General features: G+C 62.7%; 56 protein-coding genes (1 of these 56 running past the window's edge). 26 read left to right on the plus strand and 30 right to left on the minus strand.

Features of this window, described 5'->3' with window-relative positions:
• Positions 1 to 864, plus strand: an 864-nt coding sequence (locus tag NKI73_RS22680; protein WP_352633040.1) for an ISAs1 family transposase, incomplete at its 5' end; no start/stop codon positions are given.
• Positions 865 to 899: 35 nt separating this feature from the next.
• On the opposite strand, the gene NKI73_RS22685 is transcribed toward NKI73_RS22680, so the two are convergent.
• From NKI73_RS22685 to NKI73_RS22705, 5 genes are read right to left on the minus strand one after another with little or no spacing between them, the layout of a single operon-like run.
• A complete protein-coding gene (locus NKI73_RS22685) occupies positions 900 to 3365 on the minus strand; it encodes a GcvT family protein (RefSeq protein ID WP_352633041.1) in 2466 nt (821 codons plus the stop codon).
• The gene (locus NKI73_RS22690) at positions 3362 to 4543 is read right to left on the minus strand and encodes a pyridoxal phosphate-dependent aminotransferase (protein WP_352633042.1); all 1182 of its coding nucleotides are present in this window, start codon (positions 4541 to 4543) and stop codon (positions 3362 to 3364) included. Before NKI73_RS22690 ends, NKI73_RS22685 begins: the two co-directional genes overlap by 4 nt.
• Positions 4536 to 5441, minus strand: coding sequence for a homocysteine S-methyltransferase family protein (locus NKI73_RS22695; protein WP_352633043.1), 906 nt, complete (start codon positions 5439 to 5441; stop codon positions 4536 to 4538). Before NKI73_RS22695 ends, NKI73_RS22690 begins: the two co-directional genes overlap by 8 nt.
• The gene (locus NKI73_RS22700) at positions 5438 to 7891 is read right to left on the minus strand and encodes a GcvT family protein (protein ID WP_352633044.1); all 2454 of its coding nucleotides are present in this window, start codon (positions 7889 to 7891) and stop codon (positions 5438 to 5440) included. Before NKI73_RS22700 ends, NKI73_RS22695 begins: the two co-directional genes overlap by 4 nt.
• A 21-nt stretch (positions 7892 to 7912) precedes the next feature.
• Positions 7913 to 8476 (minus strand): helix-turn-helix domain-containing protein, encoded by a 564-nt coding sequence (locus NKI73_RS22705; protein ID WP_352633045.1) that lies wholly within the window; start codon positions 8474 to 8476, stop codon positions 7913 to 7915.
• 204 nt (positions 8477 to 8680) lie between these two features.
• On the opposite strand from NKI73_RS22705, the gene NKI73_RS22710 reads away from it, so the two are divergent.
• A complete protein-coding gene (locus NKI73_RS22710; protein WP_352633046.1) occupies positions 8681 to 9385 on the plus strand; it encodes a nitroreductase in 705 nt (234 codons plus the stop codon).
• A 108-nt stretch (positions 9386 to 9493) separates the two neighbouring features.
• On the opposite strand, the gene NKI73_RS22715 is transcribed toward NKI73_RS22710, so the two are convergent.
• From NKI73_RS22715 to NKI73_RS22730, 4 genes are all read right to left on the minus strand, one after another.
• Complete coding sequence (locus NKI73_RS22715) at positions 9494 to 10081, minus strand: sarcosine oxidase subunit gamma (RefSeq protein ID WP_352633047.1); 588 nt, start codon at positions 10079 to 10081, stop codon at positions 9494 to 9496.
• Positions 10074 to 13082, minus strand: coding sequence for a sarcosine oxidase subunit alpha (locus NKI73_RS22720; protein WP_352633048.1), 3009 nt, complete (start codon positions 13080 to 13082; stop codon positions 10074 to 10076). The genes NKI73_RS22715 and NKI73_RS22720 overlap by 8 nt, the downstream gene beginning before the upstream one ends.
• Positions 13079 to 13390: a sarcosine oxidase subunit delta gene (locus NKI73_RS22725; protein WP_352633049.1), complete on the minus strand. Its 312-nt coding sequence runs from the start codon at positions 13388 to 13390 to the stop codon at positions 13079 to 13081. Before NKI73_RS22725 ends, NKI73_RS22720 begins: the two co-directional genes overlap by 4 nt.
• A gap of 69 nt (positions 13391 to 13459) precedes the next feature.
• A complete protein-coding gene (locus NKI73_RS22730) occupies positions 13460 to 14719 on the minus strand; it encodes a sarcosine oxidase subunit beta (protein WP_352633050.1) in 1260 nt (419 codons plus the stop codon).
• A 206-nt stretch (positions 14720 to 14925) separates the two neighbouring features.
• Here NKI73_RS22730 and NKI73_RS22735 point away from each other — a divergent pair, with 206 nt between their 5' ends.
• From NKI73_RS22735 to NKI73_RS22805, 15 genes are all read left to right on the plus strand, one after another.
• Positions 14926 to 17415: a mechanosensitive ion channel family protein gene (locus NKI73_RS22735; protein ID WP_352633051.1), complete on the plus strand. Its 2490-nt coding sequence runs from the start codon at positions 14926 to 14928 to the stop codon at positions 17413 to 17415.
• A 160-nt stretch (positions 17416 to 17575) separates the two neighbouring features.
• The gene (locus NKI73_RS22740; RefSeq protein WP_352633052.1) at positions 17576 to 17839 is read left to right on the plus strand and encodes a hypothetical protein; all 264 of its coding nucleotides are present in this window, start codon (positions 17576 to 17578) and stop codon (positions 17837 to 17839) included.
• 225 nt (positions 17840 to 18064) lie between these two features.
• Positions 18065 to 19498, plus strand: a complete 1434-nt coding sequence (locus NKI73_RS22745; RefSeq protein ID WP_352633053.1) for a UbiA family prenyltransferase — start codon at positions 18065 to 18067, stop codon at positions 19496 to 19498.
• Positions 19499 to 19500: 2 nt separating this feature from the next.
• On the plus strand, positions 19501 to 20853 hold the full coding sequence (locus tag NKI73_RS22750; protein WP_352633054.1) for an FAD-binding oxidoreductase: 1353 nt from the start codon (positions 19501 to 19503) through the stop codon (positions 20851 to 20853).
• Positions 20854 to 20977: 124 nt separating this feature from the next.
• A complete protein-coding gene (locus NKI73_RS22755) occupies positions 20978 to 21409 on the plus strand; it encodes an EamA family transporter (protein WP_352633116.1) in 432 nt (143 codons plus the stop codon).
• Complete coding sequence (locus NKI73_RS22760; RefSeq protein ID WP_352633055.1) at positions 21406 to 22413, plus strand: NAD-dependent epimerase/dehydratase family protein; 1008 nt, start codon at positions 21406 to 21408, stop codon at positions 22411 to 22413. The genes NKI73_RS22755 and NKI73_RS22760 overlap by 4 nt, the downstream gene beginning before the upstream one ends.
• Positions 22414 to 22517: 104 nt before the next feature.
• Complete coding sequence (locus NKI73_RS22765; RefSeq protein WP_352633117.1) at positions 22518 to 23948, plus strand: aspartate aminotransferase family protein; 1431 nt, start codon at positions 22518 to 22520, stop codon at positions 23946 to 23948.
• A gap of 21 nt (positions 23949 to 23969) precedes the next feature.
• Entirely contained in the window at positions 23970 to 25202 is a 1233-nt protein-coding gene (locus NKI73_RS22770) for a hypothetical protein (protein WP_352633056.1), read from the plus strand.
• Entirely contained in the window at positions 25199 to 25957 is a 759-nt protein-coding gene (locus NKI73_RS22775) for an FkbM family methyltransferase (protein ID WP_352633057.1), read from the plus strand. The genes NKI73_RS22770 and NKI73_RS22775 overlap by 4 nt, the downstream gene beginning before the upstream one ends.
• A 158-nt stretch (positions 25958 to 26115) precedes the next feature.
• Entirely contained in the window at positions 26116 to 28677 is a 2562-nt protein-coding gene (locus tag NKI73_RS22780) for a GcvT family protein (RefSeq protein ID WP_352633058.1), read from the plus strand.
• Between the two features lie 85 nt (positions 28678 to 28762).
• Positions 28763 to 29611, plus strand: a complete 849-nt coding sequence (locus tag NKI73_RS22785; RefSeq protein WP_352633059.1) for a DUF1194 domain-containing protein — start codon at positions 28763 to 28765, stop codon at positions 29609 to 29611.
• A 332-nt stretch (positions 29612 to 29943) separates the two neighbouring features.
• On the plus strand, positions 29944 to 30288 hold the full coding sequence (locus tag NKI73_RS22790; protein ID WP_023757764.1) for a peptidase inhibitor family I36 protein: 345 nt from the start codon (positions 29944 to 29946) through the stop codon (positions 30286 to 30288).
• Between the two features lie 157 nt (positions 30289 to 30445).
• Positions 30446 to 31396 (plus strand): ABC transporter substrate-binding protein, encoded by a 951-nt coding sequence (locus NKI73_RS22795; RefSeq protein ID WP_352633060.1) that lies wholly within the window; start codon positions 30446 to 30448, stop codon positions 31394 to 31396.
• An 85-nt stretch (positions 31397 to 31481) separates the two neighbouring features.
• A complete protein-coding gene (locus tag NKI73_RS22800) occupies positions 31482 to 32255 on the plus strand; it encodes an ABC transporter permease (protein ID WP_352633061.1) in 774 nt (257 codons plus the stop codon).
• Positions 32252 to 33034, plus strand: coding sequence for an ABC transporter ATP-binding protein (locus NKI73_RS22805; RefSeq protein ID WP_352633062.1), 783 nt, complete (start codon positions 32252 to 32254; stop codon positions 33032 to 33034). The genes NKI73_RS22800 and NKI73_RS22805 overlap by 4 nt, the downstream gene beginning before the upstream one ends.
• 10 nt (positions 33035 to 33044) lie before the next feature.
• On the opposite strand, the gene NKI73_RS22810 is transcribed toward NKI73_RS22805, so the two are convergent.
• The 4 genes from NKI73_RS22810 to NKI73_RS22825 all read right to left on the minus strand — a co-directional run bounded on the left by NKI73_RS22810 (position 33045) and on the right by NKI73_RS22825 (position 35170).
• The gene (locus NKI73_RS22810) at positions 33045 to 33218 is read right to left on the minus strand and encodes a type II toxin -antitoxin system TacA 1-like antitoxin (RefSeq protein WP_352633063.1); all 174 of its coding nucleotides are present in this window, start codon (positions 33216 to 33218) and stop codon (positions 33045 to 33047) included.
• Between the two features lie 11 nt (positions 33219 to 33229).
• Positions 33230 to 34168 carry a GlxA family transcriptional regulator gene (locus NKI73_RS22815; protein ID WP_352633118.1) on the minus strand — a complete coding sequence of 313 codons (939 nt, stop codon included), beginning with the start codon at positions 34166 to 34168 and terminating at the stop codon, positions 33230 to 33232.
• A 343-nt stretch (positions 34169 to 34511) separates the two neighbouring features.
• On the minus strand, positions 34512 to 34646 hold the full coding sequence (locus NKI73_RS22820) for a hypothetical protein (protein ID WP_013531161.1): 135 nt from the start codon (positions 34644 to 34646) through the stop codon (positions 34512 to 34514).
• 338 nt (positions 34647 to 34984) lie between these two features.
• Positions 34985 to 35170 (minus strand): hypothetical protein, encoded by a 186-nt coding sequence (locus NKI73_RS22825; protein WP_352633064.1) that lies wholly within the window; start codon positions 35168 to 35170, stop codon positions 34985 to 34987.
• 221 nt (positions 35171 to 35391) lie between these two features.
• Between NKI73_RS22825 and NKI73_RS22830 the strand changes: the two genes are divergently transcribed.
• Positions 35392 to 36291: a LysR substrate-binding domain-containing protein gene (locus NKI73_RS22830; protein WP_013531163.1), complete on the plus strand. Its 900-nt coding sequence runs from the start codon at positions 35392 to 35394 to the stop codon at positions 36289 to 36291.
• 34 nt (positions 36292 to 36325) lie between these two features.
• Here the strand turns inward: NKI73_RS22830 and NKI73_RS22835 are convergent, their stop codons facing one another.
• The 9 genes from NKI73_RS22835 to NKI73_RS22875 form a co-directional block, all read right to left on the minus strand.
• Positions 36326 to 37279 carry an alpha/beta hydrolase gene (locus tag NKI73_RS22835; protein ID WP_352633065.1) on the minus strand — a complete coding sequence of 318 codons (954 nt, stop codon included), beginning with the start codon at positions 37277 to 37279 and terminating at the stop codon, positions 36326 to 36328.
• 228 nt (positions 37280 to 37507) lie between these two features.
• Positions 37508 to 37693, minus strand: a complete 186-nt coding sequence (locus NKI73_RS22840; RefSeq protein WP_352633066.1) for a hypothetical protein — start codon at positions 37691 to 37693, stop codon at positions 37508 to 37510.
• Positions 37694 to 37880: 187 nt separating this feature from the next.
• Positions 37881 to 40031: an ASKHA domain-containing protein gene (locus tag NKI73_RS22845; protein ID WP_352633067.1), complete on the minus strand. Its 2151-nt coding sequence runs from the start codon at positions 40029 to 40031 to the stop codon at positions 37881 to 37883.
• Positions 39982 to 40956, minus strand: a complete 975-nt coding sequence (locus NKI73_RS22850; RefSeq protein ID WP_352633068.1) for a methyltetrahydrofolate cobalamin methyltransferase — start codon at positions 40954 to 40956, stop codon at positions 39982 to 39984. Before NKI73_RS22850 ends, NKI73_RS22845 begins: the two co-directional genes overlap by 50 nt.
• Positions 40957 to 41037: 81 nt before the next feature.
• Positions 41038 to 42129 carry a methylenetetrahydrofolate reductase gene (locus NKI73_RS22855; RefSeq protein WP_352633069.1) on the minus strand — a complete coding sequence of 364 codons (1092 nt, stop codon included), beginning with the start codon at positions 42127 to 42129 and terminating at the stop codon, positions 41038 to 41040.
• Positions 42126 to 42737, minus strand: a complete 612-nt coding sequence (locus NKI73_RS22860) for a methylenetetrahydrofolate reductase C-terminal domain-containing protein (protein WP_352633070.1) — start codon at positions 42735 to 42737, stop codon at positions 42126 to 42128. The genes NKI73_RS22855 and NKI73_RS22860 overlap by 4 nt, the downstream gene beginning before the upstream one ends.
• Positions 42730 to 43032 carry a virulence factor gene (locus NKI73_RS22865; protein ID WP_027034742.1) on the minus strand — a complete coding sequence of 101 codons (303 nt, stop codon included), beginning with the start codon at positions 43030 to 43032 and terminating at the stop codon, positions 42730 to 42732. Before NKI73_RS22865 ends, NKI73_RS22860 begins: the two co-directional genes overlap by 8 nt.
• 304 nt (positions 43033 to 43336) lie before the next feature.
• A complete protein-coding gene (locus NKI73_RS22870) occupies positions 43337 to 44116 on the minus strand; it encodes a formyl transferase (protein WP_352633071.1) in 780 nt (259 codons plus the stop codon).
• Between the two features lie 94 nt (positions 44117 to 44210).
• Positions 44211 to 44786, minus strand: coding sequence for a DUF4893 domain-containing protein (locus tag NKI73_RS22875; RefSeq protein ID WP_352633072.1), 576 nt, complete (start codon positions 44784 to 44786; stop codon positions 44211 to 44213).
• A 115-nt stretch (positions 44787 to 44901) separates the two neighbouring features.
• Between NKI73_RS22875 and NKI73_RS22880 the strand changes: the two genes are divergently transcribed.
• Positions 44902 to 45825, plus strand: coding sequence for an NAD-dependent epimerase/dehydratase family protein (locus NKI73_RS22880; protein ID WP_352633073.1), 924 nt, complete (start codon positions 44902 to 44904; stop codon positions 45823 to 45825).
• Here NKI73_RS22880 and NKI73_RS22885 read toward each other — a convergent pair.
• Positions 45822 to 46454: a DUF1638 domain-containing protein gene (locus NKI73_RS22885; protein ID WP_352633074.1), complete on the minus strand. Its 633-nt coding sequence runs from the start codon at positions 46452 to 46454 to the stop codon at positions 45822 to 45824. The genes NKI73_RS22880 and NKI73_RS22885 overlap by 4 nt on opposite strands.
• A gap of 64 nt (positions 46455 to 46518) precedes the next feature.
• On the opposite strand from NKI73_RS22885, the gene NKI73_RS22890 reads away from it, so the two are divergent.
• Positions 46519 to 46659 carry an EncA/B family entericidin gene (locus NKI73_RS22890; RefSeq protein ID WP_352633075.1) on the plus strand — a complete coding sequence of 47 codons (141 nt, stop codon included), beginning with the start codon at positions 46519 to 46521 and terminating at the stop codon, positions 46657 to 46659.
• 88 nt (positions 46660 to 46747) lie between these two features.
• On the opposite strand, the gene NKI73_RS22895 is transcribed toward NKI73_RS22890, so the two are convergent.
• Entirely contained in the window at positions 46748 to 47446 is a 699-nt protein-coding gene (locus NKI73_RS22895) for a cobalamin B12-binding domain-containing protein (RefSeq protein WP_126069400.1), read from the minus strand.
• Between the two features lie 275 nt (positions 47447 to 47721).
• Between NKI73_RS22895 and NKI73_RS22900 the strand changes: the two genes are divergently transcribed.
• The 4 genes from NKI73_RS22900 to NKI73_RS22915 all read left to right on the plus strand — a co-directional run bounded on the left by NKI73_RS22900 (position 47722) and on the right by NKI73_RS22915 (position 52403).
• Complete coding sequence (locus NKI73_RS22900; RefSeq protein WP_352633076.1) at positions 47722 to 49296, plus strand: trimethylamine methyltransferase family protein; 1575 nt, start codon at positions 47722 to 47724, stop codon at positions 49294 to 49296.
• An 89-nt stretch (positions 49297 to 49385) separates the two neighbouring features.
• Positions 49386 to 50078, plus strand: coding sequence for a 4Fe-4S dicluster domain-containing protein (locus NKI73_RS22905; RefSeq protein ID WP_352633077.1), 693 nt, complete (start codon positions 49386 to 49388; stop codon positions 50076 to 50078).
• A gap of 106 nt (positions 50079 to 50184) precedes the next feature.
• Entirely contained in the window at positions 50185 to 50922 is a 738-nt protein-coding gene (locus NKI73_RS22910) for a dienelactone hydrolase family protein (RefSeq protein WP_352633078.1), read from the plus strand.
• 302 nt (positions 50923 to 51224) lie between these two features.
• The gene (locus NKI73_RS22915) at positions 51225 to 52403 is read left to right on the plus strand and encodes a BaiN/RdsA family NAD(P)/FAD-dependent oxidoreductase (protein ID WP_352633079.1); all 1179 of its coding nucleotides are present in this window, start codon (positions 51225 to 51227) and stop codon (positions 52401 to 52403) included.
• 6 nt (positions 52404 to 52409) lie between these two features.
• Here NKI73_RS22915 and NKI73_RS22920 read toward each other — a convergent pair whose 3' ends face one another.
• The 6 genes from NKI73_RS22920 to NKI73_RS22945 are packed head-to-tail and all read right to left on the minus strand — an operon-like array spanning position 52410 to position 54736.
• Positions 52410 to 52817: a DUF1801 domain-containing protein gene (locus tag NKI73_RS22920; protein WP_352633080.1), complete on the minus strand. Its 408-nt coding sequence runs from the start codon at positions 52815 to 52817 to the stop codon at positions 52410 to 52412.
• Between the two features lie 40 nt (positions 52818 to 52857).
• Positions 52858 to 53250, minus strand: a complete 393-nt coding sequence (locus NKI73_RS22925; protein WP_352633081.1) for a VOC family protein — start codon at positions 53248 to 53250, stop codon at positions 52858 to 52860.
• A complete protein-coding gene (locus tag NKI73_RS22930; RefSeq protein ID WP_352633082.1) occupies positions 53247 to 53714 on the minus strand; it encodes a DUF1801 domain-containing protein in 468 nt (155 codons plus the stop codon). Before NKI73_RS22930 ends, NKI73_RS22925 begins: the two co-directional genes overlap by 4 nt.
• 11 nt (positions 53715 to 53725) lie before the next feature.
• Positions 53726 to 53947, minus strand: a complete 222-nt coding sequence (locus NKI73_RS22935) for a hypothetical protein (protein ID WP_352633083.1) — start codon at positions 53945 to 53947, stop codon at positions 53726 to 53728.
• 58 nt (positions 53948 to 54005) lie between these two features.
• The gene (locus tag NKI73_RS22940) at positions 54006 to 54416 is read right to left on the minus strand and encodes an SRPBCC family protein (RefSeq protein ID WP_352633084.1); all 411 of its coding nucleotides are present in this window, start codon (positions 54414 to 54416) and stop codon (positions 54006 to 54008) included.
• Complete coding sequence (locus tag NKI73_RS22945) at positions 54413 to 54736, minus strand: ArsR/SmtB family transcription factor (protein WP_023757734.1); 324 nt, start codon at positions 54734 to 54736, stop codon at positions 54413 to 54415. Before NKI73_RS22945 ends, NKI73_RS22940 begins: the two co-directional genes overlap by 4 nt.
• A 157-nt stretch (positions 54737 to 54893) precedes the next feature.
• Between NKI73_RS22945 and NKI73_RS22950 the strand changes: the two genes are divergently transcribed.
• Both NKI73_RS22950 and NKI73_RS22955 read left to right on the plus strand, forming a co-directional pair.
• On the plus strand, positions 54894 to 55454 hold the full coding sequence (locus tag NKI73_RS22950; RefSeq protein WP_352633085.1) for an RNA polymerase sigma factor: 561 nt from the start codon (positions 54894 to 54896) through the stop codon (positions 55452 to 55454).
• 2 nt (positions 55455 to 55456) lie between these two features.
• On the plus strand, positions 55457 to 55931 hold the start of the coding sequence (locus tag NKI73_RS22955; RefSeq protein ID WP_352633086.1) for a vWA domain-containing protein. 1676 nt of this gene lie beyond the right edge of the window; the window shows 475 of its 2151 coding nt (coding positions 1–475); its start codon is at positions 55457 to 55459; its stop codon lies beyond the right edge, outside the window.

Here is a 55931-nt window from a genome sequence, read left to right on the forward strand (position 1 = left end):
GATGCCGATGAGCTTTCGCGCAGCTTTGCCGCTTTCATGGCAGCGCTGCGACAAACGCTCGGGCCTTCGCCGCGCGGCGTGGTGGCGGTCGACGGCAAATCGCTGCGGCGCGGCTACACCAAGGGTCGGGTCTTTATGCCGCCTTTGATGGTGAGCGTGTGGGACGCCGAGACGAGGCTGTCGATTGCCGCTGCCCGCGCGCCCGAGGGCGACGAGGTCACAGCCACGCTGGATCTTCTGAAGAGCTTGGATTTGAAGGGCTGCACGGTGACGGCGGATGCGCTGCACTGCCGTCCCGACACCGCCAAGGCGCTGATCGGCAAGAAGGCGCATTATGCGCTGGGGCTGAAAGGCAATCGTCCCAAGCTGTTCGCTGCGGCGGAGCGAAGCTTCGCCGCAGCTGCCGAGATCGCCTTCTTCGAGACCAGCGAAAGCGCGCATGGCCGCACCGAAACGCGAAGAGCCTCGGTCCTGCCGCTCAAACGGCTGCTCGATCCGCCGGCCTTTCCCGGCCTCAAGGCGATCGGCCGCATCGAGGCCTCGCGCAGCGTGGCAGGCGGCAAACCCACCACCTCGGTCCGCTATGTCGCGCTTTCCAAAGTGCTCATGCCCAAAAGACTGGCCGAGACCGTCAGAGCACATTGGACCATCGAGAACCAGTTGCACTGGAGCCTCGATGTCGTCTTCCATGAGGACGAGGCCCGAACCCGCAAGGATAACGGGCCGCAAAACCTGGCCATCATCAGACGCCTCGCCCAAAACATCTTGCAAGCCCATCCTCTCGACAAACCCATCGCCAGCAAGATGCGAAGAGCCAGATGGAACAGAGACTTCCTCTTCCAGCTCTTTACTCATATGCGATAGCCCTGCCGTGAACGGGGAGAAGGGAAAAGCGCGCGCTACATCCTCACCCGCTCCGACTTCGGATCGTACATCGGCTTCAATGACGCTTCCGCCGCAAAACGTTCGCCGGCGATCTCGATCTCGTAGGATGAGCCAAGCACATCCGCCTCGCTCTCGCCCTGGCACTTGATATAGCCCAGCCCGATGGCGCCGCCGAGATGATGGCCGTAATTGCCCGAGGTGATCGGACCGACGATCTTGCCGTCGCGCAGGATCGCTTCATTGTGGAAGAGCAAGGGTTGCGGGTCCTTCAGGCGGAACTGGACCAGCCGGCGTGACAGGCCGGCTTCCTTCTTCTTCAATACTGCATCGCGGCCGAGGAAATCGCCCTTGGCCGTCTTCACGGCGAAGCCGAGACCGGCTTCCAGCACATTGTCCTCATCGGTGATGTCATGGCCGAAATGCCGGAAGGCTTTTTCGATGCGGCAGGAATCCAGCGTGTGCAGGCCGCAGAGTTTTAGCCCGACATCGGCGCCGGCCTCGTCGATCGCTTCGAAAACATGGGCCGCCTGGTCGGTCGAGACATAGAGCTCCCAGCCGAGTTCGCCGACATAGGTGACACGGTGCGCACGGGCCAGGCCCATGCCGATCTCGATCTCCTGGAATGTGCCGAACGGGTTGGTCTCGTTGGAGAAGTCGTTCGGGCTCACCTTCTGGATCAGTTTTCGCGCATCCGGTCCCATCAGGCAGAGCACGCTTTCGGCAGCGGTGACATCTGTGATGACGACGAATTCGTCGGTCAGATGCTTGCGAAGCCAGGCGAGGTCACGCTGCAGCGTGGCGCCTGGCACGACGAGGAAGAAGGCCGTCTCCGACAGCCGCGAGACGGTCAGGTCGCTCTCGATACCGCCGCGCTGGTTGAGCATCTGGGTGTAGACGATCTTGCCCGGCGCGACGTCCATGTCGTTGGCGCACAGTTTTTGCAGGAAAGCGCAGGCGTCGCTGCCCTCGACACGGATCTTGCCGAACGAGGTCATGTCGAACAGGCCGACCTTGTTCCTGACCGCGAGGTGCTCGTCGCGCTGGTTGTCGAACCAGTTCTGGCGCTTCCAGGAATAGCGGTATTCGCGCTCCTGGCCCTCGCGGGCAAACCAGTTGGCGCGCTCCCAGCCGGCGGCTTCGCCGAACACGGCGCCGCGCGCCTTCAGATGCTCATGCAGCGGCGAACGCCTGACATTCCGCGACGTCGCCATCTGTCGGTAAGGGAAATGGTCGGCATAGAGCAGGCCGAGCGTTTCGGAGACGCGCTCCCGGAGGTAGCGGCGGTTCTTCTGGAACGGCTGGGCGCGGCGGATGTCGACTTCCCAGAGATCGAATGGCGCTTCGCCATCATTGATCCACTGCGCCAGCGCCATGCCGGCGCCGCCGGAGGAGACGATGCCGATCGAATTGTAGCCGGTCGCCATCCAGTAGCCGGACAACTCCGGCGCCTCGCCAAGATAGTAGCGGTCGTCGGGCGTAAAACTCTCCGGACCGTTGAAGAAGGTGTGGATGCCGGCGGTCGCCAGCATCGGCATGCGGTTGACGCCCATTTCAAGGATCGGCTCGAAATGATCCATGTCCTCGGGCAGTTGGTCGAAGCAGAAATCCTCGCGGATGCCGTCCATGCCCCAGGGCTTGGCCACCGGCTCGAAGGCGCCCAGCATCATCTTGCCAGCGTCTTCCTTGTAGTAGGCGCATTCGTCCGGCACGCGCAGCACCGGCAGCCGGCCGAGGCCGGGGATCGGCTCTGTGACGAGATAAAAATGCTCGCAGGCGTGCAGCGGGATGGTAACGCCGTTCTGCGCGCCCAGTTCGCGCGCCCACATACCGGCGCAGTTGACGACGATGTCGGCCTCGATAGTGCCTTGTTCCTCGCCCTGTGCCCAGGAAACGCCGGAGACGCGTCCGGCGCTGGTGTGGACCTTGGTGACCTTCACATTCTCGACGATGGTGGCGCCGCGTTGGCGGGCGCCCTTGGCCAGCGCCATGGCGATGTTGGCGGGGTCGCACTGGCCGTCGAGCGGCAGATGCACGGCGCCGACGACGTCCGAGACATTCAGATGTGGGTACATCTGCTTGACTTCATTGGGGGAAATCTCGCGGACATCGACATCGAAGGCGCGCGCCAGCGACGCCTGCCGGTAAATCTCGTGCTTGCGCTCCTCGGTCAGCGCCACGGTGATCGAGCCGATCTGGCGCATCCCGGTGCCGACCTCGGTCTCGGCTTCCAGTTTGACGTAGAGATCGGCGGAATATTTCGCCAGCCGGGTCATGTTCTGCGAGCCGCGCAACTGGCCGATCAGGCCGGCGGCGTGCCATGTCGTGCCCGATGTCAGCTGCTTGCGTTCCAGGAGCACGATGTCGGTCCAGCCAAGCTTGGCCAGGTGGTAGGCGACCGAACAGCCGGAGACGCCGCCGCCGATGATGACGGCCCTCGCTTTAGTTGGGATGGCTTTGGTCGGGATGGCCTTGGCGGTCATGCGGCCTCGCGGCGATAGCTGGAAGCAAAGCGGCGCAGCCGAAGCGCTGCTTCTTGCAGCACGGGCTCTGGCTGGCAGAGGCTGATGCGGATATGGCCGGCGGCGGCCTCGCCGAAGCTGGAGCCCGGCATCACGCCGACATTTTCCTTGTCGAGCAAGGCCCAGGCGAATTTCTCGTCATCGGGTTCGACGGCTGAGATATCGAGCATGACATACATGCCGCCCTCGGAACCGCGCACGGTGACATCGTTCATGCCGCGCACGGCATCGAGGAAGACGGTCCGGCGCGCGGCGTAGCGCTTGGCGATGTCGTTGACGCCATAACGGTTCTCCAGCGCTTCGGAACAGGCGATCGAGATGAAGGCCGGCAGGCCGTAGGTCGTCACCAGATTGAGATTGATCATCAGCGTGATCATCTCCTCCGGCCCCGTCAGCCAGCCCATGCGCCAGCCGGTCATTCCATGGCTCTTGGACATCGAATTGATGACCAGAGTGCGCTCGGCCATGCCGGGCAGCGAGCGCGGCGAGACGTGCTCGCCGCCACCCAGCGTCCAATAGACTTCGTCCGACAGCAGCCACAGGTCGTGCTCCCGGCATACTTCCGCCAACTGCTCCAGCCGCTCGCGCGAATAGACCGCACCGGTCGGGTTGTTCGGCGTGTTGATCAGGATGGCGCGCGTGTTCGGCCGGATTGCCGCGCGGATCATGTCGGCACGCGGCTGGAAGCCATCCTCGGCGGGTGTCTCGACGACGGTGAAATCCGCGCCTGCGGCGCTGAACGTGTTGGGATAGGTGGCGTAATAGGGCGCCACGACGATAGCGTGGTCGCCCTGGTCGAGTACCCCCTGCACGGCAGCGTAGAGCGCGGCCTGGCCGCCCGGCGTGGCGATGACCTGATCCGGCGACGTCTCGACGCCGGTGCAGGCGCTCGAGGCCGCCGCCATCGCCTTACGCAGGCGCGGCAAGCCGGGAAGCGGGGTGTAGTGATGATTGCTGCCGCGAACCGCGGTCACGCAGGCTTCGATCGTCTGCGAAGGCGTGTCGAAATCATGGTCGCCAACCGACAGCATGATGATGTGTTCGCCGGCCTCCTTGCGGGTCCAGGCGGCGAAATGGACTTCCCAGCCGTCCTTGCCAGAAGGCACGATGCCGGAAATGCGCGATGATGATCTAGGCATGCAAAACTCCCGAAATTTTGTAGCCGGCCTGTTCGAGCCGGTCGCGCAGAGCGGCGATATGCGGCGGTCCGACTTCGCAGCAGCCGCCAACGATGCTGGCGCCAGCCTCCACCCAGCCGATCGCCTGGTCCGCATAGGCGTCCGGGCCGAGATCATGGCGGGCATGCAGCACGTCGACGGTGCCGCCGTGCTTGAGTGCTTCGGTCGAGGTGAAGCCATTGGCATAGGCGCCGACCGGGCCGCCGAGGTTGATCAGTTCAGGCAAGGCTGCGGCGATTGCTTCCGGCCGGCAGCAATTGACCAGCCGCGCCGCGACGGTCAGGCCGTCAAGCGCGCCTGCCGCGGCGGCTATTGCCTCGCCGCTGCGCAGCCGCGGTTTGCCGTGATCGGCCAGCGTCCACGACACCCAAACCGGCTTGCCGCTTTCCGATGCAGCGGTGACGGCCGCGCGGGCTTCGTCCGCCGACGCCATGGTTTCACACAGGAACAGATCGACGCCTTCGGCCTGCTCGGCAACGATGCGGCGGTAGATGTCGAGCGTCTCCTCGAAGGAAATGGTCAGTGCCGGCGCATAGCTGCCGAACAGCGGCGACAGGCAGCCGGCAATCGCGGTGTCGCCAGCCTCGTCGCGGGCTTGCCTGGCCAATTCGATGCCGCGCTTCTGCAAAGGCTTGAAGAGGTCTTCCGCGCCTTCGCGCGCCAGGCGTTCGGGTGTCGCCGAATAGGTGTTGATGGTGATGACACGGGCGCCGGCACGGATGAATTCCGCGTGCAGATCACGCACCAGATCCGGTTCGTCGATCAGTACCCTGGCCGACCATAGCGGTGTCGGCTCGGACTTGCTGCGGCGGACCAGTTCCTGGCCCATGCCGCCATCGGTGAGGATGACGTTCTTCATGCGCGCAGCCTCTCGTTCTTCGGATCCCATAGCGGCTCATCTTTCTGCACGGTCGCCTGGAAACGGTCGCCGAAGATTTCGACCTCGACGGTCGTGCCGGGTTCGGTCAGGTCGGCGCGCAGCATGCCGAGCGCGATCGATTTATCGATGCGATGGCCCCAGCCGCCCGACGTCGTCTCACCAACGATCCGCCCGTCATGCCACAGCGTCGACATAAAGGGAGCGTCGCAGTCGCCGGGATTCTCGACGACCAGCGTGACGAAGCACTTCTTCACGCCCTGTTGTTTTTCGTTCAGCAACGCCGCCTTGCCGCGGAACTCGGGCTTATCCCATTTGACGAAGCGCTCGAGCCCGCCTTGCAGGATCGAATAGTCGGTCGAAAGGTCGCCCTTCCAGGTGCGGTAGCCTTTTTCAAGCCTGAGCGAATCCAGAGCATACATGCCGAACGGCTTGAGCCCATGCTGCTGTCCGGCCGCGCAGATGGCGTCGAAGATGGCGGCGGTGTCGTCAACCCTGGTGTGGATTTCCCAGCCGAGTTCGCCGGCGAAGGAGACGCGCACAAGCTTCGCCCACCGACCAGCGATTTTCGTCTCCTGATGCGTCAGCCATGGCAGAGTGAGGTCAGCCTCGCAGACATCGGCGAGGATTTTCCGCGAGTTAGGGCCGGCCAGGATCTGGGTCGAGAATTCCTCGGTCCGGTCGATCAGCTTGAACGGCGCATCCTTGGGCATGCGCGATTTCAGCCATTCGAAATCATGCCATTGCGCGACCGCGGCGGTGATCAGCGTCATCACATTCTCGTCGTGGCGCACGACTGACATTTCGGTGACGATGCGGCCCTTATCGTCGGCAAAATAGACCAGGCCGATGCGGCCGGGCTTGGGCACCAGCCCGGTGACCTGCAGGCTCAGCCATTCGGCGGCACCCGGCCCTTCGAGATTGAAGCGGGAGAAGCCCGGCAGGTCCAAAATGCCGGCGGCATCGCGCACCGCCAGGCACTCCTCGCGCACGCGATGTTGCCATGGCCCGTCGCGGCGGAAGGTCAGCGTCGCTTCCTCCGAAACATCATCGCCATCTTTCGCGTACCAGGTGGCGCGCTCCCAGCCATTGTAGGCGTCGAAGCAGGCGCCGAACGCCTTGATACGATCGTGGATCGGCGACAGTTTGCGGTCGCGCCCTTCCGGCCAGGCATGGCGTGGAAACTGGATTGCGTATTCGTTGCCGTAGATCTCCATGCCCTTGGCGACACAATAGTCCGGCGCCGAGGCAAAGGAGGTGAAGCGGCGCGGATCGCACGACCACATGTCCCATTCGGTCTGGCCCTCTGTCACCCATTCGGCCAGTACCTTGCCGGCGCCGCCGCCCTGGGCGATGCCGAAGGTGAAGACGCAGGCCTCGAAGGCGTTGGGAACGCCGGGCATCGGCCCGATCAGCGGATTGCCGTCCGGCGTGTAGGGGATCGGCCCGTTGATGACCTTGGACAGGCCGGCGGTGCCCAGGATCGGCACGCGGGCGACGGCGTCGGCCAGATAATGTTCCAGCCGGTCGAGATCGTCGGGGAACAGCTGGAAGGAAAAATCCTCCGGCATCGGATCATTGTGGGTGGCCCAATGCGCGCGGCAATTGCGCTCATAGGGGCCGAGGTTCATGCCGTTCTTCTCCTGGCGCAGATAGTAAGAGGTGTCGACGTCGCGCAGCAGCGGCAGTTTTTTGCCCTGTTCCTTCGACCACGCCGCCAGCTCGGGGATTTCCTCGAACAGTATATACTGATGGCTCATCACCATCATCGGTACCTCGCGGCCGAACATCTTGCCGACTTCGGCGGCGCGATAACCGGCGGCGTTGACGACGATCTCGCAGCGGATCTCGCCTTGTCCCGTCTCGACCACCCATTCGTCGTTCTCGCGGCGCACGCCTGTGACCGGGCAGAAACGGATGATTTTTGCGCCCATGTCGCGCGCGCCCTTGGCCAAGGCCTGGGTGAGTTGCGCTGGATCGATGTCGCCATCGCTCGGGTCGTAGAGCGCGCCTTTCAGATCATGCGTCTCGATGAACGGGTAGCGGCGCTTGATCTCGTCGACGCCGACAATGTCGATGTCCATACCCTGGTAGCGGCCCATGCCCTTGGCGCGCTGGAACTCCTGCATACGCTCGACGGAGTGGGCAAGGCGCAGCGAGCCGGTAACGTGATAGTTCATAGGATAGTCGACCGCTTCGGCCAGTCCGCGATAAAGCTCGGTCGAATAGCGCTGCATGTTCATCAGCGACCAGGACGAGGAGAAGGTCGGCACGTTGCCTGCGGCATGCCAGGTCGAGCCGGAGGTTAGCTCGTTCTTTTCCAGAAGCACGCAGTCGGTCCAGCCCGCCTTGGCGAGATGATAGAGCGAGGAGGTGCCGACGGCACCGCCTCCGATGATCACCACGCGCGCCGTGCTCGGCAAACCCGCCATGTTCTTCTCCCACACATTCACTTAGTAGACTGGTGGCGAAACCACCCAGATGACAATTGCCGGCTCGGAACCCGGATTGCGCCAGCGGTAGGGCTTGCCTTCGAAGCGAAAGGAATCGCCCTCGCCAAGCCGATGCCAGACGCCCGCTATCTCGATATCGAACAGTCCGGACGCGACGTATCCGGCTTCCTCGGTCGGCCGCTGCGCCTCGGCCTTCAGTTCCGCGCCCGGCGCGAAGACCGACCGCACCATCTCGAAGCTACCGCCGAGATCGGGCGACAGAAGCTCCTCCACCAGGCCGGATTCGCTTGTGCCAAGCGTCCGGCGCCGGCCGGCGCGCACAACCACGCCGCGCTCGCTTTCGATAGGCACGTCATGGCTGAAGAACAGGCTGATCGGTACACCGAACAATTCGGCGAAGGCCCTGAGATCACTGAGCGACGGCGTCGACAGGCCGCGTTCGACCTGGCTGACCCAGCCGACCGAACGGCCAAGCTTCAGGCCGATCTCGGCCAGCGTCAGTCCGCGCGCCTTGCGCAGCGCCCTGATGTCGCTGGCCAGCACGCGTTCGTCAGGTCCCTGCAATGTTCTTGCGATAGGCGAAGGCAAAGCGCTCACTTCGTGAAAAATTCCAGATGAATTTCATGAGAAATCAAGCGCATGAAAAAATCAAGCGGATTTTCACGCATGCTCAAGATTTGCTTGCACGATTTTGACGGTTCATGCAAAGGCTCGGGCACGAACGGCGAGTGGGGACGTCTGGTCGAGACGAGGGTTAAGGGACGGCCCATGCTGGAAAACACCACCCGAATTGCGGGCGAAGCCGAGATTGTCGACGAGGCGATCCTGTCGCGCCGTTCGGTGCGCGCATTCCTGCCCGACATGGTCGACGACGACACCATTCGTGCCATTCTGGAGGTTGCGGCGCGGGCTCCGTCGGGCACCAACATGCAGCCCTGGAAGGTCTACGTCACCAAGGGCGAGACCAAGCGGCGGATATCAGACGCCATTCTCAATTCTGGCATTCGCGCCGAAAAAGCCGACTGGGACGAGTACCGCTACTATCCCACCCAGTTCTTCGAGCCGTATCTGACCCGGCGCCGCGCCAACGGCTTCGGCCTCTATGGCGCGCTCGGCATCGGCCGCCGCGAGGTCGACAGGATGCGCGCCCAACACGACCGTAACTTCGTCTTTTTCGACGCGCCGGTCGGCATGATCTTCACCATCGACCGCCGGCTCAACCAGGGCTCGTGGATCGACTACGGCATGTTCCTGCAGAACATCATGGTCGCGGCGCGGGGCAGGGGTTTGCATACCTGCCCACAAGCGGCGTTCGCGCCCTACCACCGGCAGATCAGGCCGGTGCTCAACATTCCCGACGAGGAGATCGTCGTTTGCGGTATGGCGCTTGGCCATGAAGACACGTCAAAACCTGAAAACACCTTCCGCACCGATCGCGTGCCGCTGGAAGAGTGGGTGACGTTCAGCGAATAAGCCGGCCGGCTAGGAACCCGGGTGGTAGGTAGGCAAGCAGCGCACAGAGCGTGATGACGCCATCGATCACGACCAGGAGGCGGAAGTCGTCGGCGAGAGGCCGGCCGCCTACTGCACCTCGTAGCCGACTTCCTCGCTGGCGTGACAGAGCGCCTTCCAGAATGAGCGCGCGAAGGAGCGGAAGACATAGATGTCGAACTGGTCGGCGCCGGTGCGCTGGAGCTGGGCGAAGACGTCGTGATGGGTGGTCGAACGGCCGGCGCCGACCGGAAAGGCCGGCAGCGAAAAGTCGATGGCGAAGAACTTCGCCAGCACCCATTCGGCCTTCGGCCCGGCGATGCGGATAGCGGTGCGGCCATGCGAGAGGTCGGTGACGGTACCAATGGCCGGGGTAACCACCTTGGCAAAGGCCGCGGCCAGCCCTTCGGCCTCGTCGGCAACGGTGAACTTTCCCGGCGCGAAGCCGAACACCGACTTCACGCCGTCGCTCAAGCCGCCGCCAGCACCATCGGGTAGAGCAAGCCCGGTGACGCTGCGGATGGCTGCAATCAGCTTCTTCTCCTCGCCGGGCCAAGCCGCGAGCTGCACGATCGAGCCAGGCGTCGTTTCGGTCAGGATGATTTCGACGCCATGCTCGAAATTGCCGTGCGAGCCGACGTGAAATTCCGGCTCGAGTGGCGATTGACGCTCAACCATGCATGCGGCTCCCGTCCGGATCGAAGAAGTGGTTGGAGACGATCTCGACCGGTCCGAACCGGTTGCGCAGGGGATCGGAGACATGGGCGCGTGTGCCTTGCCTTGCGTTGCCGCCCTTGACCAGCGCCAGCGCTATATGCTTGCCGAGCGCCGGCGAATAGCAGCAGGCGGTGATGTGACCGATCGAGCCGTGCGGATTGGCTTCGTCAACCTCCTCGACGATGTGCGCGCCGCCATTGAGCGGCCGGTTGTCGAGGGCGATCAGGCCGACCAGTTCCAGGCGGTCAGATGCGATCAGGCCTTCGCGATCCATCATCGCCGAGCCGATGAACGGCTTCTTCTTCGACAGCATCCAGTCGAGATGCAGATCGCGCGCCGTCGTGCGGCCGTCGATCTCGGCGCCGGTGACATGCCCCTTCTCGATGCGCATCGTGCCCAGTGCTTCAAGACCGTAGGTGACGAGCCCGAACGGCCTGCCGGCCTCGACCAACGCTTCCCAGACATGGGTGCCGTAGCCGGCGCCGGAATAGACCTCGAAGGCCATTTCACCGGAGAAGGAGAGCCGGCAGATCATAACCGGCACGCCTGCTATCTCGCCACGCACGATGCCCATGAAGGGCAAGGTGGCATTGTCGACCGACGTGCCGGTGACACAAGCGGCGAGGATCTGCCTGGCCTTCGGCCCGCCGATCGCGGCACCCGCCCATTCGTCGGTCACCGAGGTGACGTGCACTTTCAGGTTCGGCCAGATCACGTCGAGGAAATACTCCAGATGCTGCATCACCTTGCCAGCGTTGGCCGTGGTGGTGGTCATCAGGAAATCCTGCTCGCCGAGCCGCCAAGTGGTGCCGTCGTCGAAGGCGAGGCCGTCCTCGCGCAGCATCAGCCCGTAGCGCGCCTTGCCGACGGCCAGCGTCGAAAACATGTTGGTGTAGACGCGGTCGAGAAACGCTGCGGCGTCGGGCCCTTGCACCGCAATCTTGCCCAGTGTCGAGACATCGACGATGCCGGCGCTGTCGCGCGTCGCCTTGGCCTCGCGGACATAGGCCTGTTCGACCGTTTCGCCGGCAAGGCCGTAGATCATCGGCCGGTACCAGAGGCCGGCGGAGTACATCGTCGCGCCATTGGCGACGTGCCAGTCATGCATCGGCGTCAGCCGCTCGGGCTTCAGGTCGCCAAAACGCTCCGCCGCCAGCGAGCCGATCGACACCGGCGCAAAGGGCGGCCGGAAGCGCGTCGTGCCGACCTCGGGGATCGGCTTGCCCAGCGCTTCGGCCATGATGGCAAGGCCAGGCACGTTAGAGCTCTTGCCCTGGTCGGTCGCCATGCCGAGCGTTGTGTAGCGCTTCAGATGCTCGACCGAGACGAAGCCTTCGCGGTGAGCCAGCCGCACGTCCTCGGCCGTGACGTCGTGCTGGAAGTCGACAAAGCTCTTGCCGTTGGCCCTGATCTCGAACACCGGCGCCGGATCGGGATCGCCGGGTGCTGCCTCAACCGTAGGCAGCACGGCGGGTGTGCTCTGCCCGCCGGCGGCGGCGAGGCCGGCGGCGCGTCCTTCGGCGAGCGCTTCGAGCGTCGAAAAACTGCCGGTGAAGGCACCGGCGCCGATCCATTGCTGTGTGGGCCACTTTTGTGTCGGCTTCGGCGGCAGAAAGGCTTGCCGCGCGGCGTTCCATTCCGCCTTGGCGCCGGCCTGGCTGGCCAGATGGATGGTCGGCGACCAGCCGCCGGACATCAGCAGGCAATCGGCATGGATGCTGCGCGCATCGCCGATGAGCGCGCCATTGGTCATGTCGAAGCGTTGCAGCTTGAGGCTGGACAGCGCCTTGCCGCCTTCGGTGGCGACGACCGCATGGCCGGCGAAGATTTCGGCTTCGGCTTCGGCGGCCAGCTTGCGCATCTCTGGCGAAAGTTCCGGCCTGACATCGGCGATGGCGACGACCGCGGCACCGGCTTTCTTCAAGGCGACGGCCGCCCGATAGGCGCTGTCATTGTTGGTGAACAGCGCGATCTTCTCGCCCGGCAGCACGCCGAACTCGTTGGCATAGCGCTCGGCTGCATGTGCCAGCATCACGCCTGGCCGGTCATTGCCGGGGAAGACCAGCGGGCGCTCAAAAGCACCGGTGGCCAGGACCACGGATTTGGCGCGGATCGCCCAGTAGCGATGGCGCGGCTCGCCCTTGCCGGGCTGGTCCTTGTGGTCGCTGACCCGTTCGAGCGCGGCAAGCGTGTTGTTGTCGTAATAGCCCCACACCGTGGTGCGCGGCAAAAGCCGGACATTGTCGCGGCCCTCGAGCTGGGCGACGGTGCGGCGGGCCCAGTCGCCGGCCGGCGCACCGTCAATCGTTTCGTCGGACCAGTTGGCCGAACCGCCGAAACGCGGCTCGAGATCGGCCAGCATGACGCGCGCGCCCTGATCGGCGGCGGCCTTGGCGGCCATCAGGCCGGCCGGGCCGGAGCCGACCACCAGCACGTCGCAAAAGGCGTTCATGCGCTCGTAGCGGGCCGGATCCTTTGCCGATCCGGCGCTGCCGAGACCGGCGGCGCGGCGGATGAAGTGCTCGCAGAACATCCAGAAGCGCGTGCCCTTGAGCGGACCGAACACCGGTCCCATGAAGGTCTTGTAGTAGAAGCCGGCCGACAGGATCTTGCCGCCAAGCTGGTTGACGGCGTTGATGTCCCAGGCAAGCGACGGAAAACGGTTCTGGCTGATGGCAACCAGCCCGTCATGGATCTCGACCATGGTCGCCGGAATGTTGGGCTCGCGAACCTCACCCTTCAGGACCGTCACCAGGGCGTTGGGCTCCTCGACACCGGCAGTCAGCAATCCGCGCGGGCGGTGGTGTTTGAACGAGCGGCCGTAAAGGGTGACGCCCTTGGCCAGCAGTGCCGATGCCAGCGTGTCGCCGGCATGGCCGGTATAGGGCGCGCCGTCAAAGGTGAAGCGGATGGTTTTCAGCCGGTCGATGCGGCCGCCGGTGTCGGTGCGGCGCGGGCTCATGACTTGCCCTCCGCCTTGCGGCGCGCGGCCGAGGTGTGATCGCCGCGCCCATGATCACCCCTTACGAAGGCGACGCTCAAAATCTCATGCGTCAGCGTGTTGCGCACGACCCGCAGATGCGCGCGGCAACCGCCGGAATGTTGCCAGATCTCATTGTGGTCACCGGCCGGATTCAGCCTGTCATAGACATAGGCGTTCCACGCCTCGAAATTCTGCGAGGCGGGGTCGGGACGCTCACGATTGCCGTCACCTTGATAGGTGAACTCGATGACGTCGCGCGGGCCGCAATAGGGGCAAGTGATCAACATTGGATTTTATTCTTCTTGTTTGACCATGATCTTATCGGAAAACCGGCATCCACTTTTCCGGATCATGGTCTAATGCAGCCGCGGGTTTGCACCCTGGCCCTTGTCGTCGATCACCAGGCCGCGGTGGAAGCGGTCGAGGGTGAAGGGTGCGTTGAGGTCATGCGACTGGTCCTTGGCGATGGTCCAGGCGAAGCACCAGCCGGAAGCCGGCGTCGCCTTGAAGCCGCCATAGCACCAGCCGCAGTTGAGATACATGCCGGGCAAGGGACCGGCGGTGATGATCGGCGAGCCGTCCATCGACATGTCGCAGACGCCGCCCCAGGAGCGCAGCATGCGCACGCGGGCAAGGCCCGGAAACAGCGCCAGCATCTCGCTCATCACCTCGTCGACGACAGGCAGATTGCCGCGCTGGGCGTAGCTGTTGTAGCCGTCGATGTCGCCGCCATAGATGAGGCCGCCCTTGTCCGATTGCGACATGTAGAAATGGCCCATGCCGAAGGTGACAACCGTGTCGATGAAGGGTTTCAGCGATTCGGTGACGAAGGCCTGCAGCACATGGCTCTCGATCGGCATCGTCTCGATGCCGGCCAGCTGCATGACGCGTCCGGTGCTGCCGGCAACCGCGACAGCCACCTTCTTGGCGCGGATGTCGCCACGCGAGGTGGTGACGCCGGTGACGCGGTCGCCGTCGCGCAGGAAGCCGGTGACCTCGCAATTCTCGATGATGTCGACGCCGCGACGGTCGGCGCCGCGCGCATAGCCCCAGGCCACCGCATCGTGGCGGGCGGTGCCGGCGCGCCGCTGCATCAGGCCGCCGACCACCGGAAAGCGTGCGCTGTCGGAGATGTCGAGCGCCGGGATCAGGCGCTTGATCTGCGCCGGCGTCATCAATTCCGCATCGACGCCGAGATGGCGCATGGCATTGCCGCGCCTTGCATACTCGTCGAACTGGGCCGGCGTGTGTGCCAGGTTCAGGCAGCCGCGCTGCGAGAACATGACGTTGTAGTTGAGGTCGTGCGAGAGGTTCTCCCACAGCTTCATCGAATGTTCGTAGAAGCGGGTGTTGGCCGGCAGCAGATAATTCGAGCGCACGGCCGTCGTGTTGCGGCCGACATTGCCAGAGCCGAGCCAGCCCTTTTCCAGCACGGCGACATTGGTGATGCCGTGTTCCTTGGCGAGATAGTAGGCGGTGGCCAGCCCGTGACCGCCGCCGCCGATGATGATGACATCATAGGATGCCTTCGGGTCCGGCTTGCGCCATGCCGGCTTCCAGTCCTTGTTTCCCTTGAGCGCGTTCGCGAGCAGCGAAAAGGCCGAGTACTCTGCCATCATTGTCATCCGGTTCGGGCAATGCGGCAGACTATAGAGCAGGCCGCATCGGCAAAGCCAATATTGCGCCATGGCCTTTCGACTGGCCGACGCCTGTGTGATCGGATGGGCCAGCGATGGTTGCGACGGCTTGCCCCATGATATGGCCGTCTCTATCAAGGACAGGCTTTCAAATTGCCTTTGCCGCACGAGTCGCCGTCAAAATCATGATTTTCCGATTGCTTCGCCGCATTTTGATTCTCGCGCTCGTTTTCTCGGCGCCGCCCTCGTTCGACGCCATGGCGCAAGCGCTCGGCCAGGGCGCCGCCGGACTGATCACCGATCAGCAGAAAGTCATTCAGGGCCTGACGGCCAAGACTGACGACCTCGACAAGAAGATACAGCAGGACGGTGAGGACGATGCCTCGCTGGTGGATGTCCGTCTGCAGCTGGAGGATCTGTCGCGGGCGGCACTCACCAGTGCGCTGGCGTTCCGTTCTCGCCTCACCGATATCAACAATCGGATCGAGATGCTGGGTCCGTCGCCCGCGGCGGGCCAGCCGCAGGAGCCCGACATAGTGACCGGCGAACGCCAGGCGCTGGCGTCGGAAAAGGCCGAGATCAACGCGGTCGTCGCCAGCGCGCAGAACCTGTCGATCCGCATCAGCGGGCTGATCGACAGGATCGGCAACATACGCAGCGAGCTATTCCGCAACCTTTTGACCAAGCGCTACGTGCTGTCCGATGCCCTGAGCCCGCAGGTCTTCTCCGACGCCCAGGACGAATATGCCAACCTGTACAAGGCTGTGTCGTCCTGGCTGAGCTTCGCTTTCAAGTTCAAGTTCCAGGCCATCCTGGCAGCGACCTTCGTGGCGCTCGGGCTGGCGCTGGTGCTGCTGGTCGGCGGCAGGCGGCTGTTCGGACGCGTGTTCGAAGCCGATCCTTCCAACGAGGATCCGTCCTATCTCAGCCGCTTGTCGGTGGCCTTCTGGTCGACATTGCTGCCGTCGCTGGCGGTCAGCGTGTTTCTCGCCTCCACGGTGTTCTTTTTCAACTATTACAATGTGTTACGCGGCGACATCGGTGTCTTCCTGAATGCGCTGGCGGCCGTCATCGCGGGGGTGTTCTGCGTCAACCGGCTGACCAATGCGGCGCTCGAGCCGCGGCTGCCGAACTGGCGGCTCATTCCCGTCGAAACCGGCCCGGCGCGCTGGCTGGTGCGGCTGACGACCGCCATGGCCGTGGTCATCGGCGTCAACTATTTCCTGTCGATCGTCAACGACAAGATGGGCTCGCCGTTGTCGCTGACCATCGCCCGCAGTTTTGGCGCCACCATCATCGTCGGCGTCATCCTGATCCTGATGGCGATGCTGAGGCCGTTCAAGGCGCGTGATGGAAGCTGGCGGCCGTGGCCGGCATGGCTGCGCTACACATCGCTTGCGCTTGGCCTTTTCACCATCATTGCCGCGCTGCTCGGCTATATCGGCCTTGCCTTGTTCGTGTCGCTACAGGTCGTGGTTACCGGCACCGCGTTGATCACCGCCTATATCGGCTTCCTGTCGGCGCGCGCGATCGGCGAGGAGGGCGCTTTCGCCAACACATCCGTCGGGCGCTGGCTGTCGGCCAATTCCAGCTATGAGGATACGGCTCTCGACCAACTCGGCCTCGTCGTCAGCGTCGCCATCAATGTGATGATCGTGCTGGTGTTCCTGCCGCTGATCCTGCTGATGTGGGGCTTCCAGCCCGGCGACATCCAGGCCTGGGCCTACAAACTGGCAACCGGGATCAATATCGGTTCGGTGACGATTTCGGTCACCGGCATCCTTTCGGGCATCGTCGTCTTCATCATCGGCTATTTCCTGACGCGCTGGTTCCAGGGTTGGCTCGACGGTTCGGTGATGGCACGCGGCAAGGTCGATACCGGGGTACGCAATTCGATCAGGCTGGCGGTCGGCTATGCCGGTGTCGCGCTGGCGGCGCTGGTCGGCATCTCTGCAGCGGGCATCGATCTGTCCAGTCTGGCACTGGTTGCCGGCGCTCTTTCCCTCGGTATCGGTTTTGGCCTGCAGAATGTGGTGTCCAATTTCGTTTCCGGCCTGATCCTTCTGGCCGAGCGGCCGTTCAAGGTCGGCGACTGGATCGTCGCCGGCGATGTCAGCGGTACCGTGAAGAAGATCAGCGTGCGCGCAACCGAGATCGAAACCTTCCAGCGGCAATCGGTGATCCTGCCCAATTCGAACCTGATCAACAACGCAGTCGGCAACTGGACGCACCGCAACAAGCTTGGCCGCATCGACATCAAGGTCGGCGTCGCCTATGGCAGCGACGTCAAGCAGGTTCATGCCGTCCTGCTGGACATCGCACGCGGCCATCCGCTGGTGCTGAAGAATCCCGAACCCTTCGTGCTGTTTTCCAATTTCGGGCCCGCCGCACTCGAATTCGAGATCCGCGTGTTCCTGGCCGATGTGATGAACGGCAACGTCGCGCAAAACGACATCCGATTTGCCGTGCTCGAAAAATTCAGCGGCGAGCACATCGAGATTCCCTCGACGCCGCGCGCCGTCGTCGAAGTCCACAAGCCCAAGGCCTGGCCGACCGACGACGACAAGATCGAGGCCGACTTCGCCGAACAGGAGCAGGCCAGGGTAGAGGCCGCGGCCGAAGCGAAACGGGCCGCCAAGACGGGGCGCAAGCTGCGCAAACCCGATCCCGACTAGGGGTATGTCGATGTTCAGCCAGCCTGCCCGGCTAAAGCCAATTGCGGCATGAATGCGGCATTCAGTTGCGGTTCAGCTTCCATCTCATATAAGCTCCCATGCAAAGGCGAAAATGCCTTGCGAAATGCAACAGAGGCGGTGGGAACACCGATATTGCAACATGTGGAAGTCTCTCGTCGCTGCCGTCGCCCTGGTCGCCGCCATCGGCTCGGCCCATGCCGCAAGCGCGGTCAACAAGGACGCCGAGACCCGCACGCTGATCGTGACGGAGGGCGGCAGCAAGACTGACCTTGCGCTGGCCGGTGGCGAAACGGTCGAGTTCTGCCCGAATGGCTGTTTCGTCACCTTGCCCAATGGCGACCTCGAAGCCCTGACCGGCTCGGAAACGGTCGAAATCTCAGGCGGCGTCGCCCGCATCAAGTAATTTTGGTGGCATGATTGGAAAGGCCGGGCATTTGCTCGGCCTTTTATCGTTTCCGGTATCGATTGTTTAACAATGACGCCGGAAATACCACCACGGCAGCCGTCTACAACCGTGCGTTTTAACGTTCGCTACGCCGTTCCCCGCTATACCAGCCTCAAGACGCCGAAAAGCGGCGCGCAACGAGATCCGGGGTTCCGGAACATACGCGGGCAGGGCAGGACAGACATGGATGCGCGGTCGGACAGGAACGCAATACCGCTTGCGGTCGATCTCGACGGCACGCTGATCGCGACCGACCTGTTGTGGGAAGGGCTGTTCATCCTTCTCAAGAAGAACCCGCTCTATATTTTCCTCGTGCCCTTCTGGGCGGCCGGTGGCCCGGCGCGGTTGAAGCAGGCGATCGCGCAGCGCATCGACATCGATCCGGCATCGCTGCCCTATCGTGAGACGCTGCTTTGCCGCCTTCGGACCGAGCACGCCGAGGGCCGCAAGATCGTGCTGGCGACCGGTACGCCGCGCAAGTTCGCGAACGCCATCGCTGCCCATCTCGGCATTTTCGATCGGGTGCTGGCCACCGACGGTCTCGCCAATCTCACCTCGGGCAGGAAGCGGGCCTCGCTGATCGCGGCCTATGGCGATGGCGGCTTCGACTATGCCGGCAACAGCCGCCACGACCTCCAGGTCTTCGACGCCGCGCGCAACGCGATTGTCGTCGCGTCCGACCGCCATGCCGCGCGCTGGCAGATGGCACACGGCGCCGAGACGATGCCGGTGCCGAAGCCAAATTTGCGGACCATCGTCAAGATGCTGCGCGTCCATCAGTGGCTGAAGAATTCGCTGATTGCAGTGCCGATGGTGCTCTCGCATGAATATTTCAACACCGATATGATCTGGGAATGCCTGCTGGCGTTCGTCTCGTTCAGCGCGGTGGCATCGGCCATCTACATCCTCAACGATTTCTTCGACCTCGCGCTCGACCGCAAACACCTCACCAAGCGCAATAGGCCGTTCGCCAGTGGTGCGCTGTCGATCCCGTTCGGCCTTGGCGCGATCGCGGTGCTTTTGGCGATCGGCGTCGGCACCGGGCTGTTCTTGTCGCCTGAATTCCTGGCCGTGCTCGGTGGCTACATGGTCGTCACCACGGCCTATTCGCTGTCGTTCAAACGCATGCTGCTGGTCGACGTACTGACGCTCGCCGGCCTCTACACGATCCGCGTCCTGGCCGGTGCGGCGGCGACCGGCGTCGACGTTTCGTTCTGGCTGCTCGCCTTCTCGATCTTCTTCTTCCTGTCGCTGGCGCTGGTGAAGCGCTTCGTCGAACTGCGCACCACCGCCATTCCACATGGCGAGCGCATTGCCGGCCGCGGCTATCGCACCGAGGACCAGGAGATCGTCGCCCAGGCCGGCGTGGCCTCGGCCTTCTCCTCGGCGCTGGTGCTGGCGCTCTACATGGACAGTGTCGCGGTGCGCGAGCTTTATCCGCATCCGTGGCTGATCTGGCCGCTGGCGCCGATCGTGCTTTATCTCACCATGCGTGTCTGGATCCTGGCGCGCCGCAACGAGATGCATGACGATCCGGTCGTCTTCATCATTCGCGACTGGCGCAGCCAGATCGTGGTGCTGATCGGCGCGGTGATGCTGGTCATCGGGGGCTGGTAGGCATGGCCGCCGGACGCTTCCCCAGCTTTGGCCTTGCCACACCGCCGGCGCCGCGCGCGATCGGCGCCGATGAGGCGATCGCGCTGCTGAAGGGCGGTCAGGCGAAGCCAGCGTCTTTGCTTGCCTATGGCAACGGGCGCTCCTACGGCGATTCCTGCCAGAACCAGGCCGGCGCGGTCGTCGACATGCGATCGCTGAACCGGATCCGCGCCTTCAACGCCGAAACCGGTGTTCTCGAGGCGGATGCCGGCGTGCTGTTGTCCGACATCATCGCCCACGCCGCCCCTTACGGCTTCTTCCCGGCGGTTGTGCCAGGCACGCAATTCGTCACGCTCGGCGGCGCCATCGCCAACGACGTGCATGGCAAGAATCACCACCGGCGCGGCACATTCGGCTGCCATGTCGAGAGCTTCATGCTGCTCAGGTCCGACGGGAAGACCCGTCGCTGCTCGGCATCAGACAATACGCGGCTGTTTCGGGCGACGATCGGCGGCATGGGGCTGACCGGTGTCATCCTGTCTGCCTCGATCAGGTTGATGCGGGTTCCTTCCCTCGACATCGTCGAGAAGGCGACGCCGTTTCGCGATCTGAGCGAATTCTTCGGCCTGGCCGAGGCTGCCGATCAGGCCAACGAGTACGCGGTGGCCTGGATCGACCAGCTTGCCGGCGGCCGCAACAGTGGCCGAGGGCTGCTGTTGTCAGGCAATCATGCAGAACACGGCTCGCATGCCGCCTCGCGAGCCGGCGGCAATCTCTCGGTGCCGGTCCAGCCGCCGTTCAATGTGCTCAATCGGCCGTTCCTGGCCGCCTTCAACGCCGCCTACAGGTGGAAGAAGGGCCGGGCAACCGTGCCGCGCCAGGTCGGATATCAGGGCTTCTTCTTCCCACTCGACGGCGTGCGCGACTGGAACCGGCTTTACGGACCGAAAGGGCTTTTCCAGCACCAGAGCGTGGTGCCGGAAGAGACGGCGCGCGAGGCGGTGCCGGCGCTGCTGGCGGCTGCGAGGCAAGCCGGGCAGGGCTCGTTCCTCACCGTGTTGAAACGCTTCGGCTCGATCCGCTCGCCGGCGCTGCTGTCGTTTCCGCGCCCCGGCTACACTTTGACCCTGGATTTCCCCAACAGGGGGGCTGCGACGCTCGCCTTGCTGCGGGAACTCGATCGCATCACGGTCGCGGCCGGCGGCGCGGTCAACCCCTACAAGGACGCCCGCATGGGCGCCGACATCTTCGCTTCGTCCTTTCCCGAATGGGCACGGTTGGAGACACTGCGCGATCCCGCCTTCATGTCTGATTTCTGGGCGCGGACGGCAGGGAACCTGGACACGCGGCGCGGCGTGATCGAGGCGGCGGAATAGATAAAACCTGAGTAATTCTTGGTTATCAAATCGTTAAATCCAGGATTCACTCAAAACATTCTTGTGGCTTCACGAAATGTTTGCGGGTTTGTAGTAGTAAACGTGAAGGGGTGGCTTGGAACACATGAAATACATCGTCTTCATTCTCTTCACCGTCGTGACCAATGCTGCTGCACAGCTGATGCTGAAGCAAGGCATGATGTCGCTTGGGCCGATCTCGTTCGAGGGCGTCAATCCGCTGGTCAAGCTGTTGCAGATCGTCTTCAGTCCGTGGGTGTTCCTGGGCCTCTGCACCTTCGTCATCTCGATGGCCTCGCACCTCTATGTGCTGTCCAAGGTCGAGCTCTCCTTCGCCTATCCATTCCTCAGCCTCGCCTATGTCGCTGTCGCCATCTTCGCCTATTTCGTCTTCCGCGAGGACCTCAATGGCTGGCGCATCGCCGGCATCGCCTGCATCTGCGTCGGCACGGTGCTGATCGCGCAAAGTGGACGCGGGCATGACACGGAAACAGCTTCCCTTTCGTCCGACAAGATTCACAGCGAGACCGTTCGATGAGACATGTGATTTTCGGCGGCGACGGTTTCGTCGGCCGCCACCTTGCCCCGAAACTTATGGCCGATGGTGAAGAGGTTGTCGTCGCCGACATCGTCAGGAGCGACCTGCCGCACTACCGCAGCGTCCGCTTCATCAAGTGCGATGTCACCGATCCTGCGTCCGTTGCCAGGGTTGGGCTGAAGGTCGACGACATGGTCTACAATCTGTCGGCCAAGATGCTGTCGCCGATCCAGGTGCGCGCCAAGCGGCACGACTTCTTCTTCCCGGTCAATTTCCATGGCACCGAGCATATCATGCAGGCCATGGACAGAGCCGGCGCAGCCAAGCTCGTCCATTACACGACCGACATGATCTACGGCCACACGGTCACCCAGCCGATGACCGAAGAGCATCCGGTCGCGCCGCTCGGCGAATATGGCTGGTCGAAGCAGAAGACCGAGGAGCTGGCCGCCGAATGGCGCAAGCGCGGCATGTCGATCTCGCTGTTTCGCCCGCGCCTGATTATCGGACCCGGTCGGCTCGGCATCCTCGAAAAACTGTTCAAGCTGATCGACTGGAGTTTCCCCGTGCCGATGATCGGTTCGGGCAAAAATCCCTATCAGTTCATCTCGGTGTTCGATTGTGCCGAGGCCGCCCGCGCGGCCTGGAAAGCCGGTGTGCCTGACGAGGCTTATAATCTGGGTTCGCTCAATCCGCCGCCGGTCAGGAAATTGCTCGGCGATCTGATCAGGCATGCCGGCTCGAAATCGATCCTGATTCCGACACCCGGCTGGGCGGTGAAGCGCACGCTCGACCTGCTCGACCTCATGAACATGCCGATCATGGATCCGGAGCAATATCTGATCGCCGACGAGGAGTGCGTGCTCGACGTGTCCAAGGCCGGGCGCCAACTCGGCTGGGTGCCGCAATATCGCGACGAGGACATGCTGATCGCCGCCTACAGCGAGTACCGCGCCAAGAAGGCCGGTCATGCTGTCGCCACCAAACATGTGCCCGCCGAATAGCGGCTCGCAAAACAGATTTCGTTGCGCCCGATCCTGGTCGTGCGTGCAGACAGGAGACTGAAATGACCGTCATGGCCAAGCCCGAACAGACGAACGTGCGCACCATGGTCAGCGCGCCGTCGCTGTCGCCCGCCACCATCGCCAAGCCTGACCTGATCAGCGTCGAACAGGCCAAGGCGATGGACGTCGCCCGCATGACCGACCTGTTCAAGGCGCATCTCAACCCCGGCCAGCTGCATTTCATGAAGCTGCTAGGCTTCCACAAGATCAAGATCGAGCGCGCCGAAGGCATGTTCTACATCGACCAGAATGGCCGCAAGATCCTCGACTTCTTCGGCGGCTTCGGTTCGCTGGCCTTCGGCCACAACCATTCGCGTATTCTGGAAGCACGCAAGAAATTCCAGGAGGAGAAGCGCCAGGAAATCGCCATCGCCTTCATGTCGCAATATGCGGCGGCCCTTGCGCACAACATCGCGAAGTGCTCGCCTGGCGATCTCGACATGGTGTTTTTGGGCTCGTCCGGCTCGGAAGCCATGGAAGCGGCGGTGAAGCTCGCCGAGCGCGCCGCCGGCCCGAAGCGACCGAAGATCGTTTATGCCGAGAATTCCTTCCACGGCAAGACCAAGGGCGTGCTGGGCATCACCGACGGCCAGCTTTACCGCGCCGACTTCAAGATGGCCGACAACACCGTCCGCATCCCCTTTGCCGACATCGAAGCCGTCGAGCGCCTGTTCCGCTCCGACCCCGAGGTCGGCGTCATCGTGCTGGAGACCATCCAGGGCGGCGGCGGCATCATCCAGGCGCCGGCCGAATACTGGCAGAAGCTGCGCACGCTTTGCGACCAGTATGGCGTGCTGTGGGTCGCCGACGAAGTGCAGTGCGGCTACGGCCGTTCGGGCCGCTTCTATGCCTTCGAGCATTACGGCGTCATTCCCGATGTGACGGCGCTGGCCAAGTCGCTCGGCGCCGGCAAGGCGGCGGTCGGCGCCATGATTGCCCGGCGAGAGGTCTACATGAAGGCCTATGGCACGCCGAAGACGGCGATGATCCACGCCATGGCGACCTTCGGCGGCATGGGCGAGGCCTGCGTCACCTCGATAGAGGGACTCAACGTGCTCTATGACGAGGGGCTGATCGACAATGCCGCCGTCACCGGCGACTATTTGCTGCAGCGGCTGCAGGCGCTCAGGGAAAAATACCCGAAGATCATCAAGGATGTGCGCGGCAAGGGTTTTATGATCGGCCTGGAGTTCCACGACTTCTCGCAGACCTTGCCGATGGTGCTGCGGCCGATCGTCAGCGTGCTCGACGACAAGCTGAAGGGCTCGCTGTCCGGCTTCGTCGGGGCGCTGCTGCTGCGCGATTATGACGTGCTCGTCGCCTTCACCGAATACAACCGCAACGTCATCCGGCTCGAGCCGCCACTGATCTGCCAGCGTGAGCATGTCGACCGCTTCGTCGATGCCTTCGACAGCCTGCTGTCGCGCGGCATCGTGTCGATCGTGAAGGACTTCGTCAAAAGCCAAGTCCGTTAAGCGAAGGCGCCGAGCAAGACCATGCTGACCAAGTCTCCCGCTCCGAAAACCCCGCTCGACCGGCTTACCGAGGCCGGTCTGGCGTGGGGCGAGGGGACTTATACGCGGCTGGCAGCACCGATCGGCGCGGCGACCTTCGCGCTCTACATCCTTTTGACGGCGTTTACGGCATGGGTGATGCCGGACGCCAACTGGGACATGCTGCCCTATCTCGCCATATCAGAGGAACGCACTTATCCCGATGCGCAGGCACTGCACGACTACGCCTACAATACTGTCAAATCAGGCGTTTCGGCCGGCGACTACAAGGCGCTGACCGATGATGGCGGCGGTTTTCGCAGCCATATGACGGAGAATGCCGCCGATTTCCATTCGCTGCTCGGCATGTACCGGATCAAGTTCCTTTATGCCGAGATATTGTCGACACTGAGCGCGGTAATGTCGCCGGTCGAGGCGATGCGCCTCGTCTCGGTGTTGTCCGTGGTGCTGTTTGGCACGATCACGTTGCTCTGGCTGCGCTCCGAGGGCGCGCTGGCCTTGGCGCCTCTGGTCGGCGCGGTGATGATCATGGCCGATTTCGGCGATGCGGCGCGTGCCTCGACGCCAGACCTGTTGTGCTCGGCGCTGTTGCTGGGCGGGCTTTACGCCTATGTCCGCGGTCGCGAGGTGGCAACGGCGATCCTGCTCTTCCTCGCCTTCATGGTGCGGCCGGACAATATTGTTTTCCTTGCTGTTTTCGCGGTATTGCTGGTCGCCTTCCGGCAGAAGGCATGGGGCGCGCTGGTCGGCTTTGCTGCGTCCTTCATCGCCTATTTCGCCATTTCGCACTGGGCTCATCATCCCGGCTGGTGGCCGCATCTGTGGTTCTCCAGCATCGAGCAGCATTACAATATGGACGGGTTTGAGCCGCCATTCTCGGTTGCAGCCTATCTCAGGGCCTTTGCCACCTCGCTGTTGCGTGCCGTCAGCCTGAACAGCTGGGTCGGCGTATCGGTGCTGGCACTGGCCGGCTGGTACGCGGCCGGTCGCGCAGGCTTCCGCCTCGATCGCCGCGCCGGCATCCTGTTTGCGGCGCTGGTGCTCGGTGCGCTGGCGAAGTTCACCGTCTTCCCGATTCACGACACGCGCATCTATTTCCCGCATCTGATCCCATCCTTCCTGCTGCTGGCGACGCCGCTCATGGCTCTGTGGGCAACGGCGGGGCGTGGCCAGCATCGCCCCACCTTGCAAATCATTCCTGGAGACAAGCCATGAGTTCGGTATCCAGCCTGGCGCGCGTAGCCCTGTCGCTGGGGCTTCCGGCCGGTCTGCTCGATCGCGGGCCGTCGCTGCGCGGCACGAAGTTCCTGGCCAAGGCGGCGCTGAAGGCGCGTTTCGGTAGGGCAGGGCGGCCATTTCAGATGGTCAATGTCGGTGCCTGCGACGGCGCGCTGTTCGACGATGTGACGCCGTGGCTGCACCGTATTCCGGGCGCGCGCGCCATGCTCGTCGAGCCGATCCCGTATAATCAGAAGAGACTGCGCGCCAACTATCGCGACACGGACCGTTTCATCATCGAGCCGGTGGCGGTGACAAAGGCCAAAGGCACGATCACCGTCCACACCTTCGATGCCGCAGCACTTGAGGCCGGCACGCTGCCCATCGAGTTCATCGGCTGCTCGTCGGTCACCGACACCAATTTGATGTCGGGCAAGAATGCCTGGGGCGAGGCCGACATCAACTTCAACAAGTTCGCACCGCATCTCAGGGATATCGAGGTGCCGTCGGAAACGCTGCAGACATTGCTCGACCGCAACGGCATCACCCATATCGACGCCTTCCTGGTCGATTGCGAGGGCGCCGACTGGATCGTCTTCGAACAGCTCGACCTCAAGCGCTACCGCCCCGGCATGATCAAGGTTGAGGTCGGCGCGCTGCCGGCGGCGGAGATCGGCCAGGTCGTGGTCAAGCTCAAGACGGCGGGCTACCAGGTCGGGTTCCAGGCCGAGGATGTCTGGGCGTTTGCGTGAGTTGGCTCCACCTCGGAAAGCGAACCGCCCAAGGCGCCCGACGTGAACCATTTCACCCGATGGTCGCTCGGCTTTTTGCTAATGTCGCAAACAGGCTTCATCAGGCCCATCGCTCCGCCCTATAGTCCGCCCGCTTTATCACTTTGGAGTCGCGGGCAATGGCAGAGTTTCCGAAAAAGGCGAAGGTCGTCATCGTCGGCATGGGCGGTATTGTCGGAGCATCGATCGCCCATCATCTGATCGAACGCGGCTGGGACGATATTGTCGGCATCGACAAGTCAGGCATCCCAACCGATATCGGCTCGACCGCGCACGCCTCCGACTTCTGCTACACGACCAGCCACGATTTCCTGTCGTGCTGGACGACGCTCTACTCCATCGATTTCTACGAGAAGATGGGCCACTATGCGCGCATCGGCGGGCTTGAGGTCGCACGTGTCGGCGACGACAGCCGCATGGAAGAAATCAAGCGCAAGATCGCGTCGGCCAAGGCGTTTGGCACGCGCGCCCGGCTGATCGAGCCGGCCGAGATCAAGGAAAAATTTCCGCTTATCGAAGAAGCGATGGTGCAGGGCGGCCTGTGGGACCCGGACGCCGGTCTCGTCATTCCGCGCTCGCAGACCGTCGCCGGCAAGCTGGTCGACCAGGCTGAAGCGTCGGACAAGCTGAAGTCCTTCGCCAACACGCCGGCCCGATCGCTTGTCGTCAAGGACGGCCGCATATCAGGCGTGGTGACCGATCGCGGCACCATCGAGGCCGATTATGTCATCGTCTGCGCCGGCATCTGGGGCCGGCTAATTGCCGAAATGGTGGGTGAGGACCTGCCGGTCATGCCGATCGATCATCCGCTGACCTTCTTCGGCCCGTACAACGAGTTCGCCGGCACCGGCAAGGAGATCGGCTGGCCGCTGCTGCGCGACCAGGGCAACTCGGCCTATATGCGCGACACAGGCGATCCCAGGACCGCTGAGGGCGGGCAGATCGAATGGGGCTACTACGAGGAGACCAATCCGCGCCTTTGCCACCCGCGCGACCTGCTTGAGAAGGACCAGGCGCGGCTTTCACCCTCGCAGCGCGATCTCGACATGGAACAGATCCTGGCGCCGCTCGAACGCGCCATGGAGCTGACGCCGATCCTCGGCGAACTCGGCTATAACGAAAGCCACTCCTTCAACGGTCTCTTGCAGGTGACCGCGGATGGCGGCCCGTCGATGGGCGAAAGCCAGAAGGTGCGGGGCCTGTGGTATGCCGTCGCCATCTGGGTCAAGGACGGCCCCGGCATGGGCAAGCTGATCGCCGATTGGATGACCGACCGCCGAACCGCGATCGATCACCACGCCATCGACTATGCGCGCTTCTATCCGCACCAGACTAAGGAGCAGTTCATCTGGGATCGCTGCACCGAAACGGCGATGAAGGTCTACAATCCGGCGGTGCATCCGCGCGAGCCTTTTTCCAAGGCCCGCAACATCAGACGTTCGCCGTTCTGGGAGCGCGAGAAGGAACTCGGCGGCTATTTCATGGAGCTGGGCGGCTGGGAGCGCGCCCATGGTTATGCCGCCAACGAGCATCTGCTGGAAAAATACGGCAACCGGGTGCCGGTGCGCGAGAACGAGTGGGACAATCGCCATTTCTGGCGCGTCTCCAATGCCGAACACCTCGCCATGAGCGAGGATGTCGGTATCGTCAACCTGTCGCACTTCGCCATGTACGACATCGAAGGTCCCGACCATGTCGCGTTGCTGGAATGGCTTTGCGCGGCCAAGATCGGTGGCGACAACAATATCGGCAAGGGCATCTACACCCACTTCCTCGACGAGGAAGGCATGGTGCGCGCCGACTTTACCGTCATCCGCATGGCCGACCGCTGCCGTTTGATCGACGGCGCCGACGCCGGCCCGCGCGACTTCCAGTACATGCGCCGCACCGCACAGGACAAAGGCTTTAACGTCACCATCACCGACGTGACCGAGAAATACGTCACCATCGGCATCTGGGGGCCGAACGCCCGGGCAACCCTGCAGAAAGTTGTCGAGAATCCGGACGGGCTTTCGCATGAGAATTTCCCGTTCGCGGCGATCAAGCCGGTCAGGATTGGCGGCAAGGATGTCACGGCTTTCCGCATCTCCTATGTCGGCGAGCAGGGCTGGGAACTGCATATGCGCTACGAGGACGGCCTTGCCGTCTGGGATGCGTTGCGCTCGACCGGCGTGATGCCGTTCGGCGTCGAGACCTATGCCAATACGCGCCGCATGGAGAAGAGCCTGCGCCTGCAGAACGCCGACCTTTTGACCGAGTACAATCTGCTCGAAGCGGACCTCGCTCGTCCGAAGGTCAAGGAGAACGATTTTTGCGGCAAGGCCAAGCATGTCGAATACCGCGCCCGCGAGCACCAGCCGGCCATGCTGTGCACGCTTGTGATGACCGAAAACGTCGATTCCAAAGGCGTTGCCCGTTATCCCGTCGGCACGATGCCGGTGATGGACCCGAAGACCGGCGAAACGCTGGTCGATGAGCTCGGCCGGCGGTCTTTCACCACGTCGATGGCCTATGGCCCGACCATCGGCAAGAATATCGGTCTCGCCTATCTGCCGTGGGCCTACGCCCAGGAAGGCCGCAAGCTCACCATAGAGTATTTCGGTGAGACATATCCCGTCGAAGTGGCTGCCGTCGGTTACAAGCCGCTCTACGACCCTGAGAACCTCAAGCCGCGCAGCTGATCGCTGCAGGATTGTGAGCGCGAAGCCCGGCTCCTGGTCGGGCTTTTCTCTTTTTAAACGGGCTGTTTTCGCTTACCCTTGCGGAATGTCTGCTTTCTCGTGCGCAAGACATTTGCTCTCAGGCAGCGCCGCTCTAGCGCTGATGTTCTTGCTGATGCCAGCGGCCCAGGCGGATGAGCCGGTCGATGTGGAATTGGTGCTGGCTGTCGATGTTTCGCTGTCGATGTCGCCGGACGAACTCGAGATCCAGCGTCACGGTTATGCAGCGGCGCTGACGCACGACAATGTGCTGCAGGCCATTGCCGATGGCGCCCACGGCAAAATCGCCGTCACCTATGTCGAGTGGGCCGGCACCAGTTGGCAGCGCGTCATCGTGCCGTGGACGGTGATTGCCAGCCGCGCTGACGCGGAGCGAGTGGTTGCGCAATTGTCCGCCCAGCCTCCCAACAGTGCGCGGCGAACTTCGATCTCCGGCGCGCTCGAATTCGGCAACGACCTCTTTGCCGAAAGCGGCTACCAGGGGACAAAGCGGGTGATCGACATTTCGGGCGATGGTCCCAACAACCAGGGCGCGCCTGTCAACCTCACTCGCGACGAGCTGATCAAGCAAGGCATCGTCATCAACGGCCTGCCGCTGATGACCCGAGGCGGCTTCACTGGCGCCTACGACGTCAACAATCTCGATCGCTACTACAGCGACTGCGTCATCGGCGGCCCCGGAGCCTTCATGATCCCCGTCAACGACTGGACGCAGTTTCCCGAAGCCATCCGCCGCAAACTGGTGCTGGAACTCGCCGGCCCGGCCTCGCCGCAATGGGCGGTGGCAGAAGCCGCGCATCCGCCGGTGGTGTTGGCGCAGGACAGTCCCGCCACAGACTGCCTGGTCGGCGAGAAAATGTGGCGCAACCGCAGCTGGATGTTCGACAGCCGCTAGGCGACAGGGGTTACGAACGGTCCCTTCGCAGCCTTCGCCGGCGCGTTGGCTGACGGAGCATCAAACGAAAACCCGCCTGTGCGGCGGGTCACTGGCGCAAATCAGCACCATGGATGAATATGTACCATAGCTGAGGGCACGGGGTCAAGAAAAAATTCCTATCCTAAAAAGCTGCCGGCACAAAAGCTGCCGACACCGCCGAACTGGCTGTCGTCAGGTCTTTTGTTAAGCTGAGTTCGGTGCCCTACGCCAGGCGGCCAAAGCATTGGCAAAATGGCCGGACCGCGCTATCCAGCCGGAGGGGGCCGCGGTCGAAACGGAGGAAACATCAGATGAAACGTCTAGCCATCCTGACTGCTGTCGCGTCCGTGCTTTTTGCAGACGGCGCGAGCGCCCAATACAATGACGAGCCCGCCTGCATGATGTTCGAGCACGCGAATTTTCGCGGACGGTCCATCGGTATGGGCCCCGACGATTCCGTGAACTTTCGCGGCGGTCAGTTCTGGAACGACCGTGTCTCGTCGGTGATCGTTCGCCGCGGCTGCACGCTCGTTGCCTACGAGGACTCGCGCATGGGGGGCCGCTCGATCGAGATACGGCGCAGGATCCGCGATTTTGGTGGCAGCGACTGGAACGACCGCATCTCCTCGGCGGAGTGCTACTGCAACGACTACTGAAGGCCATGCTGGGTTTCGGGCCGCCCGCACCTGTTCGGGCTGCCGATCGAGCTGCCTTCGCCACCAGGCCTGCCGGGTGCCTCACCAAGCTGTTCATTGACAAGCCGACTAGCGTCTGTGAGACAATTTCCTCAGCGAAAACAAAAGGGGAACTGACATGACCAGGATCGCCGCTCTTGCTGCAACATTGACACTTGCCGCCGGTCTGTCCGCACCGGCGATGGCCGCCACTTCGGTTACCATCGGCATCAGCGGCTGGACCGGCTTCGCGCCGCTGACGCTTGCCAAGCAAGCGGGCATCTTCGAGAAGCACGGCCTGAACGTGACCTTGAAGAAGGTGCCGCAAGCGAGCCGGCCGCTCGCCATAGCCAGCGGCGACCTGCAATGCGCCGCCACCACGGTCGAGACCTGGCTGGTGTGGAACGCCAGCGGGGTCACCACCAAGCAGATCTTCCAGCTCGACAAATCCTATGGCGCCGACGGCATCGTTGCCCGCAACGACATCAAGACCGTCGCCGATCTGAAGGGCAAGAACGTCGCGTCCTCGGCGCCGGGCACGTCGCCCTATTTCATGCTCGCCTGGGTGCTGAACAAGAACGGCATGTCGACCAAGGATGTGACCGTCGTCAATCTGGAGCCGGATGCGGCAGCACAGGCCTTCCTCGCCGGGCAGAACGATGCGGCGGTGACCTATGAGCCGTTCATCTCGGCGGTGCGCGACAAGTCCGACCAGGGCCATATCCTGGCGACCACACTCGACTATCCGATGGTGCTCGACACGGTCGGCTGCACGCCCGAATTCCTCAAGGCCAATCCCGATGCCGCCAAGGCGCTGGCCGACAGCTATTTCGAAGCGCTCGACCTGATCAAGAGCGATCCGCAGAAATCCTATGAGACCATGGGCGCCGACGTGAAGCAGTCGGCCAAGGAGTTCGAGGATTCGGCGAAATACCTGAAATGGGCAGACAGGGCGGAGAACAAGCAGTTCTTCACCAAGGAATTCCAGGACTTTTCCAAGACCGCCGGCGAACTGCTGCTGCAAATGGGGCTGATCAAGGAAGCGCCCGACGTCGCCACGCTGGCCGACACCAGCGCGGTGTCGAACTGACAGTCCGGCCTTTGACCATCATGCGGCGGCGCCTGGCGCCGTCGCCTTCTCCTGGACAAGTGACGAAGATGGGGACGATTTGACGATGCGCCCCTTGCATCCAGTCTCGCCGGGCATCCGAACCGTGCTCGGCATTTCCTTCTTCGTGCTGTTCGTCGCCTTCTGGGCGTGGATCACGCTCGGCGGCCACGTCAACCGCATCTTCCTTGCCGATCCGCTGTCGATGCTGAAGGACGGCTGGCGGCTGCTGGTCGAGGACCGTTTCTGGCTCGACATACTGATCACCATCTGGCGGGTTTTCGGCGGCTTCCTGCTGGCGTCGGTTGTCGCGATGCCCATCGGCATCGCGATGGGCGCCTGGAAGCCGGTGGAGGCGTTTCTGGAGCCGTTCGTCTCCTTCGCCCGCTATCTGCCGGCCTCGGCCTTCATTCCGCTGCTCATCCTGTGGGCCGGCATCGGCGAGTTGGAAAAACTGCTCGTCATCTTCGTCGGCTCGGTGTTCCAGATCATCCTGATCATCGCGGTCAAGGTCGGCAGCACACGACGCGACCTGGTCGAGGCGGCCTATACGCTGGGCTCCACCAACAACGGCATCGTCAAACGGGTGATCATGCCGGCCAATGCGCCCGAGATCGCCGAGACGCTGCGGCTGGTGCTTGGCTGGGCCTGGACCTATGTCATCGTCGCCGAGCTGATCGGCTCGTCCTCCGGTATCGGCTACATGATCATCAACAGCCAGTCGCGGCTGGCGACGGGACAGATCATCTTCGGCATCATCGTCATCGGGCTGATCGGGCTGTTGTCCGATTTCGCCTTCAAGGCATTCAACCGCTGGCTCTTTCCGTGGAGCCTGGCGTGAGCAAGCTTCTCATCGAAGGCGTCTCGCGCACCTTTGCCGGCGTGCGCGGCGGAGAGCCGGTCAAGGCTTTGATGCCGATCGACCTGGCGGTCGCCGCCAACGACTTCATCACCATCCTCGGGCCGTCCGGATGCGGGAAGTCGACACTGCTTCGGATTGTCGCCGGCCTGGAAGCACCGAGCGAGGGCCGCGTGCTGCTTGACGGCAAGACGGTAACCCGGCCGGGTCCGGACCGTGGCATGGTCTTCCAATCCTACACGCTGTTTCCCTGGCTGACGGTTGCCGAAAACATCGCCTTCGGCCTGCGCGAACGCGGCATGCCTGAAGAGGAGCGGGATGGGATCGTCGCTTCCTATGTCGATCTTGTCGGCCTGAAGGGGTTCGAGAACCATTGGCCGAAGCAGCTCTCCGGCGGCATGCAGCAGCGCACGGCGATTGCACGGGCGCTGGCCAACGATCCCGAGATACTCTTGCTGGATGAGCCGTTCGGCGCCCTCGACAACCAGACCCGCGGGCTGATGCAGGAGCTGCTGCTCGGCATCTGGGAACGCCGCAAGAAGACGGTGCTGTTCGTCACTCACGACATCGAGGAGGCGATCTTCATGGCCTCGCGCGTCATCGTGATGACGGCGCGGCCCGGCCGCATCAAGTCGGATGTCGCCATCGACCTGCCGCACCCGCGCCATTACACGCTGAAGACCAGCCCGGAATTCTCGGCGCTGAAGGCGCGGCTGACGGAGGATATTCGGGTCGAGGCGATGCGCACGGTGCAGGTGTAGACAGCTTGGCTCACACTGGATCGCTATCGGAAAAGATGCTCGGCTCGCTCAACAGGCGTTTCAGGCGTGAAAGGTCACGCGTCGAGGCATCCAGAGCCGCCATGAACGCAGCCCATTTCTTCGCGTCGAGGCGAAAGCTGCGCCGGTCGGCCAGTTTTTCGGATCGGGTCGTTCTCTTACTCACGTGACACCTGATCAGGCCGCCAGCAACTGCTTGCGGTCGACGCGCTCCTGCTGCGGCGAGCGGGCGTAGAGTTCGCGGTAGCATTTGGAGAAATGCGAGGCCGAGACGAAGCCGCAGGCGACCGCCACCTCGACCACCGGCATCGACGACTGGATCAGCAGGTGCCGGGCGCGGTCGAGCCGGATTTCGAGATAGTAGCGGGCAGGGGAGCGGCCCATCTCGGTGCGGAACAGCCGCTCGATCTGACGGCGCGACAGGTCGACATGGTCGGCGATCTCGATCAGCGACAGCGGCTCGGAAAGATTGCCTTCCATCAGTTCGATGATGGTCAGCACTTTCGAGTTCTGGACGCCGAGGCGGGCGCGCAGCGGCAGGCGCTGGCGGTCGGTGGGGCTGCGCACGCGGTCGGTCAGCACCTGCTCGCAGACGCGGTTGACGAGGTTTTCGTCAAAGTCGTCGCCGATCAGCTTCAGCATCATGTCGAGTGCCGCTGTGCCGCCGGCGCAGGTGTAGATGTTCTGGTCGATCTCGAACAGGTCGGCGAAGACATTGGCCTTCGGGAACGCCTCGGAAAAGCCCGGCAGGTTTTCCCAGTGGATGGCACAGCGCTTGTTGGACAAAAGGCCGGCGGCGGCGAGGATATGCGCGCCGGTGCACAGACCGCCGACGGCGACGCCCCGATTGTACTCCTCGCGCAGCCAGGCGAAGGCCGACTTGTTCTGATAGCGCTCGACATCGATGCCGCTGCAGACGATTGCCATGTTCGGCCGGTCGGGACCTGCCATCTTCTTGCGCTCATCCTCCAGCGAGGTGTTGACTGCGCATTCGACCCCGTTCGAGGCGCGCACCGGCTTGCCGTCGATGCTGGCGAGGCGCCAGCGGTAAGCCTCGTAGCCGAGCATGCGATTGGCCGAGCGCAGCGGGTCGAGCGCGGTCGCAAAAGCGATCATGGTGAAATCGGGGACAAGGAAGAATACAAACGATCGCTTGATCGGATGCTTTACGGCGTTCAAGGGAACCTCACACAGCCATGGCGCGAACAGGATGTCGCGAATAGCATAGCGACATCAGGAAAAACCATGTCTGTCAATCGGCTACGCCGCCCGGACAAGATTAAATTTGCGACATGGGTCGCAAATGGGCAATTGGTGTGCGGCAATGCCCCGGGACACAGCACCAACTGTTCAAGAGATGGGCAAAGTGCGCATAGGCAACAAAAACGCCGCCTTGACTGGAGCGAGGCGGCGTTACAGTTTCAAAGCAGCGGCAGGGATGCGCTGCCCCTAAAAATCTTCAGGCGACGAAGCCGAGGCGCGCCGCATTCATGGCGCCAGTCTGGCCGGGCATGGTGTTGGCGAGACGCTGACGCTCGAGAGCGGTGGTCAGGTTCATTTCGCGGCGGGCGAAGAGGCGTGCAAAAAGCTTCATAATCATCTCCATTTGTTGCTCAGACGGGTCGCCTTCGCTTGATGGAGTGGGGCAGCTCGTTTGCTGGCGGTGATATAGGCTTGTGTAAGCAGAAACTAAATCGCAAAAGCGAAGCACTTGATATGAAATACGACATCGATTGCGACAAAATTGGGCAAGATGCCCGAAATTTACGATTGTTTACAACGAATTAATTGGAAACAGGAGCTGCCATGCGGCTTTCTCATATGCGTCATGCACGGGCGACATGGCTCCGAAACTCATTTGAATGCAAATAAAATAGAGAAGGCCTGCCGGGCGGGCTGCGCGGCAGGCCTTCAGCACATGGTACACACGATCTACTTTGCTCCAGCCCAGGATCCGACGCCATGGCGTGCATTGGTCTTGGTGTCGGAAGCTTCGGGCCAGCCGATATCCTTCTGCAGTTCGATCGGCAGGGAGCGGATGGCGCGTTCGGTCTGGTAGCGGGCGCGGGCCGCACTGAATTCGGTCGCGATCCGACCGAGGGACGACAGGATAGACATTTCATTCTCCTTTGGTGGCTGGCGGATGCCAGACAGCGCGTTGGTTATGTCAGGTCTGTTTCAACTTCATTTCGTGTCGAATGCAGGTCTGTGTCGAGGTCGTTTCATGGCTGCTTGTGGCAGCTACCTGCTTCGATGGAGTTGACTATCCTCCCAATCTGATGTTCAATCAAACGAAATGGAATGATGCTTTGTATCAGAAAAATTGAAGGTCAGTTCCCATGAACGCCCCACTCAATCATCCGCTGCCGCTGCTCGATCTCGACGTTTTGCGCACTTTCGTGGCGATTGCCGAGACCGGCAGCTTCACCACTGCCGCCAATGCGGTCTTCCGCACGCCGTCGGCCGTCTCGATGCAGATCAAGAAGCTGGAGGACATTCTCGGCCGCTCGGTGTTCGCGCGCGACGCCCGCTCGGTGTCGCTGACCACGGACGGCGAAATGCTGCTCGGCTATGCCCGCCGGCTGCTGTCGATCAACCGCGAGGTGGTGTCGAAGTTCATCATTCCCGAGATTGTCGGGGTGGTGCGGCTTGGTTCGCCGGACGACTATGGCGAGCGCGTGCTGCCGCATGTGCTGAAGCGTTTCGCGCAGTCGCATCCGTCGATCGCCGTCGACGTCACCATCGACCAGAGCAGCAATCTGCGCCGGCGCATGGACGATCGGGCGCTCGACATCACGCTGTTGACCAATTCCTACAAGACCAGCGCGCTCGGCGCCGAGGTGCTGCTGACAGAGCCGATCGTCTGGGCTGGCGCCAAGGGCGGCTGCGCGCATCTGCGCGAGCCGCTGCCGGTGTCGTTGTGGGAAGAGGGCTGCGCGTGGCGGGCCGGAGCGCTCGATGCGCTTGGCCGCGAAGGCCGCAACTACCGCATCGCCTATATGAGCGCGCACACGGCCGGCCAGCGCGCCGCGATCATGTCCGATCTCGCCGTGGCGCCGCTGCCGAAATCATTCCTCGGCAACGACATGGTCGAACTCTGCCCGAAGGACGGCATGCCCGACATCGGCACCTACAATCTGGCGATGGTGGTGGCGCCGGACGCCAGTGCGCCGGTCAAGGCCGTCGCCGACCACATCCGTGCGACCTTCGAAGTGTTCCGGGAAACCGGCAAGTTCTGATCCGCCAGCAGCGCCGGATCCAAGGAGAAAAGCACTATTGCGCCGCCTCGGCGGAGGGCGCCTCAAACCTTGTCTCCGCATCTTGCCTGACCGGCGAGCGGTTCTCATTGAGAAACGCAACGATGTGCTGGCGGGCGCGGCGTGCCTCCGGCATATCGATCAACGGCCAGACATGGAACATGCCTTGCTCATAGACGACATCGACTTCGACGCCGGCGGCGCGCGCTTTCTCAGCGAAGATCAGATTGTCGGGGCTGAGCAGGTCGTGCGAACCGGTCAGAAGCAGCGTTTTCGGCAGCACCGACAGATCGCCATAGACCGGGCTGATATGCCAGTCGCTGCGGTCGATGCCGGCGCTGTACATCCGGATCGCTTCCAGGCCGCCGGGAATGCCAAGCCACGGATCGTTGCGTTCGGCCTCGAACAGCTTGGGGTTGGAAAGGGACATATCGAGGCCGGGTGAAATCAGCACATGTCGCGACGGCAGCGGCAGAGCCTGCTCGGCCGCCATCATGGTCAGCACCACGGCCATGTTGCCGCCGGCGGAATCGCCCATGAAGACGATGTCTTCGGCCTCCGTCTCGTCGAGCATCTGGCGGTAGACGTCGCCGACCATGCCGAACATGGCATGGAAGTCGTGTTCGGGGGCGATGGGATAGATCGGCACGGTGATGCCGTAGCCCAGCCGATCCGCCATGTCGGCAATCAGATGCCAATGATAGGGCGTGATTTCAAAGACATAGGCGCCGCCGTGCAGATACAAAATCCGCTTCTGCTCACCGGTCCTCGGAGCGATTTCATAGACGGGGAAGCCATCGACCGTATGCATCCCGATGTCGAGACGCTGGTGCAGTGAGGCAGGCGGCTGGTGGTTCTCGGTCTTGCGCGCGGCAGCGATCCAGCGCTGCAGGTTCTCCGGGCTGGCAAACGCCTGCTTGCGGCTGTGCCTAAGGACAAACGACACGACGTGGCTTTTCAAACTTGGCATGCGAATACACGAACTTCGGCTAAAGCCGACTAAGAGAACCCCCGCTATCTCCGAAGATCGTGCCGTGGCCGAAAATGTCAAGATTTGCACCGTGTCTACACGGTGGTGTGATCCGCGCCGCAGTGCGGCGCGGCAAAAGTGCGGCACGCAGCCGGTTGCTGGTGGTCGCCGGGGACATGCGAGATCCTCGGCGTCTGCCGAGCAATTTGCATTTGTCGGCGAAGGTCATCAGCGCGACGTACCCAGAAGCAGCGAGGTAAGCGCGACTTGCGGATCGTTCGGCGGCGATGCCGGCCAACCAATGTCCTTCTGGACATGCGCCGGCAGGCTGTTCAGCGCGCGGATCGCCTTGTTCCTGGCGTGGGTCTGCCTGATGGTCACACCGAAGCGACCGAGATTTCCGAACATCGACATTTTCATCTCCCTTGAAGAACGGCAGCGGCCGACGATTATCTTCGACCGCCGTTCGATGCCCCGGTAAATGCACCTGCCATGTATCGGATGGATTTCGCGAAAACAGCGTTTCGGTTTCCGGATCAGGCGATCCGGAAACATTTGCATGCAAATGAGTTTGGAGAAGCGGCGGCCTGGGTGCGGCCGCTTATTCGCGGCCGCGCCTTGCCGCGTGGCCTTCGCGCGAACGCCGGCGAGGCGCGGCGTCGCCGGCAACGCCATCCTCGCTGACCGTCTTGCGCGGCGGCAGTTTCACCGCCGCCGACAGTTTCGGGAACGGATCGACCTTGTTGGGCAGCGCCATGGCGTAGACGAAATGCTCCTGGAATTTCGGTTCCAGCGCCGTCTCGATCTTCTCGATCTTGCTGACCGTGTCCTCGATCTCGCGGCGATAACCGCGGTTGAGCAGCGCCATGCGAGCGCCGGCGCCGGCAGCGTTGCCGACCGCGGAAACCTTGTCGAGGTCGCAATCCGGGATCAGGCCCAGCACCATGGCGTATTTCGGATCGATGAAGGAGCCGAAGGCGCCGGCGAAATGGATGCGGTCGACATGGTCGGTGTTCTGCTTTTCCATCAACAGCTTGGTGCCGGCATAAAGCGCCGCCTTGGCGAGCTGAATGGCGCGCACGTCGGTCTGGGTGATGGTGATCTTCGGCCCATCTTCCTTCAATTCGGCGGAGCCTTCCTTCAGCACGTAGGAGAAGGTGCGGCCGTTGGCGGTGACGCGCGGCGAGCGGGCCGAAAGTCCGCCGTCGATGACGCCGTCTTCCGAGATGATGCCGGCGAGATACATCTCGGCCACCACTTCGATGATGCCGGAGCCGCAGATGCCGGTGACGCCGGTCGCCTGCACGCTTTCGAGGAAGCCCCGCTCGTCGGACCACAGCTCCGAGCCGATAACGCGGTACTTTGGCTCCAGCGTGTCGGGATCGATGCGCACGCGCTCGATGGCGCCGGGCGCGGCCCGCTGGCCGCCGGAGATTTCAGCGCCCTCGAAGGCCGGGCCGGTCGGAGAAGAAGCAGCCACGACCCGCGCACGGTTGCCGAGCACGATCTCGGCATTGGTGCCGACATCGACGATCAGCATCATCTCGTCCTGGCGATGCGGACCTTCCGACAGCGTCACCGCCGCCGCGTCCGCACCGACATGGCCGGCGATGCAAGGCAGCATGTAGAGCCTGGCGCCCTGGTTGAGCTTCAGGCCGATGTCGGATGCCTTGATGTGCACGGCACCCGAGACGGCGAGCGCGAAGGGGGCGCCGCCAAGCTCGGTCGGATCTATGCCGAGGAACAGATGGTGCATGATCGGATTGCCGACGAAGACGGAATCCAGGATGTCGTTGCGCTGCACATTGCCTTCGGCGCAGACCTTGTCGACGAGACCGGAGATCGCCTCACGGACGGCGACCGTCATGCCTTCGCGTCCGTCCGGGTTCATCATCACATAGGAGACGCGGCTCATCAGATCCTCGCCGAAGCGGATCTGCGGGTTTGAGGTGCCGGACGAGGCGGCGACGCGACCCGACAGCAGCGACACCAGATGCATGGCGATGGTGGTCGAGCCGATATCGCAGGCGAGCCCATAGGCTTCGTTCTTGAGGCCGGGCCAAAGTGCCACGACGCGCGCGGTCTCGCTGTCGGCATCCTTGTAGATGGCGGCGGTGGCGGTCCAGTTGCCCTTGCGCAGGATGCCTTGCACCTGCGGCAGCAGATAAAAATCGAAATCGAGGCTTTTCAGACCCCAGTCGTGCATCAGCGCGATCTTCAGGCGGTCGAGATCGCCAAGCGGCTTGTGCATGTCGGGTTCTTCGATCTCGACATAGCACATGCGGATCGCTGAATCGCGGGCGATCACCCTGGTGTCGGCATCCTTGCGGATGGTCTGCGCGTTGATGACCGTATCTTGCGGTACGTCGATGACGAGGTCGCCGAGGATCTGCGCCGAGCAGGAGAGGCGGCGCCGTTCGGGCAGGCCGCGGACGCGCTCGTAGCGCTCTTCCTTGGCACCCTTGGGCGTGATGTGATCGTTGGAGGAAACGATCTTGTGCTTGGCGAAATTGCCTTCCTGCACTTCGATCTGGCAGCGCCCGCAGGTGGCGCGTCCGCCGCAGACGCTTTCGACATAGACGCCGAGCTGGCGCGCGGCATCGAGCACGGGCGTGCCGACAGGAAACCGCCCGCGCTTGCCCGATGGCATGAACAGCACGAGCGGGTCGGTGATGTTTGCAGGTGAATTCACGATTGCGCGCTTATCCTCGACCCATACGGGCTTCACGACCGCCACGGCGACGGCCACCATTATTGGCGCCTTCGCCTGGCGTGTTGACTTGTGTCGGGGCGGCAACCGCCTGGCCGCCTTCGGCCGGCTTGTAGTCCTTGTAGGTCCTGATCCAGTTGGTGCAGTTCTCGTCGGTGCCGTTCAGCACATTGGCGCCGCGCACGGCTTCCATTTCCTGCGGACGCACCGGGTTCATGATGGCTGATGTCATGCCGGCGCCGATCACCATCGGGATGAAGGCGGCGTTGATGCCGTGGCGATGCGGCAGGCCGAAGGAGATGTTGGACAGGCCGCACGTGGTGTTGACCTTGAGCTCTTCACGCAGGCGGCGCAGCAGCGCGAACACCTGGCGGCCGGCATCGCCCAGCGCGCCGATCGGCATGACCAGCGGGTCGACGACGACGTCATGCGCCGGGATGCCGAAATCGGCGCAGCGCTCGACGATCTTCTTGGCGACGGCGAAGCGCACGTCCGGATCCATCGAGATGCCGGTCTCGTCGTTGGAGATGGCGACGACGGGCACGTTGTACTTCTTGACCAGCGGCAGGATGGCTTCGAGCTTTTCTTCCTCGCCGGTGACGGAGTTGACCAGCGGACGGCCCTTGGCGACCTTCAGCGCGGCTTCGATCGCAGCGGTGACCGACGAGTCGATCGACAACGGCAGGTCTACCAGTCCTTGCACGATCTCCAGCGTCTGCACCAAAAGGCCGGGTTCGGTCTCGTTCGGGTTAACCGAGGTGACGCCGGCATTGACGTCGAGCATGGTGGCGCCACAGGCTGCCTGCTCAAGCGCGTCCCTGATGACGGTCTCGAAATTGCCCGCGATCATCTCGGCGGCCAGCTTCTTGCGACCGGTCGGATTGATGCGTTCACCAATCACGCAGAACGGCTGGTCGAAGCCGATGATGATTTCTCGGGTCGCCGAGGCGACGATGGTACGGGTCATGAAGTCTCTCCGCCATGATATAAAGATTTCTTTATATCGTTGTCTGTTTTCGTTCAAGCGAATGGGTGGTCGTCCGCGCCTTCAGTGCGCGGTCTTCACCATGTCCACCTGCGTTTCGGTAATGTCGTCGTGCAATATGCTGTCGAGCCGGTCGGCGACAAGCTGGTCGTCGCGACGGATCTCGCGTTTCCATGGCTGGCGGCCCTTCAGCACGCCCGATTCATCGACGATCTCGGCGACATATTCTTCCTGCCGATAGGCCATAACATGGACGCCAGAAACGCCTGATATTTCCTTCACCTCATTGATGATGTCGATGCAGAGCTGCTTGCCTTCTTTCTTCTGGTCCTGGGCGCCTTCCAGCCGCTTGATGACCTGATCGGGAATATGGATGCCCGGCACGTTCGAGCGGATCCACTTGGCCGTCTTGGCCGAGGCGAGTGGGCCGACGCCAACCAGGATGAAGCATTTTTCGGTGTAGCCGAAGTCGCGCACCTTCTGCATGTAGGTGCGGAACATCGGCACGTCGAAGCAATATTGGCTCTGCACGAATTGCGCGCCGGCGGCGATCTTCTTGCCCAGGCGATGCGGGCGGAAATCGATCGGTGGCGCGAACGGATTGATCGCAGCACCGAGGAAAAGCTGCGGCGGCGTCGTCAGCTTGCGGCCGGACAGGAACTTGCCATTGTCGCGCATGATACGGCAGGTTTCCAACAGCGACATGCAGTCGAGGTCGAACACTGGCTTGGCGCCGGGCTGGTCGCCGGCCTGCACGCCGTCGCCGGTGAGGCACAGCATATTGGCGACACCCATCGCGGCACCGCCCAGTACGTCGCCCTGGATGGCGATGCGGTTCTTGTCGCGGCAGGCGATCTGCATGATCGGCGCGTAGCCCATGCGGGTGAGCAGTGCGCAGATGCCGACCGACGACATATGGCAGTTGGCGCCGGACGCGTCGACGGCGTTGATGGCGTCGACCCAGCCGTCGAAGATTTTTGCCCTGTTATAGACGTCTTCCGGATCGGCGCTGTCGGGCGGATTGAGCTCGGTCGTCACCGCGAATTCGCCGCGCCGAAGCACGCGTTCCAGCCGGCCGCGCGAAGTGTGGCCGGGCAGGGGCTCGAGCGGCAGGTGGATACCGGCCGGGTTCTCGTCGCGCTGGCGGCCGATCATGCCGATGCCCCGGTTTTTGCCGCCCCATTTTTGGCGGCGGCGGCTGCTTCACGCGCGGCGGCGGCCTGCGCGGTCACCCGCAGCCAGGCCGAGGTTTCGCGCAGCGACTGGTCGACCGGCTTCTGCACCGTCAGGATCCTGTCGCCATGCACCATGTTCTGCGAGCCTTCCCAGGCCTTGACCCAGACGCAGGGCATATCAGGCTCGACCTCGCAATTGCCGTTGGCGCGCACGCCGCCGCAGGGGCCGTTGCGCAATTGCTTGGGGCAGTTCATCGGGCACGACATGCCGGTCGACGACAAGATGCACTGGCCGCACATGCGACAGTCGAACATGAAGCCCTTGACGCGCTTCTCGACGAATTTGATCGGCCCTTCGACGCGGCCGTAGCCGATGCCCTTCCACAGGGGATGGAGGAGCAGGAACATGTCGGCGAATTTTGCATAGAACCATTCGAGCAATCGCGAGTGCCGCACAGACCACAATCTAACCGCGAAGGAACGCTGTACGCGCCGCTGCGGCGACACGTCGGCCGGCTTGTAGTCGGATTTCGGCGCTGCCTTCTTGACCAGAGTGGCCTGGGTAACCGCCGGGTTGGTGTCAGACATTTTCTTTGCCGCCCGCCTTGACCAGAGCGACCAGCCGCTCGCGGTCGTATTTGGTGTCGATGTCGTTGAACGCCTTCTCGACCTCGGCTTCGAGGTCGTCGCCGACCGGAATGGGATCGGCCTTGCGCCATTCGGCCAGATAGTCGTCAGTGCCGCCGGCGCCGGTGCGCATGGCGCACATGTCGATCGCCTCGGTGAAGCGCAGCGGCAGTTCGCGCTTGGCGTTCTGCCGACCCTTCTTGACGATGATCTGGGCAGGAATGTCGCGCCAGTAGACGACGATCAGATCGGCCATGAATTCTCACTCCCGTAGAGCGCTGTGCGTCCACTTGGACGCACAAAGGACGCTCTACCACCTCAATCTGCTGCATCGTGCTTTCCGAAGATCGATTCCGATTTTCGGGCTGATGCAGTATCGGAGCATTGCCGGAAGCGCAGTTGGGCCGCTTGTTATGGGACGACGCGCGCGCATTCAAAAGCGACGCATTTGGATGTCGTAAAATGAAAGGTGCGTTTATTCGTCTGCGGCGCGTGCCGGCGGCAGATTGGACGCGTTGGAGAAGCCGGCGCGCGGCATGCGGATCCGGGCGAAGGAAGCGTTACCAGATGCCGGTTCTCAGGCCGGTCCAGAGGTAGAACCAGATCGTCGGGTGATACCATTGCTGCGATGGCAGGCCCGGGTCGAAGGTGGTGAGTTTTCCGGCCAGCACGTCGCTGACCGCCTCGACGCAGATGTCGCGCGAGAACGCGGCCTGCCGAAGGGCATAGCTGGAGATGGTGTCGCCGCGTTTCGGCTGACCGTGCACCTGTTTCAGCACGCCGCCCGTGTCGACGCCGGCATCGACCAGATGCACGGTGGTGCCGAAATTCTGCGGATCGCCTGATGTCAGCGCCCAGTAGCCGCCATTCATGCCGCGGTATTTCGGCGTGATGCCGGCGTGATAGTTGAGCACCGGGCAAGGCATCCTGGCCAACATGTCTTTCGACAACAGCCTGCAGCCGTTGAGCAGGACAACGCCAGGCTGGATCTTCTCGATCGCCTCGAGGCACTCCGGCCCGTTGGCGGAAGCAACATGGATGATTTCCTGGCCTCGCCGCGGCTCGACCTCCAGCTTTTCTTCGGCAATCAGCCGGGCGGCATGGCTGGCGAGAAGCCGTTTGCCGAGTCTGCTGAGCACCATCGTGCCAAGTTGACCCACGGCGGAGATCCAACCCTGACGGCGAGCCCGACCACGAAGCAATTGCTTTTTGGATTCAGGCGTTTCGAGGACGACGCTGACAGGGCCGACGCGGTCGGCAATCGCGTTGATGATAGCCCAGACATGCTGGCCTCCTCCGGTGACGACCACGATCCGCGTACTGGATTCTGATGCTGCCATGGATCTTGCCCCCTCCAAGCAACCCGTTCTCGACAATGGGCGGGATGCTAGGGCGTCCGGGTTAATCCTTGGTGATCAGCTCTTCGATACACGCTCAGCGCTTGAACTCGATGATGTCGAGCTTCGATTCATAGTACGGCGCCGGGAATTCGATGCGCCATGCCTTGGCGCTGTTGCGGAAGGCATAGCCGACCTGGTCGGTTTGCGGGCCGCTGCCATAGGGTTTTGCCGGATCGCTGTTGACATAGAAGGAGCCGAGATAGATCGCACGTTTCTCGCCATCGTCGAAGAAACGGCCCTTGGTGCGCTGTGAGCCGCTGATCTTTTCCAGCCGCCAGCCGGAACCGTCGTCGGTCACCTTGCATTTGAACCAGCCATAGATGACGAGCGGCAAAGATCCGCCGGCCTTGATCGTGCGGCACTGCCAGTTGCCGGTCAGGTCCTTGTCGGAGAAGGCCACCAGCGGTTTTGCCAGCAAGGTATCGAGTTGCTTGACCTCGGCCGGATCTCCCGCTTTCGCCTCGGCGAGCGCCACCTTGCGGGTCTCGCCATATTTGTCGAGCCGCGCCTTGTCTGCGGCGGTGATGAGTTTCTGCACCTCGCCATCGCCAAGGGCGGGAAGAGTGCAGCAGAGCAGGCCGACAAGGGCGAACAGCGGGCGAAGTGTCATAGGAGGCCTCCCGGTTGAAGTCTGGCGCAGCGCCGGCTGGTGCATAATCTATCGGGTCGCTGGCGCCTGTCATCCGTGCTTAACAGCGTCACGGTCAAAAATCATGGTGTGACGAATGCGAATCTTGCTGACGGGGTCGTCGGGTTGGTTGGGCAGCGCTTTGGCGCCGCGTCTGCGCGCACTTGGGCACGACGTCACCGGGCTCGATCCTGTGCCATCGGCAGAGACCCACATCGTCGGCTCAATCGCCGATCGCGACCTTGTCATGCGGACAGTTCGGGACAACCGGATCGAGACGATCATCCACAGCGGCGCGCTGCACAAGCCCAACATAGAGAGCCGCGCCAACAGCGATTTCGTCGCCACCAACGTGCAAGGCACGCTCAACCTGCTCGACGCGGCGGTGGCGGCCAGCGTGCAGCGCTTCGTCTTCACCTCGACGACCTCGCTGATGATTTCGCAGGCGATACGCGACGGGTTCAGCGGTGGTGCGCGCAAGGCGGCCTGGCTGACGGAGGCGATGTCGCCCGAGCCACGCAACATCTATGGCGTCACCAAGCTTTCGGCCGAGCATCTCTGCCGCCTCTACCATATCCAACATAGGCTGCCGGTGGTCGTGCTGCGCACGGCCCGCTTCTTTCCTGAAGCCGATGACATGGCGCATGCGATCGAGCAGTCGGATGCCAACACCAAGGCTAATGAACTGCTGTTTCGCCGGTTGACGGTCGAGGACGCGGCCGATGCCCACATCCTTGCGCTCGAAAAGGCGCCACAGCTCGGCTTTGATATTTTCATCGTATCGGCGCCAACGCCGTTCCGGCCCGATGATTGCTCGGCGCCGATTGCCGATGCCCCGTCGGTCGTCGCGCGCTACTTTCCGGATTTTCCGGCCCTCTACGCGCGAAAAGGCTGGACGATGTTTTCCTCCATCGACCGGGTCTACGACGCGTCGCGGGCGAGGGACAGGCTGGGTTTCGTCTGCAAGACGAGCTTTGCCGATGTGCTTGCGGCGCTGCGGGCGGAAGAGGACGTTGCCTAGCCGGTGACCGCTGCGGCGTGCGCCATTCCGGCCGTCAGGTCGCCATAGCCAGTGGCGCGGCGCTCATAGACGAGACCGAGCATATTGGCGGCCTTTTCGGCGACCTTGTCGAGCTCCGGATCGTTGGTCTGGGCAAGGTAGATCAGCTTTTCGTAGTTGCCGAAATAGTCCTTGATCAGCTCGGGGTGCTTGTCGAGGCCGAGCGGTTTCATGAAGAAGGCGTCGAACTGACGGCAGAGGAAGTCGGTCATGTAGAACGACATCATGTCGTCGTCGGCAATCTTCGCGTAGGCCTCCATGCCTTGATAGAAGGCGAAGCAGTGCGGACCGGCCATGCGCTCGACGCCATGCTTCTCGCAGATGCGGTCGAGGAGGCCGCCGGTGCCGCAATCGGCATAGCCGACGAAAATGTTGGTGTAGCCTTCCGCCTTGGCCTTTTCGATCGCCTGGTCCATGGCAGGGCCGATGCGGTCGGGATAGAAATGGAATTCCGCCGGCAGGCAGGTCAGGTCGAGGTGGTCCAGTCCAAGCTGTTCCTTGACGGCCAGAACTTCGCGCGCAATCATCCCACAGGCGATAACGAGCAGCCTGTCGTCTTGATTCGGTTTTGTTTTTTGCGTCTTGGCCATGGAACCCGTCGAGCCGGCCTTCGTTGCTGTGGCGCTAATTTATCTGTTGAGGGAGACATCGTCCATGAAACTGCTACGCATCACGCCGATTGCCATCCTGGCCTGCGCCTTGGCCCTTACGGCTTGCGCGAACACCGTCCGTGGCGTCGGCAGGGATGTCAAATCAACGGCCAAAGCAGTCGAGGATACCGTCACCAAGCCCTGATCCGCGCGCGGCCACGTTCATCATCTGGGAACAAAAAAGCCGCGCTGCAAGGCGCGGCTTTTTCTTTTGTCCATGCCTAATTGGCCAATCAGGCCGAAGCCCGCACATTGTGCTTGCGCTTCATGTAATCCTTGGCGGTCTCGACCGCCACCGCCGCGTCGCGGCAATAGGCATCGGCGCCGACGGCCTTGCCGAATTCCTCGTTTAGCGGCGCGCCGCCGACCAGCACGACATAGTCGTCGCGGATGCCCTTTTCCTTCATCGTGTCGATGACGACCTTCATATAGGGCATGGTCGTGGTCAGCAGTGCCGACATGCCGATGATATCGGGCTGATGCTGCTCGATCGCATCGAGATATTTCTCGACCGCATTGTTGATGCCGAGGTCGATGACGTCGAAGCCGGCGCCCTCCATCATCATGCCGACAAGGTTCTTGCCGATGTCGTGGATGTCGCCCTTGACCGTACCGATGACCATCTTGCCCTGCTTCGGCGCGCCGGTGGCGGCGAGCAGCGGACGCAGGATGAACATGCCGGCCTTCATCGCATTGGCGGAAAGCAGCACTTCGGGAACGAACAGGATGCCGTCGCGAAAATCCTCGCCGACGATGCGCATGCCTTCGACCAGCGCCTCGGTCAGCACCTTGTAAGGCACCCAGCCGCGCTCGAGTAGGATGTTCGTGCCTTCCTCGATCTCTTCCTTCAGCCCGTCATAGAGATCGTCGTGCATCTGCTGCACCAACTCGTCGTCGGAAAGTTCGGAAAGGATGATCTCGTCGTCGGACATTTGTATCGAACTCCTGCCGGCATCGCGACTGCGTCGCAAGGCACAAAATATTCACGGTCATTCCTAACCCGCTGAGGGCATGTATCCATAGCTGATTTGCGACTTCCCGCAAAAGGAAAGCGACCGCAAATCTCTTGGAATTCTTGTCGATTTTGCGACAGGTGTTGGCGCTGGCGGGCCGTTTCGAATAGGGTGCATGGCTACGATCTGGCAAGAAGCGGCGAGAGGCAGCCGCTATGGATTCCAGACAAGAACAGATTCAGGGAAGAACCACCATGAGCGAACACGCGGCAGTCGATCAGGAAGCGTCAAACGCGCGACGTGGGCGCGGCGCCAGCGGCGGGGCTGCTGCCCGGCGGGCAGCACGTTCGGGCGGCGGTCCCGGCACGCAGCTCACCTACATCAAGCGCAAGATCAACGTTTATGAGGTGCTGGACGAGGAAGGCCTGGCGCTGATCGAGAAGAATACCGACACGGTGCTAGAGGAGATCGGCATCATCTTCCGCGACGACGCCGAAGCGCTGCAATTGTGGAAAGAGGCCGGCGCCGACGTCAAGGGCGAGCGCGTGCACTTTCCGAAGGGGCTCTGCCGTTCACTGCTCAAGACCGCCCCGCCTGTCTACACCCAGCATGCCCGCAATTCCGAGCGCTCGGTGCAGATCGGCGGCAATGCCACGGTTTTTGCGCCAGTCTATGGACCGCCCTTCGTGCGCGACCTCGATGGTGTCAGGCGCTATGCGACGATCGAGGATTTCCGGAATTTCGTGAAGCTCGCCTATATGGCGCCGTCGATCCACCATTCGGGCGGCACGGTGTGCGAGCCGGTAGACGTGCCGGTCAACAAGCGCCATCTCGACATGATCTACAGCCACATCAAATATTCGGACAAGCCGTTCATGGGCTCGGTGACCGCGCCGGAGCGCGCTGAAGACACCGTCGCCATGGCCAAGATCGTGTTCGGCGACGATTTCGTCGAGAACAACACGGTGCTGACCAGCCTGATCAACGCCAACTCGCCGATGGTGTTCGACGAGACCATGCTCGGCGCGCTAAAGGTCTATGCGCGCCATAACCAGGCCTGCATCGTCACGCCGTTCATCCTTGCCGGCGCGATGAGCCCGGTGACGGTTGCCGGCACGCTGACGCAGGTTCTGGCCGAAGTGCTGGCTGGTGCTTCGTTCACGCAGCTGATCCGGCCGGGCGCGCCGGTGCTTTTCGGCACCTTCGCCTCGTCGATCTCGATGCAGTCAGGCGCGCCGACCTTCGGCACGCCGGAGCCGTCGCTGGTTTCCTATGGCGCCGCACAGCTGGCGCGCCGTCTCGGCCTGCCGTTCCGCACCGGCGGCTCGCTCTGCGCGTCCAAGGTTCCGGATGCACAGGCGGCCTATGAAAGCGCCAACACGCTGAACTCGACCATCCTGGCCGGCACCAACTTCGTGCTGCACTCGGCCGGCTGGCTCGAGGGCGGGCTCGCCTCCTGCTACGAAAAGTTCATGATGGACATCGACCAGCTCGGCATGACGCAGAAGTTTTCCGAGGGCGTCGACCTGTCGGAAAACGGCCAGGCGATGGATGCCATCCGCCAGGTCGGGCCGGGCAGCCACTATCTCGGCTGCGACCACACCCAGGCGAATTTCCAGACCGCTTTCTACCGCTCCAACATCGCCGACAACAATTCCTACGAGCAGTGGCTGGCCGAAGGCGAGAAGACCGCGCCGCAGCGTGCCAACGAACTCGCCCGCCGCTGGCTGGAAAGCTACGAGGCGCCTCACCTCGATCCGAGCATCGACGAGGCCTTGAAGGACTTCATCGCCAAGAAGAAGGGGTCGATGCCCGACGCCTTCACTTGAAAGGAGCCCGAGTCAGGCGGGGCTAAAGTCGCCAACATCATCCATAAGGAAGTCTGGCGGAGCGCGTTCTCCGATCCGGTCAAGAAGGAATGATTGCGCCCGCCGCCGGCAGCGTTGACCGTATTGCTGCGGCGCTTCTCGCCAACGGCCTTGTTCTTCGTGGCGGTTTCAATTTTGCATCAGGCGAAGCGCCGCCAACGGGATCATCGGGCGCGGCTGCAGCGGCCGTCTTGCTGGTCGGGCAGGCGGGTGCCGCGCCTTGGTCGCATTTCCTGCGTTGGCGCGAAAAGCAACCGCAGAAAATCCCCAATCCGCTCGACACCTGGTCGCGCGAAGTGATCGGTGCCGTGGCGGAGACATTCGGGGCGCGGGCCGTTTCGCCTTCCGACAAGCCTTATCTGCCGTTCCAGCAATGGGCGATGCGGGCGGAGGGGCTGAGACCGTCGCCGCTCGGCATCCTCATGCATCCGCGATACGGGCTCTGGCACGCCTATCGCGGCGCGCTGCTGTTTGAGGACGCGCTTCCGGTTCAGGCCGCTGAGGCAGCGCCCTACCTTTGCGATACCTGTGTCGAAAAACCCTGCCTGAAATCCTGCCCGGTCGACGCCTACTCGGCGCAAGGGTTCGCCTATCAATCCTGTCTGGCGCATGTGCGAGGGGTGAATGGCGAGCCGTGCCGCAGCGGCGGCTGTCTTGACCGCAATGCCTGTCCCTATGGCACGGCCTATCGCTATCCACAGGAGGTCCAGGCGTTTCACATGGCGGCATTCGCGGATCTGTAATTCGCCACGCAATCCTGCACGAAATGTTGACGGCCAGGCTCAGGGAACGCCTTGCCGGATCGGCTTGGCGGGATATGTATCGCGCGACAACGGAACGGAGCGGGCGATGACGAAACAAGACCTTCAGATCCGGACCAGGGATGGCGTGGCAAGGGCGGGTCTGTTCCGTGCGGCAAACGCATCTTCGGCCAAGGCCGGCGTCATTCTCTATCAGGACGCTTTCGGTCCGCGGCCGGCGCTCGATAGCATGGCCGAGCGGCTGGCGAATGAAGGTTATTCAGTGCTGCTGCCGGACCTGTTCTACCGCAACGCGCCTTACGGGCCGTTTGACGCCAAGACCGCCTTCGTCGAGGAAAAGACCAAGGCGGCGCTGACGGCACTGGTCACCGGCACGACGCAGGAGATGACCATCAGCGACAGCGCTGCATTCCTCGACGCACTGGCTGCCGAGGGCGTCACCGGACCGGTCGGCACAGTCGGCTATTGCATGGGCGGCGGTCGAGCATTGAATGCCGCCGCAACTTATCCCGACAGAATAAAAGCGGCCGCGAGTTTCCACGGCGGCAATCTGGCCAGCGACGCCGCCGACAGCCCGCATCGCAAGGCAGCCTCCATCAAGGCGCGGGTCTATGTCGGCACATCCGGTGTCGATGGGAGTTTTCCGCCGGAACAGTCGGCGCGGCTGGCCGAGGCGCTCAGGGTGGCAGAAGTCGACCATGTGCTGGAAAACTATGCCGGCATGGCGCATGGCTGGTGCGTGCCCGATCATCGCGTTTTCAATGCCGCGGGCGCCGAGCGCCACTGGAAGCGATTGACGACGCTGTTCGCGGAGACGCTCGTCTAGTGCCGGGATTCACGGCCAGGTCAGAAGATGCCTGAGCGCACCGTCATAGCGACGTGGCCTATTCCATTGATCGCACAGATCGCACTGCGCCATGCGATTACGACCGCACGACCGATGGGACGAAGAATGAGCGGCGGCGGCAGATGATTTTCACCTTGCCGCCGCCGTACCCAGGCAGCGCCTACTAGCTCTGCTCTTCCGCGGCGGTTCTTGCCTGTTGGCTGTCTGGACCGTTCGCGGTATCAGGCAGCACAAATGGCGTGGCCCCCCGATGAGCGGGGCGAGCGGGAACGAATAGCCTGATGCAATCCTATGATGTCGTGATCATCGGCGCCGGTGCCGCCGGAATGATGTGCGCCTTGGAGACGGCCAAGCGCGGCCGTTCGGTGCTGATCCTCGACCATGCGGCAATGCCCGGCGAAAAAATCCGCATCTCAGGCGGCGGCCGGTGCAATTTCACCAACATCCACACCAGCCCGAAGAATTTTCTCTCGGGCAATCCGCATTTCTGCATTTCGGCGCTCAGCCGCTACACGCAGCGCGATTTCATCGCGCTCGTACAACGCCGCCGCATTGCCTACCACGAGAAGACGCTGGGGCAATTGTTCTGCGACGGCTCCGCACGCCAAATCATCGACATGCTGGTCTCGGAAATGCAGGGCAGGGGCGTGGAACTGGCCCTGTCGACCAGCGTCGCGGATGTCCGCAAAACCGCCGAGGGGTTTATGCTCACCCTCTCCACCGGCACGGTCACTTGCCAGTCCGTTGTTGTAGCCTGTGGCGGCAAGTCGATCCCCAAGATGGGGGCGACCGGTTTCGGGTATGAGCTCGCCGAACGGTTCGGCCTTGCCGTTGTCGAAACGCGGCCGGCGCTGGTGCCGCTGACCTTCGACGCAAACACGCTCGAGCGGTTGGCGCCCCTGGCTGGCAACGCCGTCGACGTGGAAGTCGCCTGCGGCAGGACGCGGTTCGCCGAAGCAATGCTGTTCACGCATCGCGGCGTCAGCGGACCGTCCATCCTGCAGATATCGTCCTATTGGCGCGAGGGCGACGAAATCCGTATCGCCATGCTGCCGGGAGTCGATGTGGCGGACCTCATTCGCACCGCCAAGCGCGGCAATGGACGACAGGCTGTGCAGACGGTGCTGGCAAACCATCTGCCGAAGCGGCTTGCGCAGTCGATCGCCGAGCGAACCGGGATCGACGGTAACCTCGCCGATCTTTCCGACGCCCAGATCAAGACCGTCGCCGCTGCGGTCAATGAATGGCGCATCAAGCCGGCCGGTTCAGAGGGCTACCGCACCGCCGAAGTGACACTGGGCGGGGTCGACACCAACGGACTCGACCAGAAGACCATGCAGGCAAAATCCGTGCCGGGCCTGTTCTTCATCGGCGAAGCCGTCGATGTCACGGGTTGGCTGGGCGGCTATAATTTCCAGTGGGCGTGGTCGTCGGGCTGGGTGGCGGGCCAAGCGGCTTAGGACCCATTACTTCTGTACCTTCGCCCGAGCACCCGCCGGCGCTTTCTGCTTCTTTTTGGCCTGGTTGTAGTCGATGGCGGCCCGGACAAGGTCTTTCAGGGCGCCCTCATCGAGCTTGTCGCCCTCAAGGATATCGATTGCCCGCCACACCTTGCCGCCAAAACCGTTGTTGAACAGCTTGTCGGGGTCCGGCAGGCTTGCGCCATGGGAAAAGGTGAGCTTAACCTTGTCCTTGTGGGCGTTGCCGACCACGATGTTTCCGTCGAGGCACCAGACCGGGCTGCCCATCCACTTCCATTCCTCGACGATGTCCGGGTCGGCTGCAAGGATGGTCTTGCGGATGCCGGCGAGCGTCTCGCCGCGCCAGTCCTTGAGGCCGGCGATCAGCTGGTCGATCTGTTCGGATGGGTTCATTGGGTGCCTTCCTGTGCCTCGACGGTGTTTTAGCCGCCCATTACCAGCGCGCCAGCTGGGTGATCTGAACGAGGTTGCCGCAGCCGTCGTTCAACTGGGCGATGGTCGAGCCGGTGACCTCGGTCGGCGGCATGGTGAACTCGCCGCCCTTCGCCTTGATGCGCTCGTAATCTCCCTTGACGTCGTCGGTGAAGAACATAACCGCAGGCTGGCCCTGTTTGAAGATGGCTTCCTGATAGGCCTTGGCGGCCGGGTTGTCGTTGAGCGCGAGGTGCAGCTCGGTTCCATCCGGCTCTTCCGCCGATGCAACGGTCAGCCAGCGATAGGGTCCGTTGCTGAAATCGGTCTTCTTGGTCAAGCCCAGCACGTCGGTATAGAAGCGCAGAGCGTTTTCCTGGTTGTCCACATACACGCTGGTCAGCTTGATCTTCATCGCTCTTTCTCCTCTGTCGTATTCGGTCGCTGCGGGATCCAGCCGGGCAGGGCGGCGGCCTGTTTCACCCAGTCCGCCATCCGCGCCTCGTCGAACTGGTCGCCTTCGCGGATGTCGATCCAGCGCACATCCTTGCTCTTTGCCGTGCCGCCGGGTGGGATCGGCTGCAACGACATGCCGCTGAAGAAGGTCACCTTCACGTAATGGGTGAAGACATGGAACGACACGAACCAGCCCTGGCCCTCGATGCCGTAGAATGGCGAGTTCCACCGCACGGCCTTGCGCACGTCAGGCACGTTTCGCTCGATGAGCGCGTCGAGGCGCTCGCCTAGGCCGCGCTTCCAGCCCGGCATAGCAGCGATATACGCCCGCACCGGGGCGTCGCCATCACCCTTGGCGATTTGCGGGTTGCCGCCCGACAGCAGGACCGGTGCGGCGCGGGTCGATTGTCCCAGCTTGGCCATTCTGCCCACTCCTATCCGCCCGCACGCTGCGCGCCGCGCCCCTTGGCGATATGGGGCAGCACGAACATGTAAAGGCCGCTGAACAGCAGCAGGAAGAGTGGCAAGAGCGGTGAATAGACCACCCAAGCGGGAGGTTGCCCATATGCCATGGTGGCGAAGTTGGCGATGACGGTCAGCGTAAAGATGATCGACAGCCAGCGATGAATTTGCCGAATCCACTTGTTCCAGTCCAATGAGGCCTCCCGTCAAAAACGAGCCGAAGTGGACCCATCGATCCGCTTGCCAGCGGTTTCAATCCAGCCGCGCCAGGACGCCTTCCAGGGCAGTAAGGAACTTTTGCCAGCCGACCGTGGCGCCGCGGAAATATGGCTGCTGATCCGGCCGGAAGCCCGTCTGCTCCATGCGCAGATGGGTTCCCGTGTTCGTAGCGGTGAGCGTCCAGGTGACCACGCTCTCGAGATCCTTGGTGTCCCAGGTGTAGGACAGCGTCTTGTTGGGCTCGACCGTCTGGACCTGGCAGTCGACGCCGCCCCAGTCGGCGCTAAGATTGAAACGATGGTCCACGGCTGGCTTGAAGTTGTTTTTCATCAGCCACTCCTCGATCAGATGCGGTTGGGTGAGCGCGCGCCAGATCTTTTCCGGCGGATAGGGGATCTCACGTTCGACGATGACGGAGCGCGTTTCGGTCGCTGTGCTGGTCATTGGTCCATTCTTTTGAGCAAATTTTCGAGATCGTCGAACCGGCTCTGCCAGAACGCGTTCATCTGGTTCGTCCAGTCGGTCAGTGGGGAAAGTGCTGCGAGCTGGGCGCTGTAATGGGTCTGTCGTCCTTCATGACGGTCCCGCACCAGCCCGGCTTGCCTGAGAAGACCGAGATGCTTCGACACCGCCGGCTGCGAGACCCCCGACTGAGCTGTCAAAGCGCCGACCGTCTGCTCGCCTTCCCGGCACAGGCGCTCGAAGATCGCCCGACGCGTCGGATCGGAGAGCGTTCTGAAGAGGACATCGTGAGCGTTGGTCATTTGGGATCGATAACCCAATGGCTATTGGTTTGACGTATAACCACCGAGATATGGATGTGTCAAGCGGGAGCGTCGATGATCACGATCCGGCCGTTTCCAAAAAAATCTTTCCATTGCCCCAAGGATTAGCCATTAGCCTTCGTCCAACAGGCAAATGATGGCGATGATGCTGGATGAAAGCGAAGCCTCCGACGCCGAACTGATTGGCCGGGCGAAGGGCGGAGACAGGGGGGCCTTCAGCAAATTGCTGGAGCGTCACTACGACTTCGTCTATCGCGCCGCCTATCGCTGGTGCGGTAAGAAGGCGGACGCCGAAGACATCGCCCAGGAAGTCTGCGTGCGGTTGGGCAAGGCGATCCGCGATTATCGCGGCGGCGGCGCCTTCACGACATGGCTCTATTCCGTGACGATGAACGCCGCGCGAGACGTGATGCGCAAGACCACCCGCGAAGCGGTCAAGACTGAAGCCTTTGGCGCCTACAGCATGATCGCGGGCGAGGCTTCGGTCGAACCGGAAGACCCGGCCGAGGCGCTGTGGGCGTCGGTGCGGCAACTGCCGGACAAGCAACGCGACGCGGTGCTTTTGGTCTATGGCGAGGGCTTGAGCCACGCAGCCGCCGCCGAGGCGATGGCGATCTCGGAGACGACGGTTTCCTGGCACATCCATGAAGCGAAGAAACGGCTGAAGACGCTGATGCGCACGGCCGGGGAAGTGTGACCATGGTCGACGACAACGAACTCAAGAGACTGCGCGATATCGCGGCGCCGGCGCCGGGCGAGTGCGCGAAGGCCCGTGCCTTCGAAGCCGCTCTGCGCGCATACGATCAGGAAAATATCTCTGCTGTCACCCAAGGATCGGTTGGCGGGCTTCGTCTCACAGAGCGAGCACAAAAGCTCTGGAGCGAGATCATGCAAAAGAAACTCATTGCCACGCCGGCCCTTGCCGGGCTCGTCGCCCTGCCGATCGCCGGATACGCCACTTTCCATATGCTGAGAGAGCAGCCGCCCAAATTCGGCGGCGACGAAAAGATCAGCGAGACGCTGGCCGACAAGCCGGCGACCCTGAAGCCGACGACCGCCGAGCCGAAGCCGGTTCGCACCGAGCTGGAGAAAGACAAGAAGGCCGACGCCGATGTGGAAAGCCGCGATGCGACCGATGCGCTTGTAGCCCCGGTCTCGCCGCCGAAATCCGAAT

The organism is Mesorhizobium sp. M0496 (assembly GCF_040321205.1).
Lineage (GTDB): Bacteria > Pseudomonadota > Alphaproteobacteria > Rhizobiales > Rhizobiaceae > Mesorhizobium.

Coding starts and splice junctions, on each gene's coding strand:
- NKI73_RS22685 (WP_352633041.1), bottom strand. CDS start 3,365: ATGACCGCCAAGGCCATCCCGACCAAAGCCATCCCAACTAAAGCGAGG.
- NKI73_RS22690 (WP_352633042.1), bottom strand. CDS start 4,543: ATGCCTAGATCATCATCGCGCATTTCCGGCATCGTGCCTTCTGGCAAG.
- NKI73_RS22695 (WP_352633043.1), bottom strand. CDS start 5,441: ATGAAGAACGTCATCCTCACCGATGGCGGCATGGGCCAGGAACTGGTC.
- NKI73_RS22700 (WP_352633044.1), bottom strand. CDS start 7,891: ATGGCGGGTTTGCCGAGCACGGCGCGCGTGGTGATCATCGGAGGCGGT.
- NKI73_RS22710 (WP_352633046.1), top strand. CDS start 8,681: ATGCTGGAAAACACCACCCGAATTGCGGGCGAAGCCGAGATTGTCGAC.
- NKI73_RS22715 (WP_352633047.1), bottom strand. CDS start 10,081: ATGGTTGAGCGTCAATCGCCACTCGAGCCGGAATTTCACGTCGGCTCG.
- NKI73_RS22720 (WP_352633048.1), bottom strand. CDS start 13,082: ATGAGCCCGCGCCGCACCGACACCGGCGGCCGCATCGACCGGCTGAAA.
- NKI73_RS22725 (WP_352633049.1), bottom strand. CDS start 13,390: ATGTTGATCACTTGCCCCTATTGCGGCCCGCGCGACGTCATCGAGTTC.
- NKI73_RS22730 (WP_352633050.1), bottom strand. CDS start 14,719: ATGGCAGAGTACTCGGCCTTTTCGCTGCTCGCGAACGCGCTCAAGGGA.
- NKI73_RS22735 (WP_352633051.1), top strand. CDS start 14,926: ATGATTTTCCGATTGCTTCGCCGCATTTTGATTCTCGCGCTCGTTTTC.
- NKI73_RS22740 (WP_352633052.1), top strand. CDS start 17,576: ATGTGGAAGTCTCTCGTCGCTGCCGTCGCCCTGGTCGCCGCCATCGGC.
- NKI73_RS22745 (WP_352633053.1), top strand. CDS start 18,065: ATGGATGCGCGGTCGGACAGGAACGCAATACCGCTTGCGGTCGATCTC.
- NKI73_RS22750 (WP_352633054.1), top strand. CDS start 19,501: ATGGCCGCCGGACGCTTCCCCAGCTTTGGCCTTGCCACACCGCCGGCG.
- NKI73_RS22755 (WP_352633116.1), top strand. CDS start 20,978: ATGAAATACATCGTCTTCATTCTCTTCACCGTCGTGACCAATGCTGCT.
- NKI73_RS22760 (WP_352633055.1), top strand. CDS start 21,406: ATGAGACATGTGATTTTCGGCGGCGACGGTTTCGTCGGCCGCCACCTT.
- NKI73_RS22765 (WP_352633117.1), top strand. CDS start 22,518: ATGGTCAGCGCGCCGTCGCTGTCGCCCGCCACCATCGCCAAGCCTGAC.
- NKI73_RS22770 (WP_352633056.1), top strand. CDS start 23,970: ATGCTGACCAAGTCTCCCGCTCCGAAAACCCCGCTCGACCGGCTTACC.
- NKI73_RS22775 (WP_352633057.1), top strand. CDS start 25,199: ATGAGTTCGGTATCCAGCCTGGCGCGCGTAGCCCTGTCGCTGGGGCTT.
- NKI73_RS22780 (WP_352633058.1), top strand. CDS start 26,116: ATGGCAGAGTTTCCGAAAAAGGCGAAGGTCGTCATCGTCGGCATGGGC.
- NKI73_RS22785 (WP_352633059.1), top strand. CDS start 28,763: ATGTCTGCTTTCTCGTGCGCAAGACATTTGCTCTCAGGCAGCGCCGCT.
- NKI73_RS22790 (WP_023757764.1), top strand. CDS start 29,944: ATGAAACGTCTAGCCATCCTGACTGCTGTCGCGTCCGTGCTTTTTGCA.
- NKI73_RS22795 (WP_352633060.1), top strand. CDS start 30,446: ATGACCAGGATCGCCGCTCTTGCTGCAACATTGACACTTGCCGCCGGT.
- NKI73_RS22800 (WP_352633061.1), top strand. CDS start 31,482: ATGCGCCCCTTGCATCCAGTCTCGCCGGGCATCCGAACCGTGCTCGGC.
- NKI73_RS22815 (WP_352633118.1), bottom strand. CDS start 34,168: ATGATCGCTTTTGCGACCGCGCTCGACCCGCTGCGCTCGGCCAATCGC.
- NKI73_RS22820 (WP_013531161.1), bottom strand. CDS start 34,646: ATGAAGCTTTTTGCACGCCTCTTCGCCCGCCGCGAAATGAACCTGACC.
- NKI73_RS22825 (WP_352633064.1), bottom strand. CDS start 35,170: ATGTCTATCCTGTCGTCCCTCGGTCGGATCGCGACCGAATTCAGTGCG.
- NKI73_RS22830 (WP_013531163.1), top strand. CDS start 35,392: ATGAACGCCCCACTCAATCATCCGCTGCCGCTGCTCGATCTCGACGTT.
- NKI73_RS22835 (WP_352633065.1), bottom strand. CDS start 37,279: ATGCCAAGTTTGAAAAGCCACGTCGTGTCGTTTGTCCTTAGGCACAGC.
- NKI73_RS22840 (WP_352633066.1), bottom strand. CDS start 37,693: ATGTCGATGTTCGGAAATCTCGGTCGCTTCGGTGTGACCATCAGGCAG.
- NKI73_RS22845 (WP_352633067.1), bottom strand. CDS start 40,031: ATGGTGGCCGTCGCCGTGGCGGTCGTGAAGCCCGTATGGGTCGAGGAT.
- NKI73_RS22850 (WP_352633068.1), bottom strand. CDS start 40,956: ATGACCCGTACCATCGTCGCCTCGGCGACCCGAGAAATCATCATCGGC.
- NKI73_RS22855 (WP_352633069.1), bottom strand. CDS start 42,129: ATGATCGGCCGCCAGCGCGACGAGAACCCGGCCGGTATCCACCTGCCG.
- NKI73_RS22860 (WP_352633070.1), bottom strand. CDS start 42,737: ATGTCTGACACCAACCCGGCGGTTACCCAGGCCACTCTGGTCAAGAAG.
- NKI73_RS22865 (WP_027034742.1), bottom strand. CDS start 43,032: ATGGCCGATCTGATCGTCGTCTACTGGCGCGACATTCCTGCCCAGATC.
- NKI73_RS22870 (WP_352633071.1), bottom strand. CDS start 44,116: ATGGCAGCATCAGAATCCAGTACGCGGATCGTGGTCGTCACCGGAGGA.
- NKI73_RS22875 (WP_352633072.1), bottom strand. CDS start 44,786: ATGACACTTCGCCCGCTGTTCGCCCTTGTCGGCCTGCTCTGCTGCACT.
- NKI73_RS22880 (WP_352633073.1), top strand. CDS start 44,902: ATGCGAATCTTGCTGACGGGGTCGTCGGGTTGGTTGGGCAGCGCTTTG.
- NKI73_RS22885 (WP_352633074.1), bottom strand. CDS start 46,454: ATGGCCAAGACGCAAAAAACAAAACCGAATCAAGACGACAGGCTGCTC.
- NKI73_RS22890 (WP_352633075.1), top strand. CDS start 46,519: ATGAAACTGCTACGCATCACGCCGATTGCCATCCTGGCCTGCGCCTTG.
- NKI73_RS22895 (WP_126069400.1), bottom strand. CDS start 47,446: ATGTCCGACGACGAGATCATCCTTTCCGAACTTTCCGACGACGAGTTG.
- NKI73_RS22900 (WP_352633076.1), top strand. CDS start 47,722: ATGAGCGAACACGCGGCAGTCGATCAGGAAGCGTCAAACGCGCGACGT.
- NKI73_RS22905 (WP_352633077.1), top strand. CDS start 49,386: ATGATTGCGCCCGCCGCCGGCAGCGTTGACCGTATTGCTGCGGCGCTT.
- NKI73_RS22910 (WP_352633078.1), top strand. CDS start 50,185: ATGACGAAACAAGACCTTCAGATCCGGACCAGGGATGGCGTGGCAAGG.
- NKI73_RS22915 (WP_352633079.1), top strand. CDS start 51,225: ATGCAATCCTATGATGTCGTGATCATCGGCGCCGGTGCCGCCGGAATG.
- NKI73_RS22920 (WP_352633080.1), bottom strand. CDS start 52,817: ATGAACCCATCCGAACAGATCGACCAGCTGATCGCCGGCCTCAAGGAC.
- NKI73_RS22925 (WP_352633081.1), bottom strand. CDS start 53,250: ATGAAGATCAAGCTGACCAGCGTGTATGTGGACAACCAGGAAAACGCT.
- NKI73_RS22930 (WP_352633082.1), bottom strand. CDS start 53,714: ATGGCCAAGCTGGGACAATCGACCCGCGCCGCACCGGTCCTGCTGTCG.
- NKI73_RS22940 (WP_352633084.1), bottom strand. CDS start 54,416: ATGACCAGCACAGCGACCGAAACGCGCTCCGTCATCGTCGAACGTGAG.
- NKI73_RS22945 (WP_023757734.1), bottom strand. CDS start 54,736: ATGACCAACGCTCACGATGTCCTCTTCAGAACGCTCTCCGATCCGACG.
- NKI73_RS22950 (WP_352633085.1), top strand. CDS start 54,894: ATGGCGATGATGCTGGATGAAAGCGAAGCCTCCGACGCCGAACTGATT.